This is a genomic window from Rhodococcus wratislaviensis, from assembly GCF_900455735.1.
Classification (GTDB): Bacteria; Actinomycetota; Actinomycetes; order Mycobacteriales; family Mycobacteriaceae; genus Rhodococcus_F; species Rhodococcus_F wratislaviensis.
Window position 1 is genome coordinate 57,672 of sequence record NZ_UAUI01000004.1, and the last position, 57,271, is coordinate 114,942.

Sequence of the window (57,271 nt, forward strand, 5' to 3'; positions counted from 1 at the left end):
GTCCGTCGCCGCCGCACTCGGATACAGCGAGACGATCTTCGTCGACATCCCCGGACCCGGTGACGAGCACGCGCGCGCCCAGATCTTCACCCCCACCACCGAACTGCCCTTCGCCGGACATCCCACGGTCGGGCTGTCCTGGTGGCTGCACGAGCGCGGCGCCGCGGTCACCACACTCGACGTGCCCGCGGGCCCCGTCGCCACCCGCCGTTCCGGCGCCATCACCTGGGTGCGGGCCCGGCCGGAGTGGGCACCCGAGTTCTCGCTGTACCCCATGAACAGCGTGCGCGAGGTGCAGTCGGCGGACCCGAAGAAGTTCGGTGCCGGACACCATTATCTGTGGGCCTGGACAGACAAGGTCGAGCACTCGATCCGGTCGCGAATGTTCGCCCCGGACATGGGCATCACCGAGGACGAGGCCACTGGAGCGGCGGCCGTCCGGATCACGGCGCACCTCCGGCACGCCCTCCTGATCACGCAGGGCAAGGGATCCGTGCTGCGCACCACCTACGATCCGGCCGGGTGGATCGAGGTCGGCGGACGAGTCCACCCCGAGAAGTCACGCACCCTCTGACGGCGGCCGCCGGCCTCGCCCCGCGGTGAGGTCGGCTTCGCCCAGAGTCACCTGGATCTCCCGGCCCAGCGTCACCCCGGGAGCGAGGGGGAGCCTGTCGCCGCTCCAGAACTTGCCGGGGTCGTACCAGTTGGTGCGCCTGCGCCCGCTGATCAGCCCCATCTCCTCGTACGTCTGCGCGACCACCTCGGCGCAATAGGCACTTTCGAGGCTGCCGCCCGACTTCTCCTGCCTGCGCCCCGTCCCGGGCAGGCGCCCACCGAACCATCGTGACGCGAGTTTCGCGGTGGACGGGAACGGGGTTCCGTCCAGCCGTGCGATCGTCCGCAGCAACGCGTCCTCCTGCTGCGACGTCGCGGGGTCGGCGAGTTGGCGCAGCCATCCCCGCTGCCCGTACCGCGCACCCCACACCTGGACCGCGGCGCGCAGGTCGTGGAGTTGCACACCGCGCTGGAAGCGCCCCGTCCACATGTCCTGCAGCGAATGTCCGAGCTCGGCGTGCCACATCAGCGGCGGTAGGTCCTCGAGGACCACCGACATGCCGACGTGGTTGACCGGACTGTTCGTCAGCGTCTGAATGGCCCTGTCGGCCGGGGACTCTCCGCGGAAGATCCAGATGTCGCCGGTGCGGGTGACCTCGACCGCGGTGTCGAGGTCGATGGTGGAGCCGTGTCGTCGTGCGTCCGTGTGCCGTGGCGCGTCCATGGGCCCTAGCCTAGAAGGATGCGACCGCGTGGCAGGCAATGGTGGAAACTTCTCGGACTCGCCGGTGTGGTGGGTGTCGCCGCGACCGGGGTCGTCGCGGTGCGAGCGGATCGACAACGCAAGGCGTACACGCCCGACGAGGTTCGGGCGCGCCTCCACGAGCGCTACACCCGTGCGTACGCGGCGCACGACGGGCAGAAGGAGATCGACCTGACCCCGCCCACGTGGCGGGACCGGGTCACCGGTGCCCTGCGCCGCTTTCGCAGGCGGGGCACCGGAACCGATCAGCCCAGGGCCCGGCGGATCCCGTCCGCGAGCTGAGCGACCTGCTCGTCCGTCATCACGAACGCCGGCGAGATCTGCATGGCGCCCTGACCGGCGGCGCGCCCCGAGATCCCGTGTTCACGCAACGTGTTCACGAACGGGAGCGCTTCCGCCGGATCGGCCAGTTGCACGGCCGCAACCGCACCGAGACCGCTGCGCACTTCCTCGACTCGCGGATGGTCGGCGAGGGGCGCGAGGTACTCGTGCAATGACGACTCCAGTCGCTTGGACTCCGCCAGCAGGTTCTCGCGCTCGATGATGTCGAGGTTGGCGAGAGCCGCCGCGGCGGCACCCGCGTGCCCACCGTAGGTGTACCCGTGCCGCCACCAGACCCCGCCGGCGAAGAACGGCTCGGCCACGCGCGGGGCGATGAACACCGCACCCATCGGGACGTACCCGGAGGTGAGGCCCTTCGCCGTCGTCATCATGTCGGGCTGGAGGTCGAATCGCGTCGACGCGAACCAGTCGCCGCCGATGCGGCCGAATCCCGTGACCACTTCGTCGACGACGAACAGGATGTCGTGCTCGCGGCAGATGTCGCGGACCTCCGCGAGGTAGCCCTCCGGCGGCAGGTAGACGCCGCCCGCACCGATGACGGGCTCGCAGAAGAACGCGGCGATCGTGTCGGCGCCGATCTTCTCGATCAGTTCGAGCAGGCTCTTGGCGTCGTTCCAGGCGACCGTGGCGGCGTCGGCCATCAACTCGCCGTATCCCTCGCGGTTGGCGGGAATTCCCGCCAGCGCGGTGCCCGCAACGTGCATCCCGTGATAGGCCTTCTGGCGGCCGACGACGATCGTCTTGGACGGCTTGCCCATCTCGTGCCAGTAGCGGCGGGCGAGCTTGGCCGCCGTGTCCACGGAATCCGAGCCACCGGACGTGAAGAAGATCTTGCTGCCGGGCACCGGCGCGATGGTCGCGAGACGATCGGCCAGGGCCGCGGTGGTCTCGGGAACGAAGTCACCGAAGTTCGAGAAATGGGCCACGGTGCGCAACTGCTGCGCGACGGCGTCCGCGATGTCCGCACGGCCGTGCCCCACGTTGGTGAACCACAGACCGGCCGTCGCATCGAGGTACCGGTTGCCGCGATCGTCCCAGATGTAGGCGCCCTCGCCGCGGGACACCACGAAGGCGCCCTTCTGTTCCACCGCGCCCATGTCCGCGAATCCGTGCCACAGTGCCGACGCCATGCTCATCCCTTCGTGAAATCCACCCCGAGCCGACTATGCCATGTGGCCTGCGGATCCCGGCGCCCGACTCCACAGTCCCCCGCGTCTGCGTCGGCCCGACCTCGTTGCCTCGATCGGAGTCGGTCCGAGGGCTTCGGCAGGCACAATCTCTGCATGCCCGGAGTGCGATGTCGCGAGAACAGGAAGACCCCGTGCCGGTCGTCGAGCTCGACTGCACCGAACTGACATACGCATGTCCTTCGAGGTACTCGCGCTGATCTCGGCCGCAGCCCTGGCCGGACCCTTGCTTGCGAGTCGCCGGACCTGGCATCTGCCGGTCGTGCTCGGCGAGTTGCTGGCCGGAATCCTTCTCGGCTCCACGGGTGTGCGCGCGCTCGATCCCGGCGATCCCACCTTCACGTTCCTCGCGGACATCGGCTTCGCGCTGGTCATGTTCGTGGCCGGCACACATGTGCCGATCCGGGACGCACGCATCCGGCCTGCGCTGGCGAAAGGCATGGTTCGGGCCGTTCTCGTCGGTGTCGGTGCCACTCCGGCAGGGTTCGGGATCGCTCAGGCATTCGGTACCGGCCACGCCGCTCTGTACGCGGTCCTCATCGCGTCGTCGTCCGCAGCGCTCGTCCTACCCCTGATCGACTCGCTCGGGCTCGAGGGCACACCGATCGTGCAGACGACAGCCCAGGTCGCGGTGGCCGACATCGCGTGCATCGTCGCCCTGCCGCTCGTGATCGATCCGGCGCAGGCCCCACGCGCCGCAGCAGGCGCGGTGGCCGTGGCGGCAGCGACCGCCGTCTTCTACGCGGTCCTCCGTGCGAGTGACAGCCGCGGCTGGCTTCACAATCTGCACCAGGAGTCCAAGGAACGCGGCTTCGCACTGGAACTGCGGATCAATCTCGGGGTCCTGTTCCTCCTGGCGGCGTTGGCCGTCCATTCCCACGTGTCGATCATGCTCGCCGGTTTCGCACTCGGACTGGTGATCGCGGCGGTGGGTGAGCCGCGACGCCTGGCCAAGCAGCTGTTCTCGATCACCGAGGGATTCTTCGGGCCGTTGTTCTTCGTCTGGCTCGGCGCATCGTTGAATGTCCGGGACCTCGGGGCGGATCCCTCCCTGATACTGCTCGGCGTTGCACTCGGCTTCGCTGCCGTTCTCGTCCACTGCCTGACATGGCTGGTCGGTGTGCCGCTGCCCCTCGGCGCGTTGGCCGCCGCTCAACTCGGCGTGCCCGTGGCCGCGGCAGCGATCGGTGCGCAATCGCATCTCCTGGGCCCCGGCGAACCGTCGGCTCTGATCCTCGGCGCGCTGGTCACCATCGCTACCACCACAGTCGCCGGCGCGACGGCGGCACGTCGGGGCTTCGGCACGCCCCGGTAGGCGGCCGGGTCCCACCCACACGCGTCACTTCTCCGCCAGGGCGGTGGGGTGCGGCTCCGTGTCGATTCCCGGAATCCCGCGACCGCGGATGGACGCGCCCGCCGTCTCGGCCACGAAGTACAGCGCGACGAGGCCGATCCCGCACGCGGCCATCATGTAGAACGCCGGCATCAGTGTGTTGCCGGTCCATTCGATGAGCAGTTCGTTGACCGCGGGGGCCGTACCACCGAACAGCGACGTCGACACGTTGTAGGCGATGGCGAAACCCGCGAACCGCACGTGTGTCGGGAACATCGCCGGGAACGTCGCCGAAATCGTGGACAGCTGCAGGACGTACAGCAACCCGAGCACCGCGAACGCGAGGATCGCCCATCCGAACCCCTGCCGCATCAGCAGATACATCGGGACGGCGAGCACGATCAATCCCACGAGCGAGCCGTACCACAACGGTTTTCGGCCCACCCGGTCCGACAACCCGCCGGCGAACGGAATGACCGCCATCATCACGAGCTGCCCGACGATGAACAGGGACAGCGACGCGGTGGACGTCAGGCCGATCTGCGTCTCCAGATAGGTCGGCATGTAACTGAGCAGGGTGTAATTGGTGACGTTCAACGCGATGACGAGGCCACCGAGCAGCAGCAACGGCTTCCAGTACTCGGTCACCAGATCCTTGAACTCGTGGGTCGGTGTCGACTCCACCTCGCCCTCCGCGTCCAGTTCCCGGAACACGGGTGTCTCCTCGAGCTTGGTCCGCAGGTAGAGGCCGATCAGACCCATCGGTCCGGCGATCAGGAACGGGATACGCCAGCCCCAGGTCGACATGAACGGATCGCTGGAGAACAACTCCACCGCCAGGACCACGATCGCACCCAGCGCGTACCCGCCGAGGGTGCCGAACTCGAGGAAACTTCCGCAGAACCCGCGCTTGCGGTCCGGCGAGTACTCGGCCATGAACGTTGCCGCGCCGCCGTATTCGCCGCCGGTCGAGAAGCCCTGGATCATGCGCAGCAGCACCAGCAGCAGGGGCGCCCAGAAACCGATGACGTCGTATCCCGGCACGAGGCCCACGCAGAACGTCGCACCCGCCATCAGGATGATCGTCAAGGCCAGAACCTGGCGGCGTCCGAGCCGGTCACCCAGCGGACCCCACACGAGGCCGCCGAGCGGGCGCACGACGAACGACACCGCGAACACGAGCAGGGCGTACAGGGTGGCCGAACCGGTGTCGCCGGGGAAGAACGCGGCCGAGATGTACGACACGGTGAACGCGTAGACACCGTAGTCGAACCATTCGGTGGCGTTACCCATCGCCGACGCCGCGATCGCGCGACGGAGAACACCTGGTGGGAGGGTTTCCTGCTCGGCTGACGAATGCGCAGATGCCATGTGATCCCGTCTCCTCGGGCCGGTTTCGCGTTCACTCATTGTGGCCCGAGTGGCACGTGTTGTCGCGCGTTTGCCGTTTACAGAGACGTCACGGAGGCGCGCCCGAGCCGTCCCCGGGACAGTGTGCGACCACCGTCGCGCGGGTATCCGCAACCCATGACCAGCCGAATCATCGCCATCGCCGTCGACTGCCGTGACGCCGAATCACTGGCACGATTCTGGTGCGACGCCCTGGGCTACCCGTCGACCGGCCGATGGAAGGACTCGTACGGGCTCGAGTACGTCGAATCGAAGGCACCGGGGTCCCCGTCACTGGTGTTCCAGCCCGTCGACGACCCGAAGCCCGGGAAGAACCGCCTGCACCTCGACATCGCGCCGTCGTCCGGATCCCGCGACGAGGAGGTCCGGCGACTCCTCTCGCTCGGCGCACGCCTGCTGAGCGACGACCCGAACGTTCCCTGGGTGGTCCTCGCAGACCCCGAGGGCAACGAATTCTGCGTGCTACCGGAACGTGGGGCCGACGACGGGACGGCCACGTAGCCCTCGCCACCAGGCGGCGGGCCCGCCGTGCGCGACCCAGTGCCGTGCGTGGTCCGCGTAATCCGTCGCCACCCGGACCCACTCGCTCCAGGCACTCGGCGTGGGAAGAGTCTCGACCGAACGGGTCAGGAGACGATCGATCGCGTCCGAGACGAGCTCAGCGCGCTCCAACTGCACCATGTGCCCCGCACCCGGAACCTTCACCAGTTCCGCGTCGGGCAGATGCCCGGCGATCGACTTCGAATACCGGAACGGGGTCAGGAGATCGCGATCGCCGCACACCACCAGCGTCTCGATGGGGGCGAGCAACGGCACCGCCGCCGTCTCGTCGTGATTCTTGAACGACGGCAGGAAGTCGACGAGCGTCTTGAGGGACGTGTCGTTGATCATCTGCTCGGAGTGCCACATGATTGCCGGGCTGATGCTGCGATCACCGAACGACGCAGACCTCAGGATCGGCGCCAGCACCCTCTTGCTCGCGCCGCGACCGCTCTGGACCACCCGGGGCAGGTGCCGGGCCGCGGTGCTGAATCCGGCGACGACCGGCGTGTTGAGGGTCCGCGCGAGCCCCACGTCACCCAGCTTCTCCGCAGCGGTGGCGATCAGACCCACCCCGACGACGCGGGAACCGATCAGATCGGGATGCTGTCCGACGTACGACAGGACCGCCATACCGCCCATCGAATGGCCGACCAGCACGATCGGCCCCTCCGGCACGAGCGCACGGATCACGGCGTCGACGTCCTGCGCGAGATGCGGAATGGTGCAGGTGGCGCGCCGCGGCACCCCGGAGTCGCCGTGCCCCCGCAGATCGAAGAACACCATGCGGATCGTCGAGCCCCACGCCTCCTCGAGCTGAACCCGCTGGAAGTGCCAGCCGGTCATCCGGTTGCAGAAGCCGTGGACGAACACCACCGTCAAGGGGGCGAACGCCGGACCCACCTCGCGCACCGCGAGCGGCACACCGTCGTCGGCGGCCACGACACTGCCGCGGTCGCGGCCGAGCAGGTCGAAGGTCTCGCCTGCGAACTCGTCGAACATAGTCTCCCAGCCGTTGCCGAAGTCACGGATGATCGCGCGGACGCCTGTCGTGTGGAGGATAGCGCGGCGCGCGAATCGTCTGCGCGCAGCTTCGCCGCTACCGGTCCTGGCCGAACCGCCGGCGCGCACCGAGACGTCCCACCGCGTTCACGGCGAGGGCCATCAACGCCATCGCCAGCAACAACACGACCGCTGTGACGGCGAGCTGAAGGTACCCCTGCTGCCGGGGGTCCAGGAACGGATACGGGTACCAGTCGACGATCGGACCTCGTATCAGGGAATAGGCGCCGTAGACGGCCGGGAACACCAGCCAGCTGAGGCTCTGCACCTCGGAGATCCGTACCCGGGACGGGGCGAGCACCCAGTCGAGCAGCAGCACGAGCGGCAGCAGGCGGTGCAGAGCCGTGTTGATCCAGCCGTCCTGCAGCATGACGTCGATGTTCGCCAGCAGCACCGCGTACACGATTCCGGTGATCACCATGTACAGCGTCGTTGCGCCCCGGAACAGCTGCCAGCCCCGCGACTGCGGATCCCGGAGCGCGCCGACGAGCAGGACGACGACGGCGAGGATGTTGCTTTCGATGGTGAAATAGCTGAGGTAGTTGGCCGATGAGAAGTCGTCGCTAGCGAGGTTGCGGAGGGGAATCCACAGCAACGCGATCAGGCCGTAGACGGCGAAGACCGCCCGCAGAACCCGAACGATCCTCTGACCTCGCAGGTCCGTGACGACGGCAGCGTCCATCCGCCGATATTCGCACACGGGCGGGCGCGGCACAGGTGTTCCGCCGGGTTGGCTAGGCTGGGGTCCAGCATGTCCACCACAGCACCCAGCCGGCGGGAACTGAAGAACAGCCTCGGCGAACTCACTCTGCGCGACGAACACCGGCTCCGCCGGCGACTCGACCGTGCGCGCACACCCGAAGCGCTCGCGTCCCTGTCCGACGAGATCGCATCCGCACGCGGACGCATCGCACGAAGACTCGACAGCGTCCCCGTCATCGACTACCCCGACTCGCTGCCGGTCAGCCAGCGCCGCGACGACATCGCGAAGGCGATCGCCGAGAACCAGGTCGTCATCGTCGCCGGCGAGACGGGATCCGGCAAGACGACGCAGATCCCGAAGATCTGCCTCGAACTCGGCCGCGGCGTCCGCGGACTCATCGGACACACCCAGCCCCGCCGTCTCGCGGCGCGGACCGTCGCCGAACGGATCGCCGAGGAACTCCGCAGCGAACTCGGTGAGACCGTCGGCTACACCGTGCGATTCACCGACCAGGTGTCGGACGGCACGCTGGTGAAACTGATGACCGACGGAATCCTGCTCGCCGAGATCCAGCGCGACCGGATGCTGCGCCGGTACGACACGCTGATCATCGACGAGGCCCACGAACGCAGCCTCAACATCGACTTCATCCTCGGATACCTGCGGCAGCTCCTCCCCCGCCGGCCCGATCTGAAAGTGATCATCACCTCGGCCACGATCGATCCGGAACGCTTCGCGCAGCACTTCGCCACCGACGGGGTGCCCGCGCCGATCGTCGAGGTGTCCGGGCGCACATTCCCCGTCGAGATGCGTTACCGCCCACTCACGGTGGAAGTGGGCGACCAGACCTTCGACCGCGACCCCGTCGACGCGGTGTGCGAGGCGGTCGAGGAACTGTCCGGCGAGGGCGACGGCGACATCCTGGTCTTCCTCTCCGGCGAACGGGAGATCCGCGACACCGCCGACGCGCTCCGCGACCGCAGACTGCGCGGCACCGAGATCGTGCCCCTGTACGCCCGGCTATCGGCGGCGGAACAGCACAAGGTGTTCACGCCCCACAGCGGGCGGAGGGTCGTGCTGTCGACGAACGTCGCGGAAACGTCGCTCACCGTGCCCGGCATCCGGTACGTCGTGGACCCGGGAACCGCCCGCATCTCCCGCTACTCGGTGCGCACCAAGGTGCAGCGCCTGCCGATCGAACCGATCTCACAGGCGTCCGCCCGCCAGCGTTCCGGGCGTTGCGGCCGTGTGGCCGAAGGCATCTGCATCCGGCTCTACTCGGAAGAGGACTTCGAGGCCAGGCCCGCGTTCACCGAACCGGAGATCCTGCGCACCAACCTCGCGTCCGTCATCCTGCAGATGACGGCGCTCGGCCTCGGCGACATCGCCGCGTTCCCGTTCGTCCAGCCGCCCGACCCGCGGGCCGTCCGCGACGGCATCGGCCTGCTCGAGGAACTCGGAGCGATCGAACGGAAAGCCCAGGACGAGCAGCCCGTCCTCACCGCGGTCGGACGCGAACTCGCGCAGATCCCCGTCGATCCGCGCATGGCCCGGATGCTCGTCGAGGCGCACCGGAACGGCTGCCTGTCCGAGGTGCTGGTCATCGTCTCCGCCCTCTCGATCCAGGACGTGCGGGAACGTCCCGCCGAATTCCAGCAGGCTGCAGACGAGAAGCACGCCCGGTTCACCGTGGAGAACTCCGACTTCCTCGCCTTCCTCGAACTGTGGAAGTACCTGCGCGAGCAGCGGAACGAATTGTCGTCCAACCAGTTCCGGAAGATGTGCCGAAACGAGTTCCTGCACTGGCTGCGTATCCGCGAATGGCAGGACCTGCACGGTCAGCTCCGGCAGATCACCCGCGGGCTCGGCTGGGACACCACCGGCACCCCGGCCGGCGAGGCGGCGATCCACCAGTCCCTCCTCGCGGGACTGCTGTCGCACATCGGACTGCGCGAGGGTGACAAACGAGACTTCCTCGGTGCCCGCGGAAGCCGATTCGCGATCTTCCCCGGCTCGAGCCTGTTCAAGAAGCCCCCGCGATGGGTCATGGCCGCCGAGCTGGTCGAGACGTCCCGGCTGTGGGCGCGGATGTCGGCCAGAATCGAACCCGAGTGGGCGGAGAAACTGGCGCCGCACCTCGTGAAACGCACCTACTCCGAGCCGCACTGGTCGTCGAAACGCGGCGCCGCCATGGCGTACGAACGCGTGACGCTGTACGGCATCCCGCTCGTCGCCCGGCGTGCGGTCACCTACAGCACCATCGACCCCGAGACGTCCCGGGACCTGTTCCTGCGCCACGCTCTGGTGCAGGGCGAATGGCAGACGCAGCACAAGTTCTTCCATGCCAACCGCGCACTCCTGGAAGATGTCGAGGAACTCGAGCATCGCGCCCGCAGGCGCGACATCCTCGTGGACGACGACACCCTCTACGACTTCTACGACCAGCGCGTCGGCCCGGAGGCTGTCTCCGCCCGGCATTTCGACTCCTGGTGGAAGGTTGCCCGCCGGAAGAATCCCGACCTGCTCACATTCACCCAGGCGACCGTCGTCAACGCCGAGTCGGCCGCAGTGCTCGGCGGCGAATACCCCGACGCCTGGCGTCAGGGCGACATGCAGTTCCCGCTCACCTACCAGTTCGAGCCCGGCACCGAGGACGACGGCGTCACGGCCCGCATCCCGATCGCACTGCTGGCAGGTCTGCGCCCGGTCGGCTTCGACTGGCTGGTCCCCGGCATGCGCGTCGAACTGGTCACCGCCCTGATCAAGACGCTCCCGAAGACCCTTCGCCGACAGGTGGTTCCGGCACCGGACTTCGCGGCCGCCGCGCTGGCAGCCGTGAAACCCCGCTCCGAACCACTCACCACGGCGATGGCACGCGAATTGTCCCGGCTCGGTGCCTGCCGCATCGATCCCAAGGACTTCGACGTCACCGCGCTCCCCGACCATCTGCGCATGACGTTCGTTGCCGTGGACGAGAAGGGTGCCGTCCTCGGCCGGGACAAGGACCTCGTGTCGCTGCGCAAGTCGCTCGCTCCCCGCGTCCAGGTGGAAGTGGCGAAGGCGGCCTCGAATTCGGAGCGACCGCCCGCACTCACATGGACCCCCGCCACCCTCGGTTCGCTCGAAGCCACCGTCACACGCGAACTCGGCGGCCAGAAGGTCACCGGGTACCCCGCCCTGGTCCCGGAGGGTGACGGTGTCGCCGTCCGCGTGCTCAGCACCGCGGCGGAGCAACGATCCGCGATGCGCGCCGGAACGCGCCGGCTGCTCCTCGCCGCTGTTCCCACCCAGGCGAAGACGGTCACGTCCGGTCTGAGCAACGCACAGCGACTGGCACTGGGGCAGAACCCCGACGGCAGCCTCGACGCCCTCATCGACGACTGCCGCAACGCCGCCGCGAACCAGTTGATCGCCGCACACGGTACGCCGGTGCGCACACCGCAGGACTTCGACACCCTCGTGGCGACGGCGCGCGCGGAGATGGCCCGGAACGTGGCGGTTCTCTTGCGGCTGGTGTCGCCGGTGCTCGAAGCGGACCATCGGCTGGCCGTCGTACTGGAACGCGCCACCGGTGAGGCCGCCGACGACGTGCGGGAACAGCGGCAGTCGCTGCTGTTCCCCGGTTTCGTCGCCGACATCGGTGCCACGCGCCTCCGCGAACTGCCCCGCTACATAGCCGCCGCGACCGCACGTCTCGAAGCCCTTCCGGGGAGCGCACCGCGCGATCAGAAGGGGATGGACGTCCTCGACCGGGTGTACGCCGGATACGAACGCATGCTCGCGGGCCTGCCGGAAGAACGACAGCACTCACCCGAGGTCGACGCCATCCACTGGATGATCGAGGAACTGCGCGTCAGCCTGTTCGCTCAAACACTCGGGACACCGATCCCGGTCTCGGAGAAGCGCGTGCTCAGCGCTATGGAGAAGGTGCGCTGAGGCGTCGGCTCAGGCGTCGTCGCGGGATTCGCGGTGTTCGCGTAGCTCTTTGATCTCGCGGGCGAAGTCCTCGGCAGAGCTGAACGACCGGTACACGGACGCGAAGCGCAGGTACGCCACCTCGTCGAGATCACGGAGTGGACCGAGAATCGCGAGGCCCACCTCGTTGCTCGGGATCTCCGCGGAGCCCGACGCCCGGACCGCGTCCTCGACCTGCTGGGCAAGAAGATTCAATGCGTCGTTGTCTACCTGCCGGCCCTGGCAGGCGCGGCGAACACCCCGCACCACCTTCTCCCGGCTGAACGGTTCGGTGACACCACTGCGCTTGACCACCGACAGCACGGCGGTCTCGACGGTGGTGAATCGGCGACCACACTCAGGGCACGAACGGCGGCGGCGGATGGCCTGTCCTTCGTCGGCTTCTCGCGAATCGACCACACGTGAATCGGGGTGCCGGCAGAACGGGCAGTGCATGGCGATTCCTTCGTCGTAGCCGTCGTGGCCGCAACTGTTCGCCTCCCCCGATGGCGAACCGACGAAAACGGATTCACGCAGCGGATGCACGATCTCGACGCGACCACACGAAGTGGTGGGACTGACAGCATCCGAGACTACTCGGCCGCGTGATGGGACAGTCATGCAGAGCCACCCCCGTCACCGGGTAGTGGACGACGGGACGATCAGACTCTGGCCCGGGTGGAGCGCCGAATTGGACATGGCGTTCAGCTCCATGATCCGCTCGACCACCTGTGCCACCGGCAATTCCGGGGAGATCCGCGCCGCGAGCGCGGCCAGGCTCTCACCCTGCTGCACCTGCACGACCTCCGTGGCCGCCGAGTTGCTCACACCGTCAGTCGTGGCCAGCTGAGCCACCCCGACGAGCCCGCACAACACACCCGCGGTGATCACGACACTCGCGAGCACCATCCGCCAGCCGACCTCGTTCGCCCCGCGCACGTGATCGGCGCGGGAGACACCGGTGTGGGTGGGCCGGTACGCGACGGCACCGGACGACGGGCGCCGCAGCTCGCCGTCGGTGCGCCTGCGGCGAGGCTCGGTCCGGTACGACCGCGCGGCCCCGGAACGGACGGCACCCCGTTCGAGTGCCTGCCGGTTCAGCACTGCCTGTTGGTTCAGCACTGCCTGCCGATGGAGAACTGCGTTGCTCATCGGTACCTCCGCTGCTCGTGTCCGTTGTCAGATCCGTTGTCGTATCCGCTACCGACCCGGTCGGTGTCCGATCCCGCCGGGCGTTCGATCACGCGTTCGAAAGAACACATGTTCGATTTCTACCACGGCACTCCGACAAAGTCTCTACTTCTCGCGACACGTGTCGAACAGATGTTTGAAACTCCGAGGAAAGCGGGATAGATTCGTGTCACGCGGCACAGCAGTCACATGCGACCCATACCGAGAAGATCCACATACAGACGGAGGCACCTCGCCATGAAGGACGACAGCTCGACCGACGGTTCGACTCCACGTGTGAGCGGTGGCTCCGCCGCCGGGTTGACCGACCGGCAGCGCCGTGTCCTCGAGGTGATTCGCACGTCCGTGAACGAGCGCGGTTATCCGCCGAGCATCCGCGAGATCGGCGACGCCGTGGGGCTCACCTCGACGTCCTCGGTCGCTCATCAGCTGCGCACGCTGGAGCGGAAGGGCTTCCTCCGCCGGGATCCCAATCGTCCGCGCGCCGTGGACGTGCGCGGTCTCGACGAGGTGGCGGCGGGAGCGGCGGCGAACGCGAGCGCCGCCGTCGGATTGGCTGCGGTCAAGTCCGGTGCCGACGGCGCACCCCTGCCGGAACCCACGTTCGTCCCGGTACTCGGCCGGATCGCCGCCGGTGGCCCGATCCTCGCCGAGGAAGCCGTCGAGGACATCTTCCCGCTCCCCCGTGAACTGGTGGGCCAGGGCTCGCTGTTCCTGCTGAAGGTCGTCGGCGAATCGATGATCGATGCCGCGATCTGTGATGGCGACTGGGTGGTGGTCCGCCAGCAGAACGTGGCGGAGAACGGAGACATCGTGGCAGCGATGATCGACGGCGAAGCCACCGTCAAGACGTTCAAGCGCACCGACAGCGAGGTGTGGCTGATGCCGCACAATCCCCTGTTCGATCCGATCCCCGGCAACGACGCAGTCATTCTGGGCAAGGTCGTCACGGTCATGCGCAAGATCTAGTCACTGCCGCTGGTAGACACGAGGAGGCCCCACGGCGATTGCCGTGGGGCCTCCTCGCATCCACCCCGGATACGCAGGTCGTGCCTCGTCAGAGATTGAGGCCACGACCGATGATTTCCTTCATGATCTCGGTCGTTCCGCCGTAGATGGTCTGGACACGAGAATCCATGTACGCCTTGGCGATCGGGTACTCCTTCATGTATCCGTAGCCGCCGTGCAGCTGCAGGCACCGGTCGATGAGCCGCACCTGCGCCTCGGTGGTCCACCACTTGGCCATCGCCGCTTCCTGCACCGACAGCTTCTCGTCGTTGAGCAGTTCGATGAACTTGTCGACGAGGACTCGGACCGCCGTTGCCTCGGTGGCGAGTTCGGCAAGCACGAAGCGTGTGTTCTGGAAGCTGCCGATCGACTTGCCGAAGGCCTTCCGGTCGCGGCAGTACTGGATCGTCATGTCCAGCGCCGATTCCATTGCGGCGGCGGCCACCACGGCGATCGACAGCCGCTCCTGGGGGAGGTTCTTCATCAGGTAGAGGAAGCCCATCCCCTCCTCGCCGAGAAGGTTGGCGGCGGGAACGCGTACGTCGGTGAAGCTGAGTTCCGCCGTGTCCTGCGCCTTCATCCCGATCTTGTCGAGGTTGCGGCCGCGCTCGAAGCCCGGCATGTCCCGTTCGACGACCAGGAGGCTAAATCCCTGCGCTCCCTTGTCGGGGTCGGTACACGCGACGACGATCACGAGATCGGCGTTGATGCCGTTGGTGATGAAGGTCTTGGAACCGTTGAGGACCCAGTCGTCGCCGTCGCGCACGGCGCGCGTCTTGATGCCCTGCAAGTCGCTGCCGGTCCCCGGTTCGGTCATCGCGATGGCCGTGATCAGCTCACCCGACGCGAAGCCGGGCAGCCAGCGCTGTTTCTGCTCCTCGTTGCTCAGTTCGAGCAGGTACGGCGCGACGACGTCGTTGTGCAGAGTGAAGCCGATGCCGCTGTATCCCCCGCGGGTGGTCTCCTCGGTGACGATTGCGTTGTACCGGAAGTCGCGCACGCCGCCGCCGCCGAATTCCTCCGGCACGGCCATGCCGAGGAATCCCTGCTTGCCGGCCTCGACCCACAGGCTGCGGTCGACGATGTTCTGCTCTTCCCACTTGGCGTGGTTCGGCTCGGCGTGCTGTGCGAGAAACTTGCGGTACGACTCCCGGAACAGTTGGTGCTCCGGTTCGAACAGGGTGCGCTCCACGCCGACTCCTCGTATCAACTATCTGGGTACGTCTCGTTCGACGGTAGAGGCGAGGAACTACGTGGTGAATGACCCAGGTGATCGGGATTCGTGACCCATCCGGTCACCGGGTCAGGGCTTGCGGAACCGCGCGAGCGAGCGCATCACCGGGTAGGCGACGAGGATGCCGACCGAACCCCACGCGATGCCACCGAGTTCCACCGATCCGATCGTCAGCGTCAGGTCGCCGATGCCGGCGACGAGCGCTGCGGCGACCACGGTGAGGTTCACGGGGTCGGTGAAATCCACCTCGGCATCCATCCAGATGCGCACACCGAGGACGCCGATCAGCCCGTACAGCACGAGGGTGGCGCCGCCGATGACACCGTTCGGCACGGTGAACACGAGGGCTCCGAACTTCGGTGAGAACGCGAGGACCACGGCGGTGGCCGCCGCGACCCAGTAGGCGGCGGTGGAGTAGACCCGCGTCGCGGCCATGACTCCGATGTTCTCGGCGTACGTGGTGGTTCCGGACCCACCACCGAATCCCGCGAGGGTCGTGGCCAGTCCGTCCGCGACGAGCGCATCGCCGGCGACGTCGTCGAGCGACCGACCCGTCATGGCCGACACCGCCTTGACGTGGCCGACGTTCTCGGCGATCAGGACGATGACCACCGGCAGGGTCAGTGCGATCACGGACCATTCGAACGTCGGTCCCCGCAGTTCGGGCACGCCGAACCAGGCCGCTTCCCGCAGCGCCGTCACCCGCTCCTCGGCGAGCCCACCGATCACGGCGGCGAACACCCAGCCGACGGCGACCCCGACCAGAATTCCGAGGCGGCCCAGCAATCCCGGACCGAGCACTGTCACGAGCAGGATCGCCAGCAGCGTCACCCCGGCGATCAGCGGCTGCGATTCGAACGAATCCACCGCGGTGGGTGCGAGATTGAGTCCGATCAGCGCGACCACGGCGCCGGTGACGACGGGCGGCATGACGGCGTCGATGACCCGCGATCCAGCCAGCTTCACGGCGATACCCACCACGAGCAGCAACAGACCCGCCGCGGCGACACCGCCGAGTTGCGCGGCGGGTCCCGAACTCTGCGACGCCGTCAGCGGCGCGATGAACGCGAACGACGACCCGAGATAGCTGGGAATACGGCCGCGGGTGATGAGCAGGAACAGGGCCGTCCCGATACCAGAGAACAGCAGTGTCGTCGTGACCGGGAACCCGGTGATGGTCGGCACCAGGAGGGTGGCGCCGAACATCGCAATGACGTGCTGCATCCCGATTCCGACCGTGCGCGGCCACGTGAGGCGCTCGCCGGGAGCGACCACCTCACCCTCACTGATCCGCCTGCCGTCACCGTGCAGCGTCCACCCGAACGCCCGCGTGGGGGCGGACTGACCGGCAGAGCCGCCGGCGGGACCGTCGGGGGCGTCGGTTTCTCTTTTCGTCACAGTTCGCCAATAGTAGGCACGATCTGGGAGTTTCGCGCCGTCGGGACCGGATCCCCCGCGAAACCCGGGACTACGCCCCCAGCACCCGGACCGCCGCGGCCCGCGCCTCCGCGGGATCGCTCGTGGCGAGCACGTCCTCGGCGGCACGACGGCAGTCGTCCAGCGAGACCGACCCCACCTTCGCCCCCACACCGGACACGGCGGCACCCGCGCAGGACAGCGACGTGACCCCGAGTCCGATCAGCACGCAGGCGAGTAGCGGGTCGGCGGCCGCCTCGCCGCAGACGCCGACGGGCTTGCCTGCCGCGATTCCCGCCTCGGCCGTGCGGGCGACGAGCGCGAGGACCGCAGGTTGCCAGGGGTCGGTGAGCGACGCCAGATCGGAGGACATCCGGTCGGCGGCCATCGTGTACTGCGCGAGGTCGTTCGTGCCGATGGACAGGAAGTCGACGTGCCGCAGAAGACGGTCGGCCAGAAGCGCGGCGGCCGGTACCTCGACCATCACACCGGGCACGAGCCCGCGGGCGCGGACCTCCGCAGCGAAGGATTCTGCCTCGGCGGGAGTCGAGATCATCGGTGCCATCACCCACGGCTGCGACTGCGTCTGCTTCGCCGCGGCGGCGACCGCGTCGAGTTGCCTGCTGAGGATGCCCGGGTTCTGTTCGGCGATCCGGATTCCGCGGACGCCGAGCGCCGGGTTCGCCTCTTCGGCATGGTTGGCGAAGCGCAGCGGCTTGTCCGATCCCGCGTCGAGCGTCCGGATCACCACTTTCCGGCCGGCGAACGCGTCGAGCACCTCACCGTAGATCTCGGCCTGCTCGTCGACGCCGGGCTCGGAATCGCGGTCCAAGAAGCACAACTCGGTACGGAACAGTCCTACGCCCTCGGCGGCGGTCGTGGCGGCCGACCGCGCACCGGCCCCGTCCTGGACGTTGGCCAGAATCGACACGGCGTGTCCGTCGCTCGTGCGACCGGGACCTTCCCACGACTGGATGCGGATCCGTTCGGCGCGGCCGTGTTCCACGGCGGCGCGGGCCTCGACGGGATCCGGTTCCACCACGAGTTCGCCCACCGAGCCGTCGAGGAGGACGGGGGTGCCCGAGACGACGGATTCGAGGTCGCGCACCGCGACGACGCACGGGATTCCCAGCTGGCGCGAGATGATCGCGGTGTGGCTCGTCGGGCCGCCGAGGACGGTCACGAGTCCGACGATCAGCTCGGGATCGAGACCGGCGGTGTCGGCGGGTGCGAGGTCCTGGGCGCACAGGATCGACGGTGTCGCGGGCACGGGGATGCCGGGTTCGGGCAGGCCGAGGAGTTCGGACACGACACGGTCCCGGATGTCGCGCAGGTCGGTCACGCGTTCGGCCATCAACCCGCCCATCTTGGTGAACAGGGTCGCGAACTGCTCGGTGGCCTCCGCCGCCGATTCCTCGGCCGGGGTTCCACCGGCGATCAGCTTCTGCGCGGCACCGAGCCAGCCGCGGTCGGCCGCCATCGCCGCGTTCGCCTGCAGCACCTCTGCCGCGGCGCCGGAGACGCTCGCCGCTCGGTCGCGGAGTCGCTGCGACACCACGGCGGCCGCTTCCTCGAAGCGGACCTTCTCCGCGTCGCGCGACGCCTCGTCGATGCGGGCCGATCCGGGTGCGACCTCCGGCCGCGGAGCCGGCCAGATCACCGGCGCGTAGGCAATGCCCGGTACCACCGGCGTACCTCGCACGATTTCACGGTCTTCGGTCATCGGGTCCTCCTGGCCGGCTCGTTCTGTCTTCGCACAGTCGGAAATGCGAATCGACTATGTGACGGAGATTACTCTCAACTCTTGACATGTCAACACACTCGGGCGTAAAACAACATGACACAACATTTCGTGTGATGCAGACCATAACGGACAACGTCACCGAACACTTCATCGACGAGAACAGGAACGGGGTCACGGTGTATCCGGAAGAACGCCAGCAAGCGGTCACCACGCTGATCTCGCAGCGGGGTCGCATGTCCGTGGCGGACCTCTCCGACACGTTCGGCGTCACCACCGAAACCGTGCGACGTGACCTGGCGCTGCTCGAGCGTCTCGGCCACGTCCGCCGCGTGCACGGCGGCGCGGTCCCTGCGGGTTCCCTCACCGTCACCGAGCCCGGCATGACGGAACGCGATCACACCCGCGCCGAGCAGAAGGACCGGATCGCCAAGCGCGCCGCCGCCTACCTGCCGCCGTCCGGAGGCAGCGTGCTGTTCGACGCGGGAACCACGACGGGGCGCATCATCCCGGAACTCCCGTCCGATCTGGACCTCACCGTGATCACCAACTCCGTCCCGATCGCGGCCCGGCTCGCGGGACTCAATTCGGTGACGCTCCACATGCTGGGCGGCCGGGTGCGCGGCATCACGCAGGCCGCCGTCGGCGAGGAGGCGCTGCGCATCCTCGACGTCCTCCGCGTCGACGTCGCGTTCATCGGCACCAACGCGCTCAGCGTCGGCCACGGCCTGTCCACACCGGACACCGAGGAGGCCGCCGTCAAGCGCGCGATGGTCCGGTGCGCCAACCACGTCGTCGTGGTCGCCGACTCGTCGAAGGTCGGCCGGGAGCACCTCGTGAGCTTCGCCCCCATCCACAGCGTCGACATCCTCGTCACCGACGCCGACATCAGTTCCGCAGACCGAGCCCACTTCCACGACCAGGGAATCGAGGTGGTGATCGCATGATCGTCACGCTGACCGCCAATCCGAGCATCGACCGCACCGTCAACCTGGTGGGGCGCCTCGAACGCGGAACCGTCCTTCGCGCCGCCGCCACCCACAGCGACCCCGGAGGCAAGGGCGTCAACGTCGCCCGCGCGCTCACCTCGGCCGGTGTCGCCGCAGTCGCGGTGCTCCCGGGCAACGAGGGCGACCCCCTGCTCACCGCACTCTCCGAGCACGGGATCGAGCACGTGACCGTGGCGACGTCCGGTCCGGCGCGCACCAACATCACCATCACCGAACCCGACGGCACCACCACCAAGGTCAACGAACCCGGTGTCGTCATGTCGGCCGAGTCCCTCGCCGATCTCCAATCGGAGATCATCGAACGCGGGTCCCGGGCCGAGTGGGTGGTGCTGTCCGGTTCCCTACCCCCGGGCATTCCCACCGACTGGTACGCCACCCTCGTCGAGGCATTGCGCTCCGCGTCGTGCAGGGTCGCCGTCGACACGTCGGACGCCCCGCTGCTCGCGCTCGCGGAACGGTTCCCCGCGGCCGCCCCCGACCTCGTGAAACCGAACAGCGAGGAACTCGCGCAGCTCACCGGCGCCAACGGGCAGTTACTCGAGGAGTCCGCGCTGCGCGGGGACCCGACGGCCACCGCCCATGCCGGCAGGCAACTCGTGGACCGCGGTGTCGAAGCCGTCCTCGCCACGCTCGGCGCCGCGGGTGCGGTTCTCGTGACGGAGGCCGGCGCCTGGTGGGCCACGCCACCACCGATCGTCGCCCGCAGCACCGTCGGCGCCGGCGACTCGTCGCTGGCGGGCTACCTGGCAGCGCACATGTCCGGTGCCACGCCCGCGGACTGCCTCCGATCCGCCGTCGCCTACGGCAGCGCGGCGGCAGCCCTTCCCGGCACCACCCTGCCGACCCCCGACCACGTCGACATCGACGCCGTCACTGTCACCGCCCTCAGCTCCCCCGCCCCCGATCCGGCCTGAACCAGAAGGAAACACCATGTCTCACTCGACACCCGACCGCGATTCGGGGCCGCAGATCATCAGCGAAGATCTGATCTCCCTGGACACCGACCTCGGAGCCTCCAAGGAGGACGTGATCTCCGCGCTCTCCCGGCGTCTGGCCGACGCCGGTCGCGCCACCGAGGCGGACGGCCTCCGTGACGCCGCGCTGGCGCGTGAATCACAATCGGCGACAGGACTTCCCGGTGGGATCGCGATCCCCCACTGCCGTTCCGAAGCCGTTGCGGCGGCGTCCCTCGGATTCGCGCGGCTCGACCCGAAGGTCGATTTCGGCGCCCCCGACGGACCCGCAGATCTGGTGTTCCTCATCGCCGCACCCGAAGGTGCCGGCGCGGAACACATGAAGCTGCTCTCCTCGCTCGCGCGGGCGCTGGTGCGCCCCGCCTTCGTCGGGGCCCTGCGTGACGCGAAGACCCCCGCCGAGATCGTCACCCTGGTGAACGACGTCCTGGCACCCGCACCGGCACCCGCCGCGGCGGCCGCTGCAGCACCCGCGGCGGCCGCCGCGGCCCCGGCTCCGGCTGAGGCTCCCGAACCGGTCGCCCCGGAAAAGGAACCCGAGCCCGAAGAGGGACCGAAGCACATCGTCGCGGTCACCGCCTGCCCGACCGGCATCGCCCACACATACATGGCCGCCGACTCCCTCGTCGCCGCAGGCGAACGCGCAGGCGTCGTCGTCCACGTGGAGACGCAGGGTTCGAGCGGAAGCACACCCCTGGCACCGGGAGTGATCGCGGGCGCGTCCGCCGTCATCTTCGCCACCGATGTCGGGGTGAAGGGCAAGGAACGCTTCGCAGGCAAGCCGGTGGTGGCGTCGGGCGTCAAACGCGCCATCAACGAGCCCGACACCATGATCACCGAGGCACTGCGCGCGGGCATGAACCCGTCCGCGGCGACCGTGGACGGCACCAGCGCGGCCGGCGCCCCCGACGAACCGGCCGGATCGGTCGGCTGGGGCACCCACCTGCGCCAGGTGCTGCTCACCGGTGTCAGTTACATGATCCCGTTCGTCGCCGCCGGCGGTCTGCTGATCGCCCTCGGCTTCCTACTCGGCGGGTACGAGATCTCCGGTCCCGCGGAGGACATCGTCCTCAGCAACTCCCTCGGCCAACTCCCCGAGGGTGGCCTGGCGACGTACCTGGGCGCGGTGCTGTTCCAACTGGGTTCGCTGGCGTTCAGCTTCCTCGTACCCGCTCTGGCCGGTTACATCGCCTTCGCCATCGCCGACCGGCCCGGTCTGGCGCCGGGCTTCACCGCGGGCGCCGTTGCTGTCTTCGTCGGCGCCGGATTCATCGGAGGCCTCGTCGGTGGTCTGATCGCCGGCGTGGTCGCGCTGTGGATCAGCCGGATCCCGGTTCCCCAGTGGTTGCGCGGCCTGATGCCGGTGGTGATCATCCCGCTGTTCGCGACTCTGATCGTCGGCGCACTCATGTTCCTGGTCCTGGGCCGTCCGCTCGCCTCGATCACGTCGGGCCTGACGAACTGGCTCAACGGTCTGTCCGGCAGCTCCGTCATCTTCCTCGGCATCATCCTCGGTCTGATGATGTGCTTCGACCTCGGTGGCCCGGTGAACAAGGCGGCATACGCGTTCGCGGTGGCCGGCCTCAACGTCAACGATCCCGCCTCGCTGCGCATCATGGCGGCCGTGATGGCCGCGGGCATGGTCCCGCCGCTGGCGATGGCTCTCGCGTCGACCGTCCTGCGTCCCAGCCTGTTCAGCGAGGCGGAACGCGAGAACGGCAAGGCGGCCTGGCTCCTCGGCTCGGCGTTCATCTCCGAAGGTGCCATTCCGTTCGCCGCCGCCGACCCGCTGCGCGTCATTCCCTCGATGATGGCCGGCGGCGCCGTCACCGGCGCCCTGATCATGGCGTTCGACGTCACCCTCAGCGCACCACACGGCGGAATCTTCGTCTTCTTCGCCATCGGCAACCTGCTGTGGTTCCTGGTGGCGCTGGCCGCCGGTGTCGTCGTCGCCGCACTCTGCGTCGTCGGCGCCAAAGAATTCATCAAGCCCGGCGCGTCCGACGCCGAACTCGACCCCGACGTTGCGACAGTCGCAGCGTAAGAGAAACAGATCGACCCGCTCGTCCGCATCAACCCCACCGACAGAGGAGAGAGTCCATGCCCAGCACCACAGTCGCCGTCGGTTCGTCCATCGGCCTGCACGCCCGTCCCGCCGCCGTCATCGCCGAAGCGGTTGCCGCCGCCGGTGTGCCCGTCACCCTCGCCGTGGCGGACGGCGAACCAGTGGACGCCGGTTCCGCACTGCTCATCATGACGCTCGGCGCCACCAAGGGCACCGACGTCACGGTCACCAGCGACGACGCCGACGCCGTCGAGAAGGTGGCTCAGCTGGTGGCGGCCGACCTCGACGCCTGACCGGTACCCGGCCGTCAGCTGGTGAGACCCAGCCGGCGGCCGGTCCAGTCCATCTCCCGTTCGAGCGCCGCGCCCCAGGTGGCGCCCTCGTGGCCACCGGGGAGCTCGTAGTACCGCACGTTCAGACCGGCCGCCCGCGCGGCAGCGAACATCCGCTGCTGCTGCGGGCGGTATTCGTCGTCCGCGGCCCCGGCGACGAACACCCCGGTCAATTCCGGGAACTGCCGTGTCCTCATCACATCGACCGGGTTGACCGCCGCGAACGCATGCTCGTCGCCTGCGAACGTCGCCGCGACCGTCCCTGCGTGATCGCCCAGCGAGGGTTCGTCCTGACCGAGGAAGTCGAGAAACGTCGGGTAGATCCGCGGATAGTTCACGGCCAGCTGGATCGAACAGGTTCCCCCGTAGGAGAATCCGCCGATCGCCCACTGCGCCGGATCGTGCGACACCTGCAGGGACTTCTCGATCCACGCGGGGACGTCGTGGGCCACGTAGGTGGCGGCGTTGCCCAGCGCCGAATCGAGGCACAGCGGATTCGCGTCCTGCGACCCCAGTGCGTCGACCACCACGACGACCGGCGCGAGGCCGTCGTGCCGCGCCGCATACGCATCCACCGTGGACCCCAGTCGTCCGCTGCTGAACCAGTCCTGGGGGCGCCCCGGCTGTCCCGCGATCATCACCATGACGGGGAGCACCGCCCGGGGTGACGTCAGGTACGCCGGCGGCAGATACAGCACGGCCGGGCGGGCCGGGAATCCGGATTCGGTGCCCGGGATCTGCACCTCCGTCACCACACCGGAGCCGGGTGTGCGCACCGGGCGGGTCCACACCGAGTCCATCGGGGTCCCGGATTGCACGGCGCTTTCGAACCCGGGGACGTCACCGAACGACACCGGCTCGACGACGGTCGGCGGGCGGTGTCCCACCAGCGACCCGACGGTCGGATACACGCCGACCTCTGCATTGACCTGCCCCGCCGCCGCGGCCGCCACGACTACGCCCGCCACACCGATCACCCAGGCGCGCCGGGCTCCGGGCCTCCGGAACAGGAGCGACGCGACGAGTACTAGGGTGCCGACCGCGAGCCAGATCCACGCGTATCCCGTCGGCGGTAACTGATTGGGAAGCGGCCGGTACGCCGCCCACACGGCACCCCCGACCGCTGCGGTCACGGGCACCGCGACCGCGGCGGCGCGGAGGATGGGCGGCCGGGCGGCACGCGACAGCGCGAGGATCACGACGATGCCCGCCACCGCGGCGACGGTCGATGCCGCCCGGGCGCGACCGTGCGCCAGCGACAGATGGGCAATATGCGACAACAACTCGTGGGCCTGCACACCGCCCAGTATTCACACGAGGTCGCGCACCGAAAGAATCAGGCTCACAACATTTCTCGCAAAACAGACCTATCGGGCACGGCGGCGGACCAGGAAGCCCGCGCCGACCACGAGCACGACCGCGCCGCCGGCGATGCCGATTCCCCACAGCGTTCCCGGCGACTGCGCCGACGCCTCGTCCCCGACGGTCTGCGCGCGGGCCTGCTCCTGCACCCTCGACACCGCCCCGGGCAGCATCTGAATCGGCGGAACGGGCCCCTCCCGCGCCTCGGAGGCGATCAACAGGTCGCCGTTCTCGGTGAACGAGATCGACTCCCCCTGTGGCTGCTGCGGCACGTGCGCGCGCACCACGGGCCCCGCGGCGAACGCCGCGGCCAGGTCGCCGTCCGGTGCCGAGAACAGGAACACGTCGGAGTAGCTGCGGACGGCGGCCACGGTTCCGTCGCCGGAGACGGCGCCGCCCGTGAACATCGTCGAATGCAGTGCCGGGGCCGTGGTGCCGCTCCCGGTGGTGGCGTCGTCGGCGCCGTTCGTCTCCGCGACGTCCAGCGTGCCCACCTTTTCGAGCGGGGTCGGCCCGGGGCTCGCGAGATCACCCACAGCGGCACCCCCCGCAGGCCGGTACACGTTGCCTGCCCCGAACACTTCCTTCGTGACGATCAGCGGGGTGCCGTCGCGCTGGACGAGAACGGTCTCGGCGTCGTGCGGGCCGTCCGGATACGTCAGCCGATGCAGTTCTCCCGCGCCCGTGTTGCGGTCCATCGCGATCAGCGCCACCGTGTCGCGTCGGCGTCCGTTGTCCCCGGTGTCGGCGAGCCACAGCCGGCCGTCGGGACCGGACGCCAGGTCCTCGACGTCGTACGGATCGACCGGCAGCGGTAGCCACCGCTGCACGGCGCAGTTCCCGTCCATCACCGCGACCGCACGATCGGACCCGCTGTCACCGACCGCGTAGAGCAGTCCCCCCGCCGATGCGAGCCCCGACAGCTCTTCGAGGGAGGCCTCGTCCGGGGTGCCGACCGCCGAATTGTCGGGAGTGCAGAGCGGACCGAACTCCGACGCGTCGACGGCGGTCTGATCACGGAAGAACGGCTCGGCGGATCCGACCCCCGCCACGGCGAGCGGTGTGCACGCAGCGAGGACTCCGACCGCGACACGGGCCGACCACCGTGAGCGGTCAGGCACTGCCGCTGTACTGAACCAGTGCCGACGCCAGCGCTTCGGGCACCCGCGCATGAACACGCGTGCCGTCCTCCTCGTGGGAGGAATCGAGGATCTGACCGTCCGAGTGGATCCGGGCCATCAGATCTCCCCTGTTGTACGGGAGGAGCACGCTGACCTCGATCTCCGGGCGGATCAGTACGTCGCTGAGATGCGCTCGCAACTCGGCGATGCCTTCTCCGGTCCGGGCGGAGACGAACGCCGCACCGGGCAGCAGGCCTCGCAGCTGGGTCAGCGTGACCGGGTCGGCCGCGTCGATCTTGTTCACCACGATGAGCTCCGGCGGCGCCGCGGCGTCGTTCTCCCGGATCACCTCGGTGATCACCTCGTGGACTGCCCTGATCTGATCCGTGGGCAGCGGGTCGGAGCCGTCGACGACGTGGAGCAGCAGATCCGCGTCCGTGACTTCCTCGAGCGTCGAGCGGAACGCCTCGATCAGCTGGGTCGGCAGGTGACGCACGAACCCGACGGTGTCGGTGAGGACGTACTCGCGGCCGTCGTCCAGCGCCGCCCGCCGAGTGGTGGGATCGAGGGTGGCGAACAGGGCGTTCTGCACCAGCACCCCGGACCCGGTCAGCGCGTTGAGCAGGCTCGACTTGCCGGCGTTGGTGTAGCCGACGATCGCGATGGACGGCGTCTCGCTGCGCAGACGCCTGGTGCGTTTGGTGTCGCGGGCGGCCTTCATGCCCTTGATCTCACGCCGCAGCTTCGCCATCCGCTCACGGATTCGCCGGCGGTCCGTCTCGATCTTGGTCTCACCGGGACCACGCAGACCCACACCGCCGTTGCTGCCGGCGCGACCACCCGCCTGCCGGGACATCGATTCACCCCAGCCACGCAGTCGCGGCAGCATGTATTCCATCTGGGCCAGCGCCACCTGCGCCTTACCCTCCCTGGACGTCGCATGCTGAGCGAAGATGTCGAGGATGAGGGCCGTCCGGTCGATGACCTTGACCTTGACGACCTTCTCCAGCGCGGTCAGCTGCGCCGGAGTGAGCTCACCGTCGCAGATGACGGTGTCGGCGCCGGTCGAGAGGACGACCTCACGGAGTTCCTCGGCTTTACCGGAACCGATGTAGGTGGCCGCGTCGGGTTTGTCCCGCCGCTGGACGAGGCCCTCGAGGACCTCGGACCCGGCGGTCTCGGCCAGAGCCGCGAGCTCGGCCATGCTGGATTCGGCCTGCGCCGCGGTTCCCTGCGTCCAGACACCGACGAGCACCACGCGTTCGAGGCGCAGCTGCCGGTATTCGACCTCGGTGACGTCTGTGAGCTCGGTGGAGAGCCCGGCAACCCGGCGCAGCGCGCTGCGGTCCTCGAGTTGCATCTCGCCGACCGAAGGGCGCCCGTCGTCGTAGGCGAACTCAGTGGAGTCGGAGATCGGCGATTCTTCTGTGCGATGTGTTTTCGTCATACACCCTCATGATCCCACGGAATGTCGAGGGCGTGCACGTGCATTTCGCGCAGGGCGATCAGCCGAGGCCGTTCCACCAGCCGTCGTCGAGGTTCCCGGACGCCACCAGGACGGACGGTCCGCGCAACGTCGCGCGGCCGTCCGACACCGCAACAGTGACCTGACCACCGGGAATACGGACATTCACCTCACCGGAGTCGGCCCCGTCGAAGCGCAGCGCGGCGGTGGCCGCGGCCACCGTGCCGGTGCCGCACGACCGGGTTTCGCCCACCCCGCGCTCGTGCACCCGCATGTCCACGGCGCCGGATTCGATGCGGGTGAGGATCTCCACGTTGACACCGTGCGGGAAGAAGCCGGGATCGAACCCGGGTGCGGCCGTCAGGTCGAGGGCCGACAGGGACGCCGCCGTGAGGTGCGCATCGACACATGCCAGGTGCGGGTTGCCGACGTCGATGCCGATCCCGTTGAACACCTTGCCGTCGATGGTCGCGGCGCTGGTTCCCAGATCCCGCACCACCCCCATGTCGACGGTGACCTCGCCGAAGGCGCCGTCCGCCGAGTGCACGATCACCGGTTTGCCGCCGGCCCGGCTGCCGACGACGAACTCGTCGCGCGTCTCGAGCCCCGCCGCCCGGAGGTAGTGGGCGAAGACGCGGACGCCGTTGCCGCACATCTCCGCGATCGAGCCGTCGGCGTTGCGGTAATCCATGAACCAGTCGTCCTCGGACGTGCCGTCGGGGAGTTCGGCGAGCACACCGGCGCCGGCCAGCGCACCGGCCTTCGCGACGCGCAGGATTCCGTCGGCGCCGAGCCCGCGCCTGCGATCGCACAGCGCCGCCACCCGCGGGGCCGACAGGTCGATGCGGACGTCGGGATCCGGGAGGACCACGAAGTCGTTCTCGGTGCCGTGTCCCTTGCTGAAATCCATGCGCACCACTCTAACCAACGGTCGAGCGGGTGCGGGTTCGTCGACGCTGCCGGGCGATTTCGTACAGGGCGACGGCGCCGGCGGAGGGGGCGCCGAGGGAACTCGCGGCGCCTCCGATCGGAATGTTGACCACCGTGTCGCAGGCGTCGCGCCACGCAGCGCTCATCCCGCGGGTCTCGTTGCCGATCACGAGCACCGTGCCGCCGCCGAAGTCGTGGGCGTCGATGGTCACGGAGCCGGTCTCGTCGGTGCCGACGATGTGCAGGTCGGTTCCGGACGCACGCCGGGCGTCGCGGAAGGCGAGGATCTCGTCGACGGACGAGACCGTGACGACGGGCATCGCGAAGAGGGATCCGGTGGAGGCGCGGACGCTCCGGGGGTCGAACGGGTCGGCGCCGTGGCCGACCACGACGACCGCGTCGGCGCCGAACGCGTTGGCGGAACGCACGAGGGTGCCCAGGTTTCCGGGTGAGGCGGGCCGATCGAACACGACGATCAGGGGGACGGACTGCAGTCGCAGGTCCTTCAGTCGCGGGGTTCGTGTCTTCGCGACGGCGATCAGTTCCGGCGCGGTGGTGGTCTTCTCACCCAGTTCGGCCATCAGTTCGGCACTGACCCCGATCTGTTCGACGGACCGGGTCTCGAGCAGTTCCCGCGCCCAGTCGGACAGCGGCGGGCCGTCGATGCGGTGCAGCAGCGATTCGATCGGCCAGTCGTGTTCCAGCGCCAGGTTGAGGGGACGGACACCCTGAATCAGAAAGCGTCCCGCTTTCGTTCGTTTGGCGCGGTTGGTGAGGTACGACTGCCACTGCTGGAAGCGGGCGTTGCGGGCGGTCACCAGCAGGGACGGGGCCGGACGGTTGCGTCCGGATGGTGCGCGGCTCATCGTTCTCCCAGTGTTCGGGTCTCGCCGAGGGTGCGGATCGTGGTGTCCGCGAGGTCGGGGTCGCTTCCGTCGACCCAGTGGATGCGGGTGTCGCGGCGGAACCACGACCGTTGCCTGCGCACGTAGCGCCGGGTGCCGATGAATGTGCGTTCCTGCGCCTCGTCGAGGTCGTATTCGCCGTCGAGCCAGGCGAGGACCTGTGCGTAGCCGATGGCCCGGGGAGCGGTGACGCCTTCGCGCAGGCCCACGTCGATCAGCCCGCGCACCTCGTCGACGAGTCCCCGTTCGAACATCAGCCGGGTGCGGAGCCGGATCCGGTCGTCGAGTTCGGCGGTATCGCGGTCGACGCCGACGATGTGTGTGCCCCAGCGCGGTTCGCCGATGCGAGGGGCCGACGCCGCGAACGGCTTTCCGGTGATCTCCACGACTTCGAGGGCACGGACCAGGCGCCTGCCGTCGGTGGGGAGGATCGACGCCGCGGCGTCGGGGTCCACCCGGCCGAGTTCGGCGTGGACGGCGGCGACGCCCTTCTCGGCGAGGACCGCTTCCCAGCGCGCCCGCACCGACGCATCGGTGGCCGGGAAGCTCCACTCGTCGAGCAGCGACTGCACGTACATCATCGATCCGCCGACGATGACCGGCACGGCGCCGTGTGCGGTGATGGCCTCCACATCGCGGACCGCCGCCTGCTGATAGTTCGCGACGGTGGCCGTCTCCGTCACGTCGAGCACGTCGAGCTGGTGGTGCGGTATTCCACGGCGGTCCGCCGGGGCGAGTTTGGCGGTGCCGATGTCCATGCCCCGGTACAGCTGCATCGCGTCGATGTTGACGATCTCGCCGCCGAGACGCTCGGCCAGGTCCAGTGCGAGATCCGATTTTCCGGTCGCGGTCGGTCCGACAACGGCGATCGGCACGGGTGACGTCACGGTCGCCACTCCCCCACGTGGTAGCCGACTCCGTACGGTGCCGCGCTGTACAGCGTCCGGCAGGAGGCGGGCGGCGCGTCGAACACGCCTGCGAGCACCTGCCACGGGACGCGCCCGCCGATGCCGAGGGAATCGCACACCGTGGGTTCGAGGGCCAGCAGCGCGTCGCGGTCGCCGGTGTCGAGCGCCGCGTCGATCCCGGCCTGCACGCCTTCCGCACGCGGGTCGAATGCGCCCGGCGCCTTCGCCGTGAGCGTGTTCGCGCCGTCCGCGACGATCACCAGCCCGCGCGGCTCGGAGTCTCGGTCGAGAAGCCTACGCAGTTCCGCGCCGTACTCGGCGCACTGCTCCGGAGACAGGTCGGCGGGGAGGATCCGCGCGTCGACGACGGCGTCCGGCGCGCACGTCCCCCGGATCCACCCGGCCGTCAGCGCCACGAGCGGCAGGTCCGGGTCGGGATCGGCTGCCGGACCGGGCCGCAGCGTGACCCGCACGTCGACGCCGTAGCCGCGATAAGTGCCCTGGGCGTCGGGTCGAACGTCCACCGCGGCGGGTGCCGCTCCGACCGCGACCCACTCGGTGGCGAGCGCGGACAACGCCTTCGCCGCCGTCTGCACCGCGTCCCGCAACGGCGCCGTCTCCGTAGCGGCCGCCCCGGTCAGTTCGGGTACCAGTAGCGGTGGGGACGGCACGAGGATTGCGGCGGTGAACACACAGTCACGCTAGTCGACCGTCCGCGCGGACCCGGCATCCGATTCGGACGCTGCCGTCAATCGGTACCAACGCGGACCGTCCGACCTGATTCAATAGTCCACGGGGCCCGTACCGGGTTGAATGGAGCCAGCACCCGTCCCGGGTCGTATGGAGCCAGTATTGCGTTCAGGCAGCCGTGACGCGCGGCAGAGATGAGGAACCGATGACCGACAGCAGCGACGCGAAGCCCGCCGTGGAGCCTGCCGCTCAGCAGCACGACACACCGACGTCCAGCGTCCCGAAGCCCGGTGCCGCCGCGAAACCGGGTGCACCCAAGCCCCACCCCACCCCGACACACGCCCTCTCCGCCCCCGCCGTCGCCGCCCCCGCCCACAGTGACCCGAGCAAGTTCGGCCGCGTGGACGACGACGGCACCGCCTGGGTGAAGACCGCGGACGGCGAACGGCAGATCGGGTCGTGGCAGGCCGGAGACGCGGCGGAAGGTCTGGCGCACTTCGGTCGGCGCTTCGACGATCTGGCAACGGAAGTGGCACTCCTCGAGGCCCGGCTCAGTTCCGGTGCGGGCGACGCGAAGAAGACCAAGGCGGCTGCGCTCGCGCTCGCCGAATCCCTCCCGACCGCCGCGGTGATCGGTGACATCGATTCACTCGCGGCGCGGCTCGACGTCATCATCGCCGGATCCGACGAGGCAGCGGCCCACGCCAAGCACGAGAAGGAACTGTCGCGGCAGGCTCACACCGAACGCAAGGAAGCGCTGGCCGCGGAGGCGGAACAGATCGGTGCCGAATCCACGCAGTGGAAGGCCGCCGGCGACCGGTTGCGCGAGATTCTGGACGAGTGGAAGACGATCCGCGGTATCGACCGGAAGGTCGACGACGCCCTGTGGAAGCGCTACTCGAAGGCGCGGGAGGCGTTCAACCGGCGTCGCGGCGCCCATTTCGCCGAACTCGACCGCGAGCGCGCCGCCGCGAAGACCAAGAAGGAAGAGCTCGTCGAACGGGCCGAGGCTCTGTCCGACTCCACCGACTGGGGTCCCACGGCCGGGGCTTTCCGTGATCTGCTCGCCGAGTGGAAGGCCGCGGGCCGCGCACCGCGAGAAGCGGACGACAACCTGTGGAAGCGGTTCAAGGGCGCTCAGGACGTGTTCTTCGCCGCCCGCAACGCCGCGTCCTCCGAACGCGACGCCGAGTTCGAGGAGAACGCGGTCGCCAAGGAAGAGCTGCTGAAGAACGCCGGCCACATCGATCCGGCCAAGGACATCGACGCGGCGAGGGCCGCACTCCGCGACCTGCAGGAGAAGTGGGACGCCATCGGCAAGGTGCCCCGCGAGCGGATGCACGACCTCGAGGGCAAGCTGCGGGCAATCGAGAAGCGTGTCCGCGATGCCGCCGACGAGGAATGGCGCCGCACCGACCCGGAGGCCCTCGCCCGGGCCGCGCAGTTCCGGGAACGGGTCACTCAGTTCGAGGAGCAGGCCGCCAAGGCGACCGCCGCGGGCAAGACGAAGGACGCCGAGAGCGCCCTCGCGCAGGCCCAGCAGTGGCGCGAATGGGCCGAGGCGGCCGAGGGCGCCGTCAGCGGCCCGTAGGCACGATCAGCCGACGTTCCAGTCGCCGCGTCGCTCCGCTTCGGCGGCAGCGGCGCGGCGTTCTTCTTCTGCGGCCAACTGCAGGGCGGTCCGGCTCCAGACCACCTTCAACCAGTGGAACGTGAGCACGATGACGGTGAGCCAGCCGATGATCAGACCGATCCCCGGGCCGGCCGCCTCGACCCCGGGCGCCGGTGTCTGCCGCGACCAGATGGCGAGCATGCCGAACACGATGGACACGGCGGTCCCGGCGAGGGCGACCCAGGCGAGGGCCCAGCGGCGGGTGACGAGCGCCAGCATCGACACGACGACCCCGAACACCACCTCGAACCACACGAACAGCCGCGACGGCAGCGCGATCGTCTCCGCGCGGGCGTCGTCCCCGTACACCAGCACCTCCCAGCCGTTGGCGATGCCGGAGTGCGGCAACGTCAGTGAGCCGAGGAGCACGACCACCGCGACCGCGACGACGAGCGCACGCGCGCCGGGATCGATCTCGCCGGCCACCTTCTTCTCGGCGGCGTCGAAGTCCTTCAGGTAACTCTCGATCGGCTCGTTCCCGGCACTCGAACCGCTGTCGCCAGTGTGGTTTCCGTCGTGCCGCTTGTCGTCGAACGGGGAGGTCATGCGTTGCATCCCATCTGGGCGGGTAGTGGTGCGGGCGCACCGATCTGCGGAAGTCCGAGTCCCACACCGATCGGCGGGGTCTTCGGGGTCACGCCCTTCTCGAAGGAGTCGCCCGCACGGGTGCGGCGGTGGGTCAGGACCGGGGTGTCGGCAACGAGATGGTGGGGGGCGGCGGCACTGACGACGACGGTGACGACGTCGCCGGGCCGGACGTTCCCGTCGAGGTTGCCCTCGGGCCGGAAGTGGACGAGCCGGCCGTCGCGGGCGCGCCCGCTCATCCGGGCGGTCTCCGCGTTCTTGCGACCCTCCCCGGCGGCGACGAGAAGTTCCACCTCGGCGCCCACGAGCTTCTGGTTCTCCTCGAGGGTGATCTGTTCCTGCAACGCGATGAGACGTTCGTACCGTTCCTGGACGACCGCCTTGGGCAGCTGCTCGTCCATCTCCGCTGCCGGGGTGCCGGGCCGCTTGGAGTACTGGAAGGTGTAGGCGCTGGTGAAGCGCGCCTGCCGGACGACATCGAGCGTGTCCTGGAAATCTTCCTCGGTCTCACCCGGGAATCCCACGATGATGTCGGTGGTGATCGCCGCGTGCGGCATCGCGGTGCGGACCTTGTCGATGATCCCCAGGAATCGCGACTTCCGGTAGGAGCGGCGCATCGCCTTCAGCACGCGGTCCGAGCCGGACTGCAGCGGCATGTGCAGCTGGGGACACACGTTGGGGGTCTCGGCCATCGCCTCGATGACGTCGTCGGTGAATTCGGCCGGGTGCGGAGACGTGAAGCGCACCCGCTCGAGCCCGTCGATCTCTCCGCATGCGCGCAGCAGCGCGGCGAACGCGCCGCGGTCGCGGGGCTGGTCCGGATCCGCGAAGGACACGCCGTACGCGTTGACGTTCTGCCCGAGCAGGGTGACCTCGACGACGCCCTCGTTCACCAGGGCCTGCACCTCGGCCAGGATGTCGCCGGGGCGCCGGTCGACCTCCTTGCCGCGCAGCGCGGGCACGATGCAGAACGTGCAGGTGTTGTTGCATCCCACCGAGATGGACACCCAGCCCGCGTACGCCGACTCCCGCTTGGCGGGCAGCGTCGACGGGAACGCCTCCAGCGCGTCGAGGATCTCGACCTCGGCCCGCTGGTTGTGGCGGGCCCGGTCCAGCAACGCGGGGAGTGAACCGATGTTGTGGGTGCCGAACACGACGTCCACCCACGGCGCCTTCTTCACGACGACGTCGCGGTCCTTCTGCGCCAGGCACCCGCCGACCGCGATCTGCATGTCGGGGTTCTGTTCCTTCGCAGGCGCGAGGTGACTCAGGTTGCCGTACAACTTGTTGTCGGCGTTCTCCCGCACCGCGCAGGTGTTGAAGACGACGAGGTCGGGTGCCTGCCCCGCGGCCGCCTTCGTGTAGCCGGCGTCCTCGAGGAGCCCCGACAGCCGCTCGGAGTCGTGCACGTTCATCTGGCAGCCGTACGTGCGCACCTCGTAGCTGCGGTGAGGGGTCTGGTCGATCGTGTCCACGTATGCCAGGGTACGGCCCGCGCCAAATCGCCTCGTCGCGGCCGGTGTGCGCCCGGACACACGCCCGAAGCCGGACAGTAAAGTTTCCGTGACATCCCGAGGATTCTCGGAGCAAATGGCAGGTGCTCCCGCTCCGAACACATAGGGTCATCGACTATGACGCAAGCCGACGACGCGACGCCGACACCCTCCACGGGCGCGGCCCCGTCCATGATCTCGATGAAATCGGTGAACAAACACTTCGGCGCCCTCCACGTCCTCCAGGAGATCGACCTCGAAGTCCCCCGCGGACAGGTCGTGATCGTCCTCGGACCGTCCGGCTCGGGTAAGTCGACGCTGTGCCGCACCATCAACCGCCTCGAGCCCATCGACTCCGGTGAGATCGCGGTGGACGGCAAGGTTCTCCCGGCCGAGGGCAAGGCCCTCGCGGCGCTGCGCGCCGACGTGGGCATGGTGTTCCAGTCGTTCAACCTGTTCGCCCACAAGACGATCCTCGAGAACGTGATGCTCGCACCGGTCAAGGTGCGGAAGAAGAGCAGCGCCGACGCGAAGGCGAAGGCCTACGAGCTTCTCGAGCGGGTCGGCATCGCCAATCAGGCGGACAAGTACCCGGCGCAGTTGTCGGGCGGTCAGCAGCAGCGAGTCGCAATCGCACGCGCACTCGCTATGAACCCCAAGGTCATGCTGTTCGACGAGCCGACGTCCGCACTCGACCCGGAAATGGTCAACGAGGTCCTGGACGTCATGACCTCGCTCGCCAAGGAAGGCATGACCATGCTCGTGGTGACACACGAGATGGGCTTCGCCCGCAAGGTCGGCCACCGTGTCCTCTTCATGGCCGACGGCCAGATCGTCGAGGACGCCGAGCCCACCACGTTCTTCACCGCTCCCAAATCCGAGCGCGCGAAGGACTTTCTCGGCAAGATTCTCAGCCACTGACCCGAAGGAGCCGGTGCTCCTTCGGTCGACCGTGCTCCACACGCAACACCCGTCATTTTCAATTGGAGGAACTCGATGAGGATCAATCGCTCGATTCGCGTGGGAATCGGCGTCATGGCGCTCGCCGTCGTCGCATCTGCTTGTGGCGGAGGTGAAGAGAAGAGCGCCTCCCAGAGCGCGTCGGAGGGCAAGCTCACCGTCGGAATCAAGTACGACCAGCCCGGCCTCGGATTGCGTAACCCGGATGGTTCCTTCAGCGGCTTCGACGTCGAGGTGGCCGAGTACGTGGCCGGCAAGCTGGGTGTCGCGCCCGAGAACATCGAGTTCAAGGAGTCTCCGTCGGCTCAGCGCGAGACGTTGATTCAGAACGGTGAGGTCGACTACATCGTCGCGACCTACTCGATCACCGACGCCCGCAAGGAGAAGGTCGACTTCGCCGGGCCGTACTTCATCGCCGGACAGTCGCTCCTGGTGAAGTCCGACAACACCGACATCACCGGCCCCGATTCGCTCAACGGCGGCAAGAAGCTGTGCTCCGTCACCGGGTCCACTCCCGCGCAGAAGGTCAAGGACACGTACGCGCAGGACGTGCAGCTGCAGGAGTTCGACACGTACTCGGCCTGCGTCGAGGCGCTGCGCAACGGTGCGGTGGACGCCGTCACCACCGACGACATCATCCTCGCCGGTTACGCGGCGCAGTACCCCGGCGAGCTGAAGGTGGTCGGCGAGCCGTTCACCGAAGAGCGCTACGGCATCGGCCTGGCCAAGGGCGACGACGAGACCCGCGCCAAGATCAACGACGCCATCGACGCCATGATCGCGGACGGCTCGTGGGAGCGCGCGTTCAACGAGACCGTCGGTGCGTCGGGCTACCCGATCCCCGCCCCGCCGACCGTCGATCGGTACTGAGCAACTCACTCATCCGGGTCGGACGACTTCCATTCGTGGAGTCGTCCGGCCCGGTTCGACACCAACCACCGGTGACCTGGGGAGACGGTAAGTGGACCTACTGAGCAAATACAGCGATCAGCTGATCGACGCATTCTGGACGACGGTGCAACTCACCGCGTTCTCGGCTGTCGGTGCTCTGATACTCGGCACCATCCTCGCGGCGATGCGGGTGTCACCGATCCCGGTCGCGCGTGGCGTCGGCACGGCGTACGTGACGATCTTCCGCAACACTCCCCTGACGCTCATCATCATCTTCTGCTCCTTCGGACTCTTCCAGACGATGGGCGTCAAACTTGCCCCCGAGCAGTCGCCGACGTTCTTCGAGGAGAACAACTTCCGGCTCGCCGTGCTCGGCCTCAGCGTCTACACCGCGGCGTTCGTCTGCGAGTCGCTGCGGTCCGGCATCAACACCGTGCACGTCGGACAGGCGGAGGCGGGCCGCTCACTCGGCCTCACGTTCTCCCAGAATCTGCGGTTGATCGTGCTGCCGCAGGCATTCCGCGCGGTCACCGCCCCACTCGGCAGTGTGTTGATCGCCCTGACCAAGAACACGACGATCGCCTCGGTGATCGGTGTGGCGGAGGCGTCGCTCCTGATGAAGGAAATGATCGAGAACGAGGCCGCCATCTTCGTCGTCGGTGGCATCTTCGCGCTCGGCTTCGTGATCCTGACCCTGCCGATGGGGCTTCTCTTCGGATACCTGAGCAAGCGATTCGAGGTTGCACGATGAGCAATTCCGCCACCGTCCTCTACGACGCACCGGGCCCGAAGGCGAAGAACATCTACCGCCTGATCTCGGTCGCGGTCGCAGTCGTCCTACTGGGAATCGGCTACCTCGTCTACGCCGCGCTCGACGACAAGGGTCAGCTGACGGCCGCGAAGTGGGATCCGTTCCTCGAATCGACGTCGTGGACGACGTATCTGATTCCCGGCATCCGCGGCACCCTCGTGGCGGCCGCCGTATCGATCCTGTTCGCACTGATCCTCGGCGCGATCCTCGGTATCGGACGCCTGTCGAACCACCGGCCGGTGCGATGGGTGGCCGGCGGGATCGTCGAACTGTTCCGCGCCATCCCGGTGCTGATCCTGATGATCTTCTCGTACCAGCTGTTCGCCGAGTACGAGGTCTTCAAGTCGAAATACCTTGCGCTCGCCGCGGTCATCGTCGGCCTCACGCTGTACAACGGCTCGGTGATCGCCGAAATCGTCAGGGCAGGCATCAACTCGCTCCCCAAGGGACAGAGCGAGGCCGCCATGGCATTGGGTATGCGTAAGGGCCAGGTCATGCGGACCATCCTGCTTCCGCAGGCCGTCACGGCGATGCTGCCCGCGATCATCTCCCAGATGGTGGTGGCCCTGAAGGACTCCGCGCTCGGTTACCTCATCGGCTACGTCGAAGTGGTGCGGTCCGGCCAGCAGCTCGGTGCGTTCTACGGCAACTACCTGCCCGCCCTGATCGTGGTGGCGATCATCATGATCATCCTCAACTACACGCTCACCGTGGTGGCGACCAAGGTGGAGAAGCGACTACGGGCCAGCCGGAAGGGCGGAGGCCCCGGGGGGGCCGTTCCCGAGCTTCCGGCGGTGTCGGTTCCGGGTATGGACATCACCGACAAGCGGTTGTGACATGACGCGGGTGTGACATGACACTGCGGTCGGACGGGAACTCTGTTCCGCCCGACCGCAGTGTGGTCGTCTGGTCAGTGTTGGTGCCTCGTCAGTGTTGTTGTCGTGACGACGTGGTCAGGTCTCGTCGAACAGGCAGTCGGTTTCCGCACCGGCGCGATCGAGTTGTTCCTTGACCACCTCGAACGCCATGCCCTGGGGGAATCCGCGGCGCGCGAGCATCGACACCAGCCGGCGGACCGCACGGTCCCGATCGTCCGCGGACACCGTCCGCAGTTTCTTCGCGACCAGTTCCGTCGCTCGCGCTCGTTCGTCTTCGCTGTCGATCTGAGCGAGCGCCTCGGCAGCGTCGTCCTGACCGATCCCCTTGCGGCGCAGTTCCAGTGCGAGCGCACGTTTCCCCTTACCGGAGTACGTGTGCCGCGAATGCACCCATTGCTGGGCGAAGTCGGCGTCGTTGACGAGTCCGACCTCGGTGAGACGATCCAGCACACGCTCAGCGATCTCGGCCGAGTAGCCCTTCTTCGCCAGACGCTCGGCCAACTCCGCTCGACTCCGGGCACGGTCCGTCAGAAGACGCAGGCACAAATCCTTGGCCTGCGTCTCCGTTCCACCTTCGCCCGTCGGACGCACGGCGGCGCCTTAGAATTCGACCGGGGCGGCGTCATCCGTAGCAGCAGTGACGTCGGCGCCGATTCCGAGCTTTTCCTTGATCTTCTTCTCGATCTCGTCCCGGATGTCGGTGTTCTCCAGCAGGAACTTGCGGGCGTTCTCCTTGCCCTGCCCCAGCTGGTCGCCTTCGTAGGTGTACCAGGAGCCCGACTTGCGGATGAACCCGTGTTCGACACCCATATCGATCAGCGAGCCTTCCTTGCTGATTCCCAGGCCGTAGAGAATGTCGAACTCGGCCTGCTTGAACGGCGGCGCGACCTTGTTCTTGACCACCTTGACACGGGTACGGTTACCCACCGCGTCGGTGCCGTCCTTCAGGGTCTCGATCCGCCGCACGTCGAGGCGCACCGACGAGTAGAACTTCAATGCCTTACCACCGGTGGTGGTTTCGGGGGAACCGAACATGACGCCGATCTTCTCGCGCAGCTGGTTGATGAAGATCGCGGTGGTGCCGGAATTGCTGAGCGCACCGGTCATCTTACGGAGCGCCTGGCTCATCAGACGGGCCTGCAGACCCACGTGGCTGTCGCCCATCTCGCCCTCGATCTCGGCGCGCGGGACCAGAGCGGCCACGGAGTCGACCACGAGGATGTCGAGGGCACCGGAGCGGATCAGCATGTCTGCGATCTCCAGCGCCTGCTCACCGGTGTCGGGCTGCGACACCAGCAGCGCGTCGGTGTCGACGCCGAGCTTCTGGGCGTAGTCGGGGTCGAGCGCGTGCTCGGCGTCGATGAACGCGGCGATGCCGCCTGCCGCCTGGGCGTTGGCGACCGCGTGCAGAGCCACGGTGGTCTTACCCGAGGACTCCGGGCCGTAGATCTCGACGACACGGCCGCGGGGCAGCCCGCCGATGCCGAGGGCGACGTCCAGCGCGATGGACCCGGTAGGGATGACGGCGATGGGCTGACGGACACCTTCGCCCAGGCGCATCACCGAGCCCTTGCCGAAGTTCTTGTCGATCTGCGCCAGCGCGAGGTCGAGCGCCTTGTCTCGATCGTGTGCCTGTGGTGCCATCGTCGTCCCCATTCCTCGAGTCTCATCAGTGATCTGCGGTCAGGTTAGATCCAGGTACCGACAAGAACCGTGACCACCGAACATCTCCAGCATAGGGGAACGTGTGTTCGATATGTGCGGTCGGTCCGTTCGACACGCCGGATTTCTACCGGCGCTGCGGCGGGACGTCGAACTCTACGCAGAGTTCACGCCACACCTCGCGGGGTTCCCTGCCGTCCTCGATGGCTTCGGCGGCGGTCTTGCCCCCGAGACTGAGCAGCACGTGGTCGACGAGTAGTGCGTCGCCGCGCATCTGCCCGAACTCTTCGCGGACGAGTTGGTGAAATTCGGTCAGTCGCACGCATCCACGCTAGCCGAACCTCGAGCCGGGCTCTCACCGCAGCGCGTCGCGGCACACCTCCACCGGATCGGCGACGTCCGCGTTGCTCCGCGCGGCCCGCCGCGCGGCGTCCGCGTGGGCACCGTTCGAGAGCACCTGTTCGACCGCCGCGCGGAGCGCTTCCGCACTCGGGGGACGAACCACGACGGCGCTCCCCTGCCGCGCGGCCCGGTTCGCGAGCTCCCACTGATCGCCGCCGCCGGGAACAACCACCGCCGGAACCCCTGCGAGCAGTGCCTTGGCCAGCATTCCGTGTCCGCCGCCGCAGACTACCGCCGACGCCTCGCGCAGCATCGCGTCCTGCCGGCCCAGACCGGCTCGCGCCCACGGCGGAACCGTCGCCGGCGATCCGTCCAGTATCGACGCGATCACCCGGACGCCAGCCCCATCGAGACCCGCGAGCGTCGTCTCGAGCATGCCCTCGGCACCGGTGAATGCGGTCGACGGAGCCACCATGACCAGAGGATCGGCGCCGTCCGGCGCCTCGAGCACCTCGTTCGTCGGTTCCCACAGCAACGGACCGACGACGTGCGCCTCGGCAGGCCAGTCCGGCCTCGGCACCTCGAGCGCGGGGAGCGTCGCGATCAGCCGGCGCACCGGTCCCGGGTCCTTTGCAGGCAGTCCGACGCCGACCCGGGCCGCGGAGCGCTGCCGCTCACCCTGCCGGATCGACCGCGCCGTCGCGGCGCGCATGAGCGTGTCGCGGAGCCTGCCCCTGATTCCCACGCCCGGAGCCAATCCGCTTCCGATGGGCGGCAACCCCGTGGACGCGGCGTACAGCGGGTGCGGGGACAGCTCGACCCATGGAATCCCCAGCCGCTCCGCGGCCATCCCCCCGCCTGCGGTGAGGATGTCCGAGACCACGAGGTCGGGTCCCATCGCGCGCAGGTCGGGGAGCAACTCGGTGGAGATGTGCGCGGCGCGGGCGTGAATGCGCGCGCCCGCATCGAGGTCGTCGTCCGTCGGGCGGGGCGCGAGACCTTTCAGCAGCTCGGCAGGCACGCCGGCCGAGCGTGCGGGCTCGACCCACCGTGTGCCTGTGAACAGGACGGGATCGTCTCCGGCCTCGATGAAGGCGAGGCACAACGCAAGGGCGGGAAAGGCATGTCCGGGATCAGGCCCGGCGACCACGGCGACTCGCACGAACCACAGAGTGTCACACGGTCGGCGTCACCGTTTCTCGAACACTGCTTCGGCGGCACCGAGAGACCGGGCACGGTCGGCGGGGACGAGCCCGATCCGGGTGCGCCGGTCGAGCAGGTCGTCGACGTCGAGTGCCCCCTCGTGGGTCATCGCGAACTGGAGCTCGGCGCGGCTCACGTCCACACCCTCGGCGATCGGTGCGAGCAGTTCGGCGTCTGCGGCGGCGATCAGCGCCGCCTCCGTTCCGTAGCGGGCGAGCAGCGCGGGCGGGGCCGAGACCTTCTGCAGCGCTTCGGGTGTCGCGGCGCCGACGAGCGGCAGGGCCCGAGTCCGGCACCGGCCCGCGTCCAGTCCTGCCACTTCGACCGCGGCGTCGACGGCGTCCTCCGCCATCTTTCGGTAGGTGGTCAGTTTGCCGCCGACCACACTGACGAGACCCGTGTCCGAGCGCAGGATGGCGTGGTTGCGGGAGAGGTCCGCGGTGGATCCGTCCCCGGTGTCGAGCAGAGGGCGCAGGCCCGCGAAGGTACCGAGGACGTCCGAGCGCTGCAACGGAACCTCGAGCGCGGTGTTGACCGTGTCGAGAAGGAAGTCGATCTCCTGCTCCGATGCCACCGGAACATCCGGAACGGGTCCCGGCGCCGCCTCGTCGGTCAAGCCGAGGTACACGCGGCCGAGCTGTGCGGGCAGCGCGAAGACGAAGCGATTGGTCTCACCGGGGATCGGCACCGTGAGCGCCGCGGTCGGGTTGCCGAGCCGCTCGGCCGGGAGCACCAGATGCGTGCCGCGACTGGGCCGCAACGTGATTCCGGGATCGATCTCCCCCGACCACACTCCCGCCGCGTTGACCACGGCGCGCGCCCTGATCGGCAGTTCCGAGCCGGTCAGCTCGTCGCGCAGGGTCGCGGACGTCCCGGTCACGTCGTACGCGCCTGTCCGCGTGAGCACCTTCGCACCGTGGAGCGCGGCAGTGCGTGCGAGGGACACCACGAGTCTGGCGTCGTCGACGAGCTGGCCGTCGAACGCCATCAGGCCTCCGCGCAGGCCTTCCCGCCGCACCGCGGGGGCGAGTTCGACCACCCGGTCGGCCCGGACCGTCCGTGACCGCGGGAGGACCGACGACGGTGTGCGAGCACTGGCACGCAGCAGGTCGCCGGCCAGGAATCCCGTACGGACGAGGCACTTGCCGAACAGGGTCGTCGACTCGAGGACGGGCACCAGCTGTGGGAGCGCCCGGACGAGATGGGGAGCGGTACGGGTCATGAGGATTCCGCGTTCGACCGCGCTCTCGCGGGCGATGCCGACGTTGCCCGATGCCAGGTACCGCAGCCCGCCGTGGGCGAGTTTCGAACTCCACCGGCTGGTCCCGAACGCGAGATCCCGCTTCTCCACGAGCACGACGTCGAGGCCGCGTGACGCCGCGTCGAGCGCGACACCGACGCCGGTCACTCCGCCGCCGATCACCAGGACGTCGACGAGTGCACCGTCCGACAGCTGGTCGAGTTCGCGCGCCCTTCGCGCGGCATTCAGAGCCGACGAACGGCTCACGGGCGGCGTGTTCGGATGGTTCACCGGTCTCCTCGATCTGTCGGGTGGTTGTCGGCGGCGTCCGGGGCCAGATAGGCGCCGACGGCGTGCCGGAGTTGCTCCGTGAGGGCGTCGCCGGGAAGTTCCTCGGCCACCATCGCGGCCGACTGAACCGCGGACTGCGCGATGAGCAGCACCATCGTGGCGATCTGACGGCTGTCCCCCGCGCGGATCGAGCCCTGGTCCTGCCCCGTCGACACCGCGAACGCGACCTGGTCGATGATCGCCCGCTGGCTCGTACCCAGCCGCTCGAGGATGTAGGTGGTGAACAGTTCCTGATCCGAACGCAGGATCTTCACGAACAGCGGATGGTCGCGCACCTCGGTGGACACGTGGACCACGGCGTCGACCAGCTGACGGTGGACCGAGTCCTCCGCCGAGAATTGGGGCATCACGGCAGCGATCTCGCGGGTCATCAGATCGGCGACCACGGCCCTGGTGTCCGACCAGCGCCGGTAGACGGTCGGCCTGCTGACGCCGGCGCGCCGGGCGACCTCCGCCAGCGTGGTGCGACGCAGTCCGAAATCGAGGATGCACGAGCGTGCGGCGTCGAGAATGGAGTCCTCGACGCTCGCTGAGGCGTCGTCTCGCGACGGAGAATTACGAATAGACATTGTGTGTAACATCGTAACGCACGAATCTCCCGCCGGCACCGGACCGGCACGCGAATCACCTTCGCCCAGGCCGTTCACGTCCGCCCGACCGCCCGTGACGCCGGGGATTCGGGTGGCGTAAGCATGGCCGGAGCGTGAGCGGACAGGACAGGCGTGCACGTCGGGTGAGAGTCGGCCAGAACCACCCAATTTCGGATAATTATGGCATTCCGTCCCCGCCGGAGTCACTCTCCGGGGAGATCGGTACGCCGGCACGATCCCGACGGTTCGGGCCTCAGCCGAAGTAGTAGAGCTCGAATCCCACCGCGCGTTCGGCGTCGAATCCCGGTTGCGGCCCGGTCACCATCTCGACCTGAGCCCTCGCCTGCTGCCCCACCGGGACGTCGCTGAGCGCTTCGAGATAGCGGACGTGCTCGGCCAGCGAGAGCACCGCCCGATCCACCGTGTGAGTGACATCCACCGCGTGGGTCGGGGTCATCGTGTTGACGGCGACCCAGCGGACACCGCGCCACGGCGGCAACCCCGACTCCCCCAGCTCGGGAAAGATCCATTCGTTCGCGGCATCCGCGGTGGCGTCGAGAACGGAACGGCCGAGCGCGCGGTGGTCGGCACTGTTCAGCTGGCCCGGCCCCCAGGTGTCCGCGAAGTTCGCCGTCACCACGAGATCCGGGCGATGACGACGGATCGCCGTCGCGAGATCGCGGCGGAGTGCGAGACTCTCCACGAGAGTGCCGTCGGGGTACCCGAGGAACTCCACGTCGGTCACTCCGACCACGGCTGCGGAACGCCGCTCCTCCACCTCCCGCAGCGGGCCCGACTCCGTGGGATGCAGGCCCGCGATCCCCGCCTCCCCGCTGGTGGCGAGCACGTAGCGGATGTCCTTGCCCTGCTCGGTCCAGCGCGCTACGGCCGCCGCTGCGCCGTATTCGATGTCGTCGGGGTGCGCGACGACGACGAGCCCACGATGCCAGTCCTCGGGTACCGGTTCCATGGGTAGAGCATGCCTGTCAGCTCCGCGTGATGTCCGATTTCTCGCCGGATCCGGACATCGCCTTGATCAACAGGTACACGCCGAACACCACGGCGCTGACCACGAGAATCCAGAACAGACCCTTGACGAGGGCACCGACGACCGCCAACGCGATCCAGATCGCCGCGACCGCTAGAACAATCTTCCAGAACATGATTTCCTCCACTCACGTCTCCCCGATCGATTTCTGCGCCCGACATCTGGTCGACCCCACTTATCGGGTACGCACACCAGCGTGGCACGGCGGAGCGGGTAAATCACCAGGTCAGCGTAAAGATCAGGGAAAGATCAGGGTTCTCCCCCACAGACTTCCCGGAAGTCGCCGGACGGGTCGATCGACGACATCAGCGATAGCGGCGAACGATCTCGTCGATCTCGCCGAGAGCCGCCGCGAGGCCGGCGAGCTTCTCCGTCGCCGACACCAGTTCTGCACGTTCGTAGGCCAGTTCGCCGACGGCACTCGTCGTTCCGGGAACGGCGACCTCGGCGGCAGCGGCCACCAGTTCTTCGAACTGGTCGACGCCGTCGTCGAGTTGCGCGGCAGCGGAGGCGATCGCACGGTGGAGCGGCGCTGCCGCGGCCCGGCTCCCCTGGGCGGCGTCCTCCATGGACGTGATGTCGAGGGCGACCGCCTGCAGGGCGGCGGCCGCGGAACGGGCCGTGGAATGGGTGTCCTCGACGTCCTCGCCGCTGATGGTCCCGGACCGGGACAGCACGCCGAGAATGCCGTGCAGTGCCCGTTCGCTGTGCACGAGTCGCTCCATCGGCTCCCGGGCGGCCGAGGACGGCGGAGGAAGCACCCGACGGGCAGGCAGGCCCGGTGGCAACGTCACGGCGGCGAGCTTGCGGTAGCGGCTGGCGGCCAGCACCGCAGGGACCGCGAACACGACGGCGCCGCCACCGGCCATCAGCATCGACCACTCCGGTGCGGCCATCAGGGCGAGACCCGCGGCACCGGTGGCCGAGGATCCGGACACGATGCCGTAGCGCTTCGCGCGGCGCCGGGCCCGCCGCTTCTTCCGCAGCAGCCGTTCCCGGGGGTCACGCCACCTCTGCGCCGCGTCCGCGACGGACTCACCGGCGTCGCGCAAAGCGCCCTGGATCCCGGCGAGCCCGGACACGACAGTGGCCGACCGGACTGCGCGTCCAGGTCGGCCACCTCGGGTGGAACTCATGCGAATACTGTTCGGCTACTGCGCCGCGCCGGTCTGGCCCGCTGCCGGCGGCTGCTTGTCGAGGTTCGGGCTGGCAGGAGTCGCCGGCGCGTTGGCGGCGCCGCCGGACGGCAGGGCGTCGCCCTTCATCGAGGCCCGGATCTGCTCGAGCCTGCTGTGTCCGGCCATCTGGATGCTCGCCTGCTGCACCTCCATCATGCGGCCCGACACCGAGTTCTGCGCCAGCTCCGCGGAACCGAGAGCGTCGGCGTAGCGGCGCTCGATCTTGTCGCGCACGGCGTCGAGACTGGGGGTGTTGCCGGGAGCGGACAGGGTGCTGTCCATCGAGCGCAGCGACTCGCTGACCCGTTCCTGCATCTTGGCCTGCTCGAGCTGGCTGAGCAGCTTGGTGCGCTCCGCGACCTTGGCCTGCAGAGCCATCGCGTTCTGCTCCACGGCCTTCTTCGCCTGTGCGGCCGCCTGCAGCGACTGGTCGTGCAGTGCCTTGAGGTCCTCGACCCCCTGCTCGGCGGTGACGAGCTGGGCGGCGAACGCCTCGGCGGCGTTGGAGTACTGGATGGCCTTCTCGGTGTCGCCCGCAGCCTGGGCCTGGTCGGCCAGGTTGACGGCCTGACGGGCGTTGGCGTTGAGCTTCTCCACCTCGTCGAGCTGGCGGCTGAGCTTCATCTCGAGCTGGCGCTGGTTGCCGATGACAGACGCGGCCTGCTGCGACAGGGCCTGGTGCTGGCGCTGCGCATCCTCGATCGCCTGCTGAATCTGAACCTTGGGGTCAGCCTTCTCATCGATCTTGGAATTGAAGAGCGCCATCAGGTACTTCCATCCCTTGACGAAAGGATTAGCCATGGGTTTGATCCTGCCTCCATCTGTTGCGCCGCGCGATGCGCGACCCGATACGCGACCGTCACGCACCGGAACAAGGGCTGCGCCCCGACTGCCTGTCTGACCCGCCGACAACGAGATCGGCGGTTAACTGAAATCTATCGGTTCGGCACGGGTGTTGCTACGCGGCAGCCAGCGCCTGCGCGGGTGCAGGGATGACCACCCGGGTGTCGCGGGCGATGGTCGTCGAACCCGGTCGTGCGCTCGCGGCAGGAGCCTCGGCGGGCGCGGATTCGACCGCGTGCCGCTCGGTGTCCGCACGCTTGGCCGAAGAACCGTCGGACAGCGATTCGCTGACGTCGACGAGCACATCGGAGAGTGGGACCTCCAGTGCGTCGCAGATCGCCGCCAGGAGCTCACTCGAAGCTTCCTTACGCCCTCGTTCGACCTCGGACAAGTACCCGAGGCTCACACGAGCACTGTTGGAGACCTCACGCAGGGTCCGGCTCTGCGAAACGCGCGTACGCCGAAGACTGTCACCGATTGCCTCACGCAATAGCAGCGCCATCTCGCTCCTCCTTCATCCGTCACCTGTCTCGCCTATCTCAACGCGCGAACAGGACCGATTGGTTCCCGACCTTAGCCTGCGGATGTTTCCTGCACACGATCGAGGAGTCCCGACACGGCGGCGGAAACCGCAGATTTCCGGATCTGCCACCGGTCACCGGTCAATCCGAGCTCGCGGACGGCCGTACCGGACGCCCCGGAAATGCTCAGGAACACGGTGCCGACCGGGTGTCCGTCCTGCATGTCCGGGCCCGCGACACCGGTCAATCCGACGCCCCAGTCGGCGCCGCAGCGGGCGCGGGCACCGTCCGCCAGTGCGCGTGCCGTGGACGCGGCCACGGGCCCGTCCGCCGCCAGCCGGGTGGGATCGACCCCGGCGAGGGTGGCTTTCAGGTCGGTGGCGTAGACGACGAGCCCGCCGCGGAGCACGTTGCTGGCGCCGGGCACTCCGGCGATGGTCGCGGTGAGCAGTCCCGCGGTGAGCGATTCCGCGGTGGCCACCGTCTCGCCGCGGGCGGTGAGGACGGCGACGAGGTCACCGGCCCGCGTGCCGTCCACCAGCGGGTCGGTCACGCCCCGGTGCTCGCGTTCGCCTCGACCTTGTGCACGCCGGCTCGCAGGCGGACGGCCTGCACGACGTAGTCCAGCCCGGTCACCACCGTCAGCAGCACGGCGGCACCCATGAGAATCCAGCCGGCGACCTCGAATCCGTCGGGCAGCGGCAGCAGGTAGTAGCCGATCGCGATCGTCTGCACGAGAGTTTTGAGCTTGCCTCCCCGGCCTGCCGGGATGACGGCATGTCGCAGGACCGCGAACCGCAGCAGGGTGATGCCCAGTTCCCGGACCGCGATCACCGCCGTCACCCACCAGGGCAGGTCTCCGAGAATCGACAGCCCCACGAGGGCTGCTCCGATCAGCGCCTTGTCCGCGATCGGATCGGCGAGCTTGCCGAAGTCGGTGACGAGGCCGTACTTGCGGGCGAGTTGCCCGTCGATCCGGTCGGTGATGGCCGCGACCGCGAACACACCGGTGGCGATCAGGCGCCACGTCGTCGAGTGCCCGTCGCCGACGAACAGCACGACCAGGAAGACCGGGACCAGCAGGATCCGGAGAATCGTCAGGATGTTCGCGATGTTCAGAAGTGGTACGGCAGTCTCACTCGCGGGCTCCACCGAGGGGTCCGGGGCCGCCGGTTTGTCGGCGGCCGTCCAATCCTCGCGCTGCGCGCTCATCGCAGCACCGCAGCGTCGAACTGCACCCCGGGACGCAGCGGGGAGTGGGGAGGATTCGTAGGTCGTACCGGCACGTGCCTAAGAATATCGGTACGGCCGTTGGCTAATGTTCACGACATGACTTCTCGGACGCCGGACACCGCCGACAATCAGCTGATCGTGCGGCGAGCACGAACCTCCGACATCCCCGAGATCAAGCGCCTGATCGACATCTACGCCGGCAAGATCCTGCTCGAGAAGAACCTCGTGACCCTGTACGAATCCGTCCAGGAGTTCTGGGTGGCCGAACGCGACGGCAACGTGATCGGTTGTGGCGCAATGCACGTGCTGTGGGCCGACCTCGGCGAGGTACGCACGATCGCGGTCGATCCGTCGGCCAAGGGCCAGGGCGCGGGACACCACGTGGTGGCCAAGTTGATCGAGGTCGCGCGGGAACTCGAACTCGAGCGTCTCTTCGTTCTCACGTTCGAGGTGGACTTCTTCGGCAAGCACGGATTCGTCGAGATCGACGGCACACCCGTGACCGCCGAGGTCTACGCCGAGATGTGCCGCTCGTACGACACCGGTGTCGCCGAATTCCTCGATCTGAGCTACGTCAAGCCGAACACCCTCGGCAATACCCGAATGCTTCTCACCCTCTGAAATCCCAGTGCGTGAGACGGAAGTGCCCTGATCCCATTTTTTGTTCGACGAACCCGTCCCGAGAGAGCGAGAACATGTCCCTGTTCGTAGTGGAGTACACGTATTCGGCCGATACCGTCGCCGGACGCGACGAGCATCGCCCCGCCCACCGCGAGTGGCTCGGTGAGCTCGCCGAGCGCAAGACCGTCGTCTCGTCCGGCCCCTTCGCCGATGGCAGCGGCGCATTCATCATCGTCGACGCCGCCGATGCGGAGACCGTGGAACTGCTCTTCACCCACGACCCGTTCGCCCGCAACGGACTCGTGGCGGCCTCGCGGATCGTCGAATGGGTTCCGGTGCTCGGCGAATTCAGTTCCTGACTCACCGAGCACCGGACACCCTCGAGCACGACGCCCGGCGGAACTACTGCGCCGGCGTCGTGTTCCGCGTCTTGAGAAGGCTGGCGACGGTGGTCACTGCCAACACACCGAGGATGACGGCGAGCGAGAACACCGTCGACACCTCCGGCACGGCCACGTGCTCGCCGCCGTTGACGAAGCCCAGCGTGTTCTCGTGCAGGGCATGCAGCACGAGCTTGACGCCGATGAACGCCAGGATGATCGACAGGCCGTACGACAGGTACACCAGTCGGTCCAGCAGGCCGCCGATGAGGAAGTACAGCTGACGCAGACCCATCAGCGCGAACGCGTTGGCCGTGAAGACCAGGTACGGCTCCTGGGTGAGCCCGTAGATCGCGGGAATCGAGTCGAGCGCGAACAGCACGTCGGTGAATCCGATGGCGACCAGCGCGAGCAGCAGCGGCGTCACGACACGCTTGCCGTTGATTCGCGTGACGAGCTTGTCGCCGTCGTAGGTGTCCGTGGTGGGGAGGATCTTCTTCGCGACGGCGACGATCTTGCTGTCGCGTTCCTCCTCCACCTCTTTCTCGTGCCCGTGATCACGTACGAGCGTGTACGCGGTGTAGATGAGGAACGCACCGAACAGGTAGAACACCCAGCTGTAGGCGTTGATCGCCGCGGCACCGACCCCGATGAAGATTCCGCGCATCACCAGCGCCATCACGATGCCGATCAGCAGTACCTTCTGCTGGTATTCCCGCGGCACCGCGAAAGTTCCCATGATGATGACGAACACGAAGAGGTTGTCGACCGACAACGCCTTCTCGGTGACGTAACCGGCGAAATACTCGCCGCCGTACTGACTTCCCCACAACCACATCACGACCAGGCCGAACAGGATGGCGATACCGATGTAGACCGACGACCAGAACGCCGACTCACGGAATGTGGGGGCGTGCGGTGTGCGCACGTGCGCGAAGAAGTCGAAGACGAACAGTCCGAGAATCACCACACAGGTGATGACCCAGACCAGCGGTGACACATGCATGAACACAGACCTCCGGTAGACCTAGCGGGTACCGGAGGTCTCTCCCGCCGCGCCGGAACCTCGTGTCCGAGCGACTGACAGCCCCGGATCGGCAATGGTGCCGATCGTGTTGACGATGCTGCCACAGAGGTGGGGATACTCCCCTCCAATTCGGTGACCATTCAACCACACTGCGCGTGAATCGCCCATTTCGGACACGCGCGCCGGGCCCTACTCCTGGTCGGACGGCGCCTCGTTCGGGTCACCGCCGCGGATCGACCACAGCAGACCGTCCAGTTCCTCGGGCTTGATGAGCACCTCACGGGCTTTCGAGCCCTCGCTGGGGCCCACCACTCCCCTGGTCTCCATCAGGTCCATCAGCCGGCCTGCCTTCGCGAAACCGACACGCAGCTTCCGCTGCAGCATCGACGTGGACCCGAACTGACTGGAGACGACGAGTTCCACCGCCTGCAGCAGCACGTCCATGTCGTCGCCGATGTCGGGATCGACGTCCTTCTTCTCCCCGACCTTGGCGGCGGTGACGCCCTCGGTGTACTCCGGCTCCGCCTGGTTCTTGCTGAAATCGACGACCGCGGAGATCTCTTCATCGGTGATGAACGCGCCCTGCAGGCGTGTCGGCTTGCCTGCGCCCATCGGCAGGAACAGCCCGTCACCCATACCGATCAACTTCTCGGCGCCCGGCTGGTCCAGGATGACCCGCGAGTCCGTCAGGGACGACGTCGCGAAGGCGAGCCGTGACGGCACGTTGGTCTTGATCAGACCCGTCACGACGTCCACCGATGGCCTCTGTGTAGCCAGCACGAGGTGGATACCGGCGGCGCGCGCCTTCTGGGTGATGCGCACGATCGCGTCCTCGACGTCACGCGGCGCGGTCATCATGAGGTCCGCGAGTTCGTCGACGATGGCGAGGATGTACGGATACGGCCGGTAGACCCGTTCACTGCCGAGCGGCGCGGTGATCTCACCCGACTTCACCTTGGCGTTGAAGTCGTCGATGTGGCGCACCCGGTTGGCCTGCATGTCCTGGTAGCGCTGTTCCATCTCCTCCACGAGCCAGGCCAGCGCGGCTGCGGCCTTCTTCGGCTGGGTGATGATGGGGGTGATGAGGTGCGGAATGCCCTCGTAGGGCGTCAACTCCACCATCTTGGGGTCGATGAGGATCATTCGCACTTCGTCGGGTGTCGCACGGGACAGCAGCGACACCAGCATCGAGTTCACGAAGCTCGACTTACCGGAACCGGTGGAACCGGCGACGAGCAGGTGCGGCATCTTCGCGAGGTTGGCGCTGACGAAGTCGCCCTCGATGTCCTTGCCGAGACCGATCACCAGCGGGTGGTGGTCCTTGCGGGTGCTCGGGGCGGTGAGGACGTCGGCGAGGCGCACCATCTCCCGGTCCGAGTTGGGGACCTCGATGCCGACCGCGGACTTACCGGGGATCGGCGCGAGCAGGCGCACGTTGTCGGTGGCGACGGCGTACGCGATGTTGCGGGCGAGCGCGGTGATCTTCTCGACCTTCACACCCGGTCCGAGTTCCACCTCGTAGCGGGTGACGGTCGGGCCGCGGGTGAATCCGGTGACGGCCGCGTCGATCTTGAACTGCTCGAGGACCTCGGTGATGGCCTCGATCATCGCGTCGTTGGCGGAACTGCGCTTCTTCGGCGGATCGCCCTCGATGAGCAGCGACGTCGGCGGCAACGTGTAGTCGCCCTCGATCACCCGATCGGTCACGAATTTGTCGACGTCGGGCAGCGGTTCCGGTTCGGGTTCCGGCTTCGGGGCAGCGACCGGCTTGGCCTTGGCGCGCGCCGGTTTCGGCGCCGGGGCCGGCGACGGCACCGGTTCCGTGGCGGGCTCGGACTCCCAGAGCCCGAGCACCTCCGTCTTCGCGGTGTCGCTGACGTCGTACTCGTCGGTGGGATAGTTGTCGGCCGGGGCACCCCGGACCCCGGTCTTGAAATCGTCGACCGGGTAGCCGTCGGCATCGAACAGCGTGGGGTCGTATTCGCCGTCCTCGTAGTACTCGCTGTCGTAGTCGGCGTAGTGGTCGCGGCCGAACGACATCCCGAAGTACGACTGCAGCTTGCCGGGCACCTCGCGGACCGTGGTTCCGGTCAGCAGCAGGACACCGAACAGTGCGGCCATCAGCAGCAGCGGCGCGGCGAGCCACACGGTCAGGCCGTCCGTCAGTGGTCCTCCCGCCGCGTACCCGACGAAACCGGCGCCGCGGGATCTGCCCTCGGCGTCGGTGGGCGACCCGGTCGCGATGTGCCAGAGACCGAGGGCAGGCAGACCGACCAGCAGCGACCCCAGGACCAGCCGCGGCCGGATCTCGGGTTTCGGTTCGGTCCTCATCAGGATCACCGCGACGGCGACACCGATCAGGGGCAGGACGCCGGACGCCCCACCGAACACGGCGCGGACTCCGGTCTCGATCCACTCGCCCACCGGACCGCCTGCGGAGAACCAGATTCCGCCGGCGACGACGACGCTGATCGCGATCAACCCGAGCGCGATGCCGTCGCGCCGGTGACCCTGTTCGATCTCGGCAGCCTTGCCGACGGTGCGGGTGGTGGCCCCGACGCCCTTCGCCATGAGTGACCAGCCGGCACCGATCCCCCGGCCCACCGACTTGAGGGGGCCGGACGTCGACGACTTCTTCGCGGCGGGCCTTCGTGCGCCGCCGCGGGAGCCGCCACCGCGCGGCGAGGTCGACTTACGCGGAGTGCTGACCGTCCGGGTCGTGCGGGACTTGGGCTTGGACGGGGTCGAGCCGCCTCGCACGCCCGTCCTCGCCGTGGACGTCGTCGTGCTCGAACCGCGGGCGCTCGCCTTACCTGCCATGGCTCTCAGATTAGTCGCTACGGCACCTTCCGGACCATCCGCAACACCCGTAACACGGTGAGACCTGCGGCGAAATGCCCTCAGAACCCTCGGTCGAGGGAGGTCACGGCCTCGATGTCGGCGGCCTCACCGTCGGTCTCGATCCGTACCTGGTCCCTGCCGAACGCGTGCAGGGCGAGTTCCGACGGTTCACCGCGCAGAATCACCCGGCCGGCTCCGGCCTTACGGACTGTGGCCTGCTCTCCGGACGGCCGCTCGAGCACCACCGTCACCGGGGAGTGCCGGTAGCCGAGCTTCCCGACCTTCCGTGCGAGACCCCACAACGCGTCCTGGCGCTCGCCGGGCAGGACCCGCGGCTCCCATCCCTCGTGGGCGCGGCGCACGTCCTCGTGGTGGACGAACATCTCCCCCAGGTTCACCTGCGCGTCCACCCAGTACATCGGGGACCACATCGGCGGGCCCGACCGGACCTCGTCCAGCAGGCGGCTCCACGGACGTTTCGCCGTCTCGTTCTGGACGTGCTCCGTGTAGCCGGCGAGCCGACCCACGACGATGCCGGGGGCAGCGTCGAGGCGCCGTTCGCGCACGATCAGGTGGGCGGCCAGGTCCCGGTTGGTCCACGTCCCGCAGAGGGTCGGGGCGTCGGGACCGAATTCGGCCATCGAGTCGACGAGGGCGAGGCGTTCTTCTCGGGCGAAGGTCACCCGACCGAATCTACCTGCCGGAGAACTACTTGCCCTCCGCAGACGGCACCGCGATGACGGTCGGGACGATCATCGGCCGGCGACGGTACTTGTCCGCCACCCATTTGCCGACGACGCGCCGGATCGCCTGGGCGATGCGGTGAGCGTCGTTGATGCCCTCGGTGGCCAGTCGGAGGAGTTCCGCCTCGACCAGCTGAGCCGCATCCTTGAGGGCCGTGGGGTCGTCGGAGAATCCGCGTCCGGACACCTCGGGGGTGCTGACCGCACGACCCGTGTGGTCGTCGATGACGACGTTGATGGCGATGAATCCGCCCTCACCGAGGACCAGCCGGTCCGACAGCGTGGAGTCGCCGACGTCACCGACGGACAGTCCGTCGACGTAGACGTGCCCGACGGGAACCTGCCCGACGATCTCGGCGAGACCGTCGACCATGTCGACCACCACCCCGTCCTCGGCGAGCACGATCCGCTCCTCCGGCACGCCGGTCGCCTTCGCGAGGGCGGCGTTGGCGCGCAGGTGACGCCATTCGCCGTGGACCGGCATGGCATTGGTGGGCCGGACCGCGTTGTACAGGTACAGAAGCTCGCCCGCCGATGCGTGACCGGAGACGTGCACCTTCGCGCTCTGCTGGGTGACGACGGTGGCGCCGCGCTTGGCGAGTCCGTTGACGACGGCGAAAACGGAGTTCTCGTTGCCCGGGATCAGCGAGGACGCCAGCACGACGAGGTCGTTGGCCCGGATGTTGATCTGCCGGTGCTCACCGCGGGCCATCCGCGACAACGCCGACAGCGGTTCACCCTGCGAACCGGTGGAGATGAGGACGAGCCGGTCGTCGGGCAGGTTGGCCGCGGTGTCGATGTCGACCACCAGGCCGTCCGGCACGGTCAGGTATCCGAGATCCTGCGCGATCTGCATGTTGCGGACCATCGAACGGCCCACGAACGCGACCCGCCGGTTGTACCGGTGGGCGACGTCGACGACCTGCTGGATGCGGTGCACGTGGCTGGCGAAGGAGGCCACGATCACACGCTGCTTCGCCTTGCCGATGACGTTGTCGAGCACTCCCCCGATCTCACGTTCGGGGGTGACGAAGCCTGGCACCTCGGCGTTGGTGGAGTCGACGAGGAACAGGTCGACGCCCTCGTCGCCGAGCCGCGAGAAGCCGGCGAGGTCGGTGAGCCTGCCGTCGAGCGGGAGCTGGTCGAGCTTGATGTCGCCCGTGTGCAGCACGACGCCGGCGTCGGTCCGGATCGCGACGGCGATGGCGTCGGGGATCGAATGGTTGACGGCGAAGTACTCGCACTCGAACGGACCGTGATCGGTGCGCTGCCCCTCGACGACCTCGACGAGGTTGGGGCGCTGGCGGTGCTCACGGCACTTGGCCGCGACGAGCGCGAGCGTGAACCGCGAACCGACCACGGGCAGATCCGGCCGCAGGCGCAGCAGGAACGGGATGGCGCCGATGTGGTCCTCGTGACCGTGCGTGAGGACCACGGCCTCGACGTCGTCCATCCGGTCCTCGATGTGCCGGAAGTCCGGGAGAATCAGGTCGACACCCGGCTGCTGGTCTTCCGGGAACAGCACACCGCAGTCGACGATGAGCAGCTTGCCCTGGTGCTCGAAAACGGTCATGTTGCGACCGATCTCGCCGATACCGCCGAGTGCCACCACCCGCAGACCCTTGAACGGAGCCTTCGGCGGGGCGCCGAGCCGGGCCGTCGGATCGACCGACGCCGGCCGCGTGTCCTGACGCTTGTTGCCGCCGCCGCGCCTGCCGGAGCGGGACGACGACTTATTGGCGGCGCCGCCCTTCGTGGAGGAGGTCTTCACGGGCGCGGACTTGGCCTGCTCCGACTTCGGAGCCGACGGCTGGTCGGCGACGACGGGCTCCGACTTCGACGGCTCGGCGACCGGGGGCGCCGACTTCGTCGGCTCGGCGACCGGGGGCGCCGACTTCGTCGGCTCGCTCGCGGTGGGGGAAGGGGGACCGGCCTGGCGGCTGGCGCTGCGACGACGAGGCGGTCGGGTCACGCGAGCACCCCCGCAGCGTGCAGATCGGCGGCCAGGAGGTCGAGCTGATCGTGAGTCGGTGCCACCTGCGGCAACCGGGGTTCGCCGACGTCCAGGCCGATCAGGCGCAGACCCGCCTTCGACGCGCTGACGCCGCCGAGACGCGCCACCGAGCGGATGACCGGGATCAGGCTGAGATTGATCGCGCGGGCGCGGGCGATGTCACCGGCCGCGAATGCCGTGTGCAGTTCGCGCAACCGGCCGGGCACGAGGTGCCCGATGACGCTGACGAATCCCGTCGCGCCCACCGACAGCCACGGCAGGTTGAGCGGATCGTCACCCGAGTAGAACTGGAGGTCCGTGGTACCGATCAGCTCGGCGCCCGCGTTGAGGTCGCCCTTGGCGTCCTTGACCGCGACGATCCGCGGGTTCTCGGCGAGGCGCCGGATGGTCTCCGTCTCGATGGGGACGACGGAGCGGGGTGGAATGTCGTAGAGCATGACCGGAAGGTCGGTGGCGTTGGCGACGGCGGTGAAATGCGCGAACAGTCCGGCCTGCGGCGGACGCGAGTAGTAGGGGGTGACGACGAGGAGGCCCTGCGCGCCCGCGCGGGCGGCGTCACGGGCGAGTTCGACACTGTGCGCGGTGTCATTGCTGCCCGCGCCGGCGATGATCTTCGCGCGGTTGCCCACCGCGTCGATGACTGCCCGGAGAAGCTCGAGCTTCTCGTTCTCGGTGGTCGTCGGCGACTCACCGGTCGTACCGGCGAGGACAAGGGAGTCGCACCCGTTGTCGACGAGGTACGCCGCGAGGCGGACACCGGCGTCGACGTCCAGCTTTCCGTCCGAGGTGAACGGCGTCACCATCGCTGTGGACACGGTGCCGAACGGACGCTCGACGGGAGAAGCGGAATCACCGTAGGTCATGGTCAGAAGGCTACCCGGTGACCCAGGTACTTTTGCATTCCCGTCACGCGTCGGCGGAAAACGTGCTCCGCGCCACCTCCGTGCCGTCGCCCCAGTCCAGTACCTCGAAGTCGCCGAAGACATTCGGCGCGGCCGCCTGCAGCTGCCTCAGGCACTCGACCGCCACACGGCGAATCTCCACGTCGGCGTGCTCGGTGGCCCGCATCGAGACGAAGTGCCGCCACGCCCGGTAATTGCCGGTGACCACGACGCGGGTCTCCGTCGCGTTGGGCAGGACGGCCCTCGCCGCCTGCCTCGCCTGCTTGTTGCGCAGCGGCACGCTGGAGGTGTCCGCCAGTTTCGTTTCGAGGGCCTCGAGGAGTTCGCCGTATGCCGCCCGGCTCGCGTCGGTGGCCTTCGCGAACAACTCCTCGAGTTCCGGGTCGCCGGCGATCGCGGGCGGGACGACGACATTCCCGTCGTTCTCGCGCACGAAGCGCTGCGACAGCTGCGAGTAGGAGAAGTGGCGGTGCCGGATCAACTCGTGAGTGCAGGACCGGGAGATGCCGGTGATGTAGAAGCTGACGGTGCCGTGTTCGAGGACCGACTCGTGCCCGACCTCGAGCAGATGGCGCAGATATCCGGCGTTGGTTGCGGTGCGGGGGTTGGGTTTGGACCAGCTCTGGTAGCACGCCCGGCCCGCGAACTCCGCCAGCGCTTCGCCGCCGTCGGCGTCGGTCTCCCACGGAATGTCAGCCGGCGGAAAGAACTCCGTCTTCGCGACGAGTTGCACCCTGAGCGGCACGGTCTGCGGCACTGCGCTGTTCCTCCTACCGAACTCCCTGGTCGGAAGTCCTCCTGAATGCATCGACCCTAGTCGCAGCGTTGATCGGGGTCTCGGTGTGCCCCGCCCCGGCAACGGCCCGGTTCCCGTGTGGTCGCCCGCGCGTGTCACTCTTCGTCTCGCCCACACTTTCCGTGGTGCCGCTTATTCGCGAGGGAGACTTCCTGTGCAGTACCGGACCGGCCGCGCGCGCCGCGCCGTCGTGATCGCAGTTCTCGGGACCGCCGTTCTCGGGGCCGCTCCCCCGGCGTTCGCCG

Annotated in this window: 56 protein-coding genes (2 of these 56 only partly in view); 18 read left to right on the plus strand and 38 right to left on the minus strand. The window is 68.3% G+C overall.

From position 1 onward, the window contains the following. Nucleotides 1–574: the 3' portion of a PhzF family phenazine biosynthesis protein gene (locus DTA22_RS08510; RefSeq protein ID WP_037232441.1), read on the plus strand. It extends 107 nt beyond the left edge of the window; the window shows 574 of its 681 coding nt (coding positions 108–681); its start codon lies beyond the left edge, outside the window; its stop codon occupies nt 572–574. On the opposite strand, the gene DTA22_RS08515 is transcribed toward DTA22_RS08510, so the two are convergent. Next, nucleotides 560–1,279: a hypothetical protein gene (locus tag DTA22_RS08515; protein WP_037232444.1), complete on the minus strand. Its 720-nt coding sequence runs from the start codon at nt 1,277–1,279 to the stop codon at nt 560–562. The two genes, DTA22_RS08510 and DTA22_RS08515, sit on opposite strands and share 15 nt — an antisense overlap. Nucleotides 1,280–1,345: 66 nt before the next feature. Between DTA22_RS08515 and DTA22_RS08520 the strand changes: the two genes are divergently transcribed. After that, complete coding sequence (locus tag DTA22_RS08520; RefSeq protein WP_081792385.1) at nt 1,346–1,600, plus strand: hypothetical protein; 255 nt, start codon at nt 1,346–1,348, stop codon at nt 1,598–1,600. On the opposite strand, the gene DTA22_RS08525 is transcribed toward DTA22_RS08520, so the two are convergent. Continuing rightward, nucleotides 1,564–2,796 carry an aminotransferase family protein gene (locus DTA22_RS08525; RefSeq protein ID WP_112299181.1) on the minus strand — a complete coding sequence of 411 codons (1,233 nt, stop codon included), beginning with the start codon at nt 2,794–2,796 and terminating at the stop codon, nt 1,564–1,566. The genes DTA22_RS08520 and DTA22_RS08525 overlap by 37 nt on opposite strands. Before the next feature lie 226 nt (nt 2,797–3,022). On the opposite strand from DTA22_RS08525, the gene DTA22_RS08530 reads away from it, so the two are divergent. Beyond that, nucleotides 3,023–4,162: a cation:proton antiporter gene (locus DTA22_RS08530; protein ID WP_112299182.1), complete on the plus strand. Its 1,140-nt coding sequence runs from the start codon at nt 3,023–3,025 to the stop codon at nt 4,160–4,162. A 24-nt stretch (nt 4,163–4,186) separates the two neighbouring features. Here the strand turns inward: DTA22_RS08530 and DTA22_RS08535 are convergent, their stop codons facing one another. Then, nucleotides 4,187–5,551 (minus strand): MFS transporter, encoded by a 1,365-nt coding sequence (locus DTA22_RS08535; RefSeq protein ID WP_112299183.1) that lies wholly within the window; start codon nt 5,549–5,551, stop codon nt 4,187–4,189. A gap of 156 nt (nt 5,552–5,707) precedes the next feature. On the opposite strand from DTA22_RS08535, the gene DTA22_RS08540 reads away from it, so the two are divergent. Next, the gene (locus DTA22_RS08540) at nt 5,708–6,091 is read left to right on the plus strand and encodes a VOC family protein (RefSeq protein ID WP_112299184.1); all 384 of its coding nucleotides are present in this window, start codon (nt 5,708–5,710) and stop codon (nt 6,089–6,091) included. Here DTA22_RS08540 and DTA22_RS08545 read toward each other — a convergent pair. Then, nucleotides 6,053–7,132, minus strand: coding sequence for an alpha/beta fold hydrolase (locus tag DTA22_RS08545; protein WP_112299265.1), 1,080 nt, complete (start codon nt 7,130–7,132; stop codon nt 6,053–6,055). The genes DTA22_RS08540 and DTA22_RS08545 overlap by 39 nt on opposite strands. A 97-nt stretch (nt 7,133–7,229) precedes the next feature. Next, nucleotides 7,230–7,874, minus strand: a complete 645-nt coding sequence (locus DTA22_RS08550; protein WP_112299185.1) for a Pr6Pr family membrane protein — start codon at nt 7,872–7,874, stop codon at nt 7,230–7,232. 69 nt (nt 7,875–7,943) lie between these two features. Here DTA22_RS08550 and hrpA point away from each other — a divergent pair, with 69 nt between their 5' ends. Further along, a complete protein-coding gene (gene hrpA, locus DTA22_RS08555; RefSeq protein ID WP_112299186.1) occupies nt 7,944–11,831 on the plus strand; it encodes an ATP-dependent RNA helicase HrpA in 3,888 nt (1,295 codons plus the stop codon). A gap of 9 nt (nt 11,832–11,840) precedes the next feature. On the opposite strand, the gene nrdR is transcribed toward hrpA, so the two are convergent. Together nrdR and DTA22_RS08565 are read right to left on the minus strand one after the other, a co-directional pair. Then, nucleotides 11,841–12,305 carry a transcriptional regulator NrdR gene (gene nrdR, locus DTA22_RS08560; RefSeq protein ID WP_015890458.1) on the minus strand — a complete coding sequence of 155 codons (465 nt, stop codon included), beginning with the start codon at nt 12,303–12,305 and terminating at the stop codon, nt 11,841–11,843. Nucleotides 12,306–12,485: 180 nt separating this feature from the next. Continuing rightward, nucleotides 12,486–13,001 (minus strand): LysM peptidoglycan-binding domain-containing protein, encoded by a 516-nt coding sequence (locus DTA22_RS08565; protein ID WP_112299187.1) that lies wholly within the window; start codon nt 12,999–13,001, stop codon nt 12,486–12,488. Between the two features lie 276 nt (nt 13,002–13,277). Between DTA22_RS08565 and lexA the strand changes: the two genes are divergently transcribed. Beyond that, complete coding sequence (gene lexA / locus DTA22_RS08570) at nt 13,278–14,009, plus strand: transcriptional repressor LexA (RefSeq protein ID WP_037232466.1); 732 nt, start codon at nt 13,278–13,280, stop codon at nt 14,007–14,009. Between the two features lie 88 nt (nt 14,010–14,097). Here lexA and DTA22_RS08575 read toward each other — a convergent pair whose 3' ends face one another. From DTA22_RS08575 to ptsP, 3 genes are all read right to left on the minus strand, one after another. Continuing rightward, nucleotides 14,098–15,240, minus strand: a complete 1,143-nt coding sequence (locus tag DTA22_RS08575; protein WP_112299188.1) for an acyl-CoA dehydrogenase family protein — start codon at nt 15,238–15,240, stop codon at nt 14,098–14,100. Nucleotides 15,241–15,351: 111 nt separating this feature from the next. After that, nucleotides 15,352–16,680 carry a uracil-xanthine permease family protein gene (locus DTA22_RS08580; protein ID WP_112299189.1) on the minus strand — a complete coding sequence of 443 codons (1,329 nt, stop codon included), beginning with the start codon at nt 16,678–16,680 and terminating at the stop codon, nt 15,352–15,354. 70 nt (nt 16,681–16,750) lie between these two features. After that, nucleotides 16,751–18,421: a phosphoenolpyruvate--protein phosphotransferase gene (gene ptsP, locus DTA22_RS08585; protein WP_112299190.1), complete on the minus strand. Its 1,671-nt coding sequence runs from the start codon at nt 18,419–18,421 to the stop codon at nt 16,751–16,753. A gap of 197 nt (nt 18,422–18,618) precedes the next feature. On the opposite strand from ptsP, the gene DTA22_RS08590 reads away from it, so the two are divergent. Genes DTA22_RS08590 through DTA22_RS08605 form a run of 4 tightly spaced genes read left to right on the plus strand, consistent with a single transcriptional unit; the run spans nt 18,619 to nt 22,781 of the window. After that, nucleotides 18,619–19,386 (plus strand): DeoR/GlpR family DNA-binding transcription regulator, encoded by a 768-nt coding sequence (locus DTA22_RS08590; RefSeq protein ID WP_005261129.1) that lies wholly within the window; start codon nt 18,619–18,621, stop codon nt 19,384–19,386. Further along, entirely contained in the window at nt 19,383–20,363 is a 981-nt protein-coding gene (gene pfkB / locus DTA22_RS08595) for a 1-phosphofructokinase (protein WP_112299191.1), read from the plus strand. The genes DTA22_RS08590 and pfkB overlap by 4 nt, the downstream gene beginning before the upstream one ends. A 16-nt stretch (nt 20,364–20,379) precedes the next feature. Then, a complete protein-coding gene (locus tag DTA22_RS08600; RefSeq protein WP_112299192.1) occupies nt 20,380–22,467 on the plus strand; it encodes a PTS fructose transporter subunit IIABC in 2,088 nt (695 codons plus the stop codon). A gap of 56 nt (nt 22,468–22,523) precedes the next feature. Further along, complete coding sequence (locus DTA22_RS08605) at nt 22,524–22,781, plus strand: HPr family phosphocarrier protein (RefSeq protein ID WP_005261132.1); 258 nt, start codon at nt 22,524–22,526, stop codon at nt 22,779–22,781. Nucleotides 22,782–22,795: 14 nt separating this feature from the next. Here DTA22_RS08605 and DTA22_RS08610 read toward each other — a convergent pair whose 3' ends face one another. The 7 genes from DTA22_RS08610 to DTA22_RS08640 all read right to left on the minus strand — a co-directional run bounded on the left by DTA22_RS08610 (nt 22,796) and on the right by DTA22_RS08640 (nt 30,203). After that, nucleotides 22,796–24,118 carry an alpha/beta hydrolase gene (locus DTA22_RS08610; RefSeq protein ID WP_112299193.1) on the minus strand — a complete coding sequence of 441 codons (1,323 nt, stop codon included), beginning with the start codon at nt 24,116–24,118 and terminating at the stop codon, nt 22,796–22,798. 69 nt (nt 24,119–24,187) lie between these two features. Next, nucleotides 24,188–25,303, minus strand: a complete 1,116-nt coding sequence (locus DTA22_RS08615) for a hypothetical protein (RefSeq protein ID WP_112299194.1) — start codon at nt 25,301–25,303, stop codon at nt 24,188–24,190. After that, nucleotides 25,296–26,750 (minus strand): GTPase HflX, encoded by a 1,455-nt coding sequence (hflX, locus tag DTA22_RS08620; protein WP_037232486.1) that lies wholly within the window; start codon nt 26,748–26,750, stop codon nt 25,296–25,298. Before hflX ends, DTA22_RS08615 begins: the two co-directional genes overlap by 8 nt. Nucleotides 26,751–26,808: 58 nt before the next feature. Beyond that, nucleotides 26,809–27,678: a diaminopimelate epimerase gene (gene dapF, locus DTA22_RS08625; protein ID WP_037232677.1), complete on the minus strand. Its 870-nt coding sequence runs from the start codon at nt 27,676–27,678 to the stop codon at nt 26,809–26,811. A gap of 10 nt (nt 27,679–27,688) precedes the next feature. Next, the gene (locus tag DTA22_RS08630) at nt 27,689–28,564 is read right to left on the minus strand and encodes a TrmH family RNA methyltransferase (protein ID WP_112299195.1); all 876 of its coding nucleotides are present in this window, start codon (nt 28,562–28,564) and stop codon (nt 27,689–27,691) included. Further along, nucleotides 28,561–29,490 (minus strand): tRNA (adenosine(37)-N6)-dimethylallyltransferase MiaA, encoded by a 930-nt coding sequence (gene miaA, locus DTA22_RS08635; RefSeq protein ID WP_174233776.1) that lies wholly within the window; start codon nt 29,488–29,490, stop codon nt 28,561–28,563. Before miaA ends, DTA22_RS08630 begins: the two co-directional genes overlap by 4 nt. Beyond that, on the minus strand, nt 29,487–30,203 hold the full coding sequence (locus DTA22_RS08640; protein ID WP_112299197.1) for a class III extradiol dioxygenase subunit B-like domain-containing protein: 717 nt from the start codon (nt 30,201–30,203) through the stop codon (nt 29,487–29,489). Before DTA22_RS08640 ends, miaA begins: the two co-directional genes overlap by 4 nt. Nucleotides 30,204–30,406: 203 nt before the next feature. Here DTA22_RS08640 and DTA22_RS08645 point away from each other — a divergent pair, with 203 nt between their 5' ends. After that, entirely contained in the window at nt 30,407–31,792 is a 1,386-nt protein-coding gene (locus DTA22_RS08645) for a DUF349 domain-containing protein (RefSeq protein WP_037232503.1), read from the plus strand. Between the two features lie 6 nt (nt 31,793–31,798). On the opposite strand, the gene DTA22_RS08650 is transcribed toward DTA22_RS08645, so the two are convergent. Beyond that, entirely contained in the window at nt 31,799–32,419 is a 621-nt protein-coding gene (locus DTA22_RS08650) for an Rv2732c family membrane protein (RefSeq protein WP_037232506.1), read from the minus strand. Continuing rightward, nucleotides 32,416–33,933: a tRNA (N6-isopentenyl adenosine(37)-C2)-methylthiotransferase MiaB gene (gene miaB, locus DTA22_RS08655; protein WP_037232509.1), complete on the minus strand. Its 1,518-nt coding sequence runs from the start codon at nt 33,931–33,933 to the stop codon at nt 32,416–32,418. The genes DTA22_RS08650 and miaB overlap by 4 nt, the downstream gene beginning before the upstream one ends. A gap of 210 nt (nt 33,934–34,143) precedes the next feature. Between miaB and DTA22_RS08660 the strand changes: the two genes are divergently transcribed. The 4 genes from DTA22_RS08660 (at nt 34,144) to DTA22_RS08675 (ending at nt 37,449) form a co-directional block, all read left to right on the plus strand. After that, nucleotides 34,144–34,872 carry an amino acid ABC transporter ATP-binding protein gene (locus DTA22_RS08660; RefSeq protein WP_025432387.1) on the plus strand — a complete coding sequence of 243 codons (729 nt, stop codon included), beginning with the start codon at nt 34,144–34,146 and terminating at the stop codon, nt 34,870–34,872. A 75-nt stretch (nt 34,873–34,947) separates the two neighbouring features. Next, on the plus strand, nt 34,948–35,781 hold the full coding sequence (locus tag DTA22_RS08665) for a glutamate ABC transporter substrate-binding protein (RefSeq protein WP_037232512.1): 834 nt from the start codon (nt 34,948–34,950) through the stop codon (nt 35,779–35,781). 91 nt (nt 35,782–35,872) lie between these two features. After that, entirely contained in the window at nt 35,873–36,553 is a 681-nt protein-coding gene (locus tag DTA22_RS08670; protein ID WP_005261143.1) for an amino acid ABC transporter permease, read from the plus strand. Further along, entirely contained in the window at nt 36,550–37,449 is a 900-nt protein-coding gene (locus tag DTA22_RS08675) for an amino acid ABC transporter permease (RefSeq protein ID WP_112299198.1), read from the plus strand. The genes DTA22_RS08670 and DTA22_RS08675 overlap by 4 nt, the downstream gene beginning before the upstream one ends. 117 nt (nt 37,450–37,566) lie before the next feature. Here DTA22_RS08675 and recX read toward each other — a convergent pair whose 3' ends face one another. The 13 genes from recX to pgsA all read right to left on the minus strand — a co-directional run bounded on the left by recX (nt 37,567) and on the right by pgsA (nt 47,681). After that, a complete protein-coding gene (gene recX / locus DTA22_RS08680) occupies nt 37,567–38,082 on the minus strand; it encodes a recombination regulator RecX (RefSeq protein ID WP_112299199.1) in 516 nt (171 codons plus the stop codon). A gap of 9 nt (nt 38,083–38,091) precedes the next feature. After that, nucleotides 38,092–39,135 (minus strand): recombinase RecA, encoded by a 1,044-nt coding sequence (gene recA, locus DTA22_RS08685; RefSeq protein ID WP_005240749.1) that lies wholly within the window; start codon nt 39,133–39,135, stop codon nt 38,092–38,094. A gap of 145 nt (nt 39,136–39,280) precedes the next feature. Continuing rightward, on the minus strand, nt 39,281–39,475 hold the full coding sequence (locus DTA22_RS08690; RefSeq protein ID WP_005240748.1) for a DUF3046 domain-containing protein: 195 nt from the start codon (nt 39,473–39,475) through the stop codon (nt 39,281–39,283). Between the two features lie 33 nt (nt 39,476–39,508). Next, on the minus strand, nt 39,509–40,657 hold the full coding sequence (locus DTA22_RS08695; RefSeq protein WP_112299200.1) for a glycosyltransferase: 1,149 nt from the start codon (nt 40,655–40,657) through the stop codon (nt 39,509–39,511). A gap of 27 nt (nt 40,658–40,684) precedes the next feature. Next, a complete protein-coding gene (locus DTA22_RS08700; protein WP_112299201.1) occupies nt 40,685–42,229 on the minus strand; it encodes a glycerol-3-phosphate dehydrogenase/oxidase in 1,545 nt (514 codons plus the stop codon). After that, nucleotides 42,226–42,858, minus strand: coding sequence for a TetR/AcrR family transcriptional regulator (locus DTA22_RS08705; protein WP_112299202.1), 633 nt, complete (start codon nt 42,856–42,858; stop codon nt 42,226–42,228). Before DTA22_RS08705 ends, DTA22_RS08700 begins: the two co-directional genes overlap by 4 nt. A 274-nt stretch (nt 42,859–43,132) precedes the next feature. Next, nucleotides 43,133–43,849, minus strand: coding sequence for a PIG-L deacetylase family protein (locus DTA22_RS08710; protein ID WP_037232524.1), 717 nt, complete (start codon nt 43,847–43,849; stop codon nt 43,133–43,135). Nucleotides 43,850–43,865: 16 nt separating this feature from the next. After that, a complete protein-coding gene (locus DTA22_RS36240; protein WP_007296377.1) occupies nt 43,866–44,042 on the minus strand; it encodes a hypothetical protein in 177 nt (58 codons plus the stop codon). 190 nt (nt 44,043–44,232) lie between these two features. Continuing rightward, nucleotides 44,233–45,063: a phage shock envelope stress response protein PspM gene (pspM, locus tag DTA22_RS08720; RefSeq protein ID WP_235214454.1), complete on the minus strand. Its 831-nt coding sequence runs from the start codon at nt 45,061–45,063 to the stop codon at nt 44,233–44,235. Nucleotides 45,064–45,078: 15 nt separating this feature from the next. Beyond that, nucleotides 45,079–45,906 (minus strand): PspA/IM30 family protein, encoded by an 828-nt coding sequence (locus tag DTA22_RS08725; protein ID WP_112299203.1) that lies wholly within the window; start codon nt 45,904–45,906, stop codon nt 45,079–45,081. Between the two features lie 157 nt (nt 45,907–46,063). Then, nucleotides 46,064–46,450: a helix-turn-helix domain-containing protein gene (locus tag DTA22_RS08730; RefSeq protein WP_005240740.1), complete on the minus strand. Its 387-nt coding sequence runs from the start codon at nt 46,448–46,450 to the stop codon at nt 46,064–46,066. Between the two features lie 71 nt (nt 46,451–46,521). Continuing rightward, on the minus strand, nt 46,522–47,022 hold the full coding sequence (locus DTA22_RS08735; RefSeq protein WP_025432385.1) for a CinA family protein: 501 nt from the start codon (nt 47,020–47,022) through the stop codon (nt 46,522–46,524). Next, nucleotides 47,019–47,681 (minus strand): CDP-diacylglycerol--glycerol-3-phosphate 3-phosphatidyltransferase, encoded by a 663-nt coding sequence (pgsA, locus tag DTA22_RS08740; RefSeq protein WP_112299204.1) that lies wholly within the window; start codon nt 47,679–47,681, stop codon nt 47,019–47,021. The genes DTA22_RS08735 and pgsA overlap by 4 nt, the downstream gene beginning before the upstream one ends. Before the next feature lie 117 nt (nt 47,682–47,798). On the opposite strand from pgsA, the gene DTA22_RS08745 reads away from it, so the two are divergent. Together DTA22_RS08745 and DTA22_RS08750 are read left to right on the plus strand one after the other, a co-directional pair. Further along, entirely contained in the window at nt 47,799–48,323 is a 525-nt protein-coding gene (locus DTA22_RS08745; protein ID WP_037232537.1) for an amino-acid N-acetyltransferase, read from the plus strand. Nucleotides 48,324–48,397: 74 nt separating this feature from the next. Next, complete coding sequence (locus tag DTA22_RS08750) at nt 48,398–48,682, plus strand: YciI family protein (RefSeq protein ID WP_005240736.1); 285 nt, start codon at nt 48,398–48,400, stop codon at nt 48,680–48,682. Between the two features lie 43 nt (nt 48,683–48,725). Here DTA22_RS08750 and DTA22_RS08755 read toward each other — a convergent pair whose 3' ends face one another. The 6 genes from DTA22_RS08755 to thyX form a co-directional block, all read right to left on the minus strand. Beyond that, on the minus strand, nt 48,726–49,709 hold the full coding sequence (locus DTA22_RS08755) for a TerC family protein (protein WP_009480008.1): 984 nt from the start codon (nt 49,707–49,709) through the stop codon (nt 48,726–48,728). Between the two features lie 210 nt (nt 49,710–49,919). Further along, on the minus strand, nt 49,920–52,550 hold the full coding sequence (locus tag DTA22_RS08760; protein WP_112299205.1) for a DNA translocase FtsK: 2,631 nt from the start codon (nt 52,548–52,550) through the stop codon (nt 49,920–49,922). Nucleotides 52,551–52,630: 80 nt separating this feature from the next. Next, nucleotides 52,631–53,254, minus strand: a complete 624-nt coding sequence (locus DTA22_RS08765; RefSeq protein ID WP_037232540.1) for a TIGR03085 family metal-binding protein — start codon at nt 53,252–53,254, stop codon at nt 52,631–52,633. Between the two features lie 25 nt (nt 53,255–53,279). Further along, nucleotides 53,280–55,286, minus strand: a complete 2,007-nt coding sequence (locus DTA22_RS08770; protein WP_112299206.1) for a ribonuclease J — start codon at nt 55,284–55,286, stop codon at nt 53,280–53,282. Beyond that, a complete protein-coding gene (gene dapA, locus DTA22_RS08775) occupies nt 55,283–56,191 on the minus strand; it encodes a 4-hydroxy-tetrahydrodipicolinate synthase (RefSeq protein WP_005261164.1) in 909 nt (302 codons plus the stop codon). Before dapA ends, DTA22_RS08770 begins: the two co-directional genes overlap by 4 nt. 43 nt (nt 56,192–56,234) lie before the next feature. Further along, a complete protein-coding gene (gene thyX, locus DTA22_RS08780) occupies nt 56,235–56,987 on the minus strand; it encodes an FAD-dependent thymidylate synthase (RefSeq protein WP_037232548.1) in 753 nt (250 codons plus the stop codon). Between the two features lie 193 nt (nt 56,988–57,180). Between thyX and DTA22_RS08785 the strand changes: the two genes are divergently transcribed. After that, a protein-coding gene (locus DTA22_RS08785; RefSeq protein WP_245973295.1) for a tyrosine-protein phosphatase crosses the window boundary here: on the plus strand, nt 57,181–57,271 show its start. 722 nt of this gene lie beyond the right edge of the window; only the first 91 of its 813 coding nucleotides appear in the window; its start codon is at nt 57,181–57,183; its stop codon lies beyond the right edge, outside the window.

Coding starts and splice junctions, on each gene's coding strand:
- DTA22_RS08755 (WP_009480008.1), bottom strand. CDS start 49,709: ATGCATGTGTCACCGCTGGTCTGGGTCATCACCTGTGTGGTGATTCTC.
- DTA22_RS08530 (WP_112299182.1), top strand. CDS start 3,023: ATGTCCTTCGAGGTACTCGCGCTGATCTCGGCCGCAGCCCTGGCCGGA.
- DTA22_RS08745 (WP_037232537.1), top strand. CDS start 47,799: ATGACTTCTCGGACGCCGGACACCGCCGACAATCAGCTGATCGTGCGG.
- lexA (WP_037232466.1), top strand. CDS start 13,278: ATGAAGGACGACAGCTCGACCGACGGTTCGACTCCACGTGTGAGCGGT.
- pfkB (WP_112299191.1), top strand. CDS start 19,383: ATGATCGTCACGCTGACCGCCAATCCGAGCATCGACCGCACCGTCAAC.
- DTA22_RS08605 (WP_005261132.1), top strand. CDS start 22,524: ATGCCCAGCACCACAGTCGCCGTCGGTTCGTCCATCGGCCTGCACGCC.
- DTA22_RS08565 (WP_112299187.1), bottom strand. CDS start 13,001: ATGAGCAACGCAGTTCTCCATCGGCAGGCAGTGCTGAACCAACAGGCA.
- nrdR (WP_015890458.1), bottom strand. CDS start 12,305: ATGCACTGCCCGTTCTGCCGGCACCCCGATTCACGTGTGGTCGATTCG.
- pspM (WP_235214454.1), bottom strand. CDS start 45,063: ATGAGTTCCACCCGAGGTGGCCGACCTGGACGCGCAGTCCGGTCGGCC.
- DTA22_RS08630 (WP_112299195.1), bottom strand. CDS start 28,564: ATGAGCCGCGCACCATCCGGACGCAACCGTCCGGCCCCGTCCCTGCTG.
- DTA22_RS08650 (WP_037232506.1), bottom strand. CDS start 32,419: ATGACCTCCCCGTTCGACGACAAGCGGCACGACGGAAACCACACTGGC.
- DTA22_RS08705 (WP_112299202.1), bottom strand. CDS start 42,858: ATGTCTATTCGTAATTCTCCGTCGCGAGACGACGCCTCAGCGAGCGTC.
- DTA22_RS08760 (WP_112299205.1), bottom strand. CDS start 52,550: ATGGCAGGTAAGGCGAGCGCCCGCGGTTCGAGCACGACGACGTCCACG.
- dapF (WP_037232677.1), bottom strand. CDS start 27,678: ATGGATTTCAGCAAGGGACACGGCACCGAGAACGACTTCGTGGTCCTC.
- DTA22_RS08600 (WP_112299192.1), top strand. CDS start 20,380: ATGTCTCACTCGACACCCGACCGCGATTCGGGGCCGCAGATCATCAGC.
- DTA22_RS08550 (WP_112299185.1), bottom strand. CDS start 7,874: ATGGACGCTGCCGTCGTCACGGACCTGCGAGGTCAGAGGATCGTTCGG.
- hrpA (WP_112299186.1), top strand. CDS start 7,944: ATGTCCACCACAGCACCCAGCCGGCGGGAACTGAAGAACAGCCTCGGC.
- DTA22_RS08660 (WP_025432387.1), top strand. CDS start 34,144: ATGATCTCGATGAAATCGGTGAACAAACACTTCGGCGCCCTCCACGTC.
- dapA (WP_005261164.1), bottom strand. CDS start 56,191: ATGACCTACGGTGATTCCGCTTCTCCCGTCGAGCGTCCGTTCGGCACC.
- DTA22_RS36240 (WP_007296377.1), bottom strand. CDS start 44,042: ATGTTCTGGAAGATTGTTCTAGCGGTCGCGGCGATCTGGATCGCGTTG.
- DTA22_RS08675 (WP_112299198.1), top strand. CDS start 36,550: ATGAGCAATTCCGCCACCGTCCTCTACGACGCACCGGGCCCGAAGGCG.
- DTA22_RS08665 (WP_037232512.1), top strand. CDS start 34,948: ATGAGGATCAATCGCTCGATTCGCGTGGGAATCGGCGTCATGGCGCTC.
- ptsP (WP_112299190.1), bottom strand. CDS start 18,421: ATGACCGAAGACCGTGAAATCGTGCGAGGTACGCCGGTGGTACCGGGC.
- DTA22_RS08535 (WP_112299183.1), bottom strand. CDS start 5,551: ATGGCATCTGCGCATTCGTCAGCCGAGCAGGAAACCCTCCCACCAGGT.
- DTA22_RS08545 (WP_112299265.1), bottom strand. CDS start 7,132: ATGTTCGACGAGTTCGCAGGCGAGACCTTCGACCTGCTCGGCCGCGAC.
- DTA22_RS08540 (WP_112299184.1), top strand. CDS start 5,708: ATGACCAGCCGAATCATCGCCATCGCCGTCGACTGCCGTGACGCCGAA.
- DTA22_RS08730 (WP_005240740.1), bottom strand. CDS start 46,450: ATGGCGCTGCTATTGCGTGAGGCAATCGGTGACAGTCTTCGGCGTACG.
- DTA22_RS08525 (WP_112299181.1), bottom strand. CDS start 2,796: ATGAGCATGGCGTCGGCACTGTGGCACGGATTCGCGGACATGGGCGCG.
- DTA22_RS08725 (WP_112299203.1), bottom strand. CDS start 45,906: ATGGCTAATCCTTTCGTCAAGGGATGGAAGTACCTGATGGCGCTCTTC.
- DTA22_RS08515 (WP_037232444.1), bottom strand. CDS start 1,279: ATGGACGCGCCACGGCACACGGACGCACGACGACACGGCTCCACCATC.
- DTA22_RS08710 (WP_037232524.1), bottom strand. CDS start 43,849: ATGGAACCGGTACCCGAGGACTGGCATCGTGGGCTCGTCGTCGTCGCG.
- DTA22_RS08645 (WP_037232503.1), top strand. CDS start 30,407: ATGACCGACAGCAGCGACGCGAAGCCCGCCGTGGAGCCTGCCGCTCAG.
- DTA22_RS08750 (WP_005240736.1), top strand. CDS start 48,398: ATGTCCCTGTTCGTAGTGGAGTACACGTATTCGGCCGATACCGTCGCC.
- pgsA (WP_112299204.1), bottom strand. CDS start 47,681: ATGAGCGCGCAGCGCGAGGATTGGACGGCCGCCGACAAACCGGCGGCC.
- recA (WP_005240749.1), bottom strand. CDS start 39,135: ATGGCACCACAGGCACACGATCGAGACAAGGCGCTCGACCTCGCGCTG.
- hflX (WP_037232486.1), bottom strand. CDS start 26,750: ATGACGAAAACACATCGCACAGAAGAATCGCCGATCTCCGACTCCACT.